Origin of the sequence: Achromobacter dolens, from assembly GCF_902859745.1 — a bacterium.
In the GTDB taxonomy this organism is placed as follows: domain Bacteria; phylum Pseudomonadota; class Gammaproteobacteria; order Burkholderiales; family Burkholderiaceae_B; genus Achromobacter; species Achromobacter dolens.
Genome location: NZ_CADIJW010000014.1, coordinates 57,672 through 112,870, shown reverse-complemented (window position 1 = coordinate 112,870; position 55,199 = coordinate 57,672). Strand labels below are relative to the sequence as shown.

Here is a 55,199-nt window from a genome sequence, read left to right as displayed (position 1 = left end):
CGCCGGATGCCGCGATAGTTACGGCGCCGACGGCGATGGTAGCCGCCAGGGAAAAGGCCATCGTCAAAGCCATGGTGGTGGTCTTGTCGGCGCCCGCGAGTTCGGCGACGCCGCCCGCCAGGTTGCCGAGCAGGCCGGGTTCGATCATCAGCAGCGCGGGCGAGGCCAGGCCCATGACGCCGGCCACCACCTTGCCGATGCGCTGCGCGGTTTCCTCGTCGACGCCGCAGGCCTGCAGGAACTTGCTGGCGATGGTCGTCATCAGATTGCTCAGGCTGATTTCCGGCCCGCCGCATTCCTTGGAAATCTGGTCCGCCAATGAAATCGTCGAACTGATCAGCGCCATCACGGCCAGGGCCAGCAAGGGCGTGGCGGCGCCACCCGAGGCCACCGCGCCGGCAGCCAGCACGGCCACGGCGATGGCCGAGAAGATCAGCGCGGCGATCTTGCCGATCCAGCCGAAGATCTTGCCCAGGATGCCCTTGCTCGCGGCCTCCTCGCACTTCTTGACGTAGTCCTGGATCTTCTGCAGTTGCGCCTCATTGTTCTTTTCCATCTTGGTGCGCGCTGTCGCCAGGTTCTCCTTGGCGCTCGAGATCTGTGCCTCGTCCGACTTGGAACGAATGCTGCGCAGCAGGTCAATCATGTCGTTGGCGGAGAACGACTGCGCCGGCGGCTCCAGCGTCGGCGCGCCGTTGCCATTGAACAGGCCATCGCTGCCGGCTGGCTGGCCCGCCGCCTTGCCGGTCGGCAGCGAACCAGCCATGCCGACGAAGGCGTCCAGCAGCTCGCGCACCCGGGCCGTGGCCTGGGCCGCCTGCGCGCCGGCGTCCGGCGGCATTCCTTCGTTGCCCGGCAACGCCCCGGCGCCGATGCCGGCGGGATTGGAAGAGATCGAAGTCATGTCGGCTTCCCCGTGGTTAGCGGACTCAGATATTGCGGGCGATGCCGCGGTTCGTTTCCATGCGGGACTGCTCGATCGACGCCAGCTTGTCACGCACGTCGCGGATCACGTCCATCATCTGCTGCGCCATCTCGCCAGCCTGCTGCATGCCCGACTCGTGCACCTTGGACTGGGCCTCCAGTTCGGAACGGCGCGCATCGTGTTCGGCCGCCTTCTGCTCCTGGGCGGCATTGATCATGGTGCCGATGCCACCAGCCACGCCAGACAGGCCGCCACCAGTGTCCGAGTAACTGCGGGCGCGCGACTCGGCGCCATCGCCGCCCTTGTTCAACACGCGCAACTGCATCGCCCCCGAGCCGATCTGCGACAATCCGCCCGCGATCTGGAACGCGCCCTGCGTCATCGCGCCGATCATGCGTTCCTTGGCGGCATCGCGCATTTCCTGCGCGGCCCCTTTGAGGGTGTCGACCTGAGCCTGCAGTTCGTTGGCGCGCATTTCGCGGGCCGAACTGCGCATGGTCTGCGCCAGTTGCTGGAACAACGCCATGAAGGCATAGATATCCGTCTGCACGTCCTGTTCGCTCAACCGCGACAGGGCGTTGAACGCGTCGCCGGCGTCGGCGCCCCGCGGCACCTCCGGCGCCTGCAGGCCGCGCAGGCCGCCAAGCGTGTCCTGCAGCTTCTGGCCGATCTCGGCGCTGATCAGCGCCAGATCCTTGGGATCGACCGGGCCGGCCGCCCCCATGGCGCCCAGCAGCTTCTGCTTGATCGCCTCGTTTTCCGAAGCGATCTTCTGCGCGTTCTCCAGAACGCTCTTGATAACGTCGGGCGACGAGGCCAAGTCGTCGAGATTCTGCGGCAGATTGGCGCCGGCGCCGCCCGCGGAATTGATGTTCATGGAGTGACTCCCTCAACTGGTTATCCAGCGCCACCGGCGCGGGACATGCTTCAGGCCCGCGGCCCCGTCAACGCCCCGCGCAACATCCTGGCCCTGGCGGCCACGGCCGCGTGCCGCTCCTGCCCTTCGCACAGGGCATCGACGGTATCCAACGCCTCGATGGCCTCGTCGGTGCGACCCATCTCCACCAGCGACTCGGCGCTGTAGTAAAGCGGCGCGGGGTCCAGCGGATCCGCCATGATGGCCGGCAGGTACTGGCGCAGCGCATCCTCGTGGCGTCCCAGCATACGGTTGGCGGCAGCCAGTGCCAGGCCGTAGCGCGGTTCGGTATGGTCATACGTGACAAGCGCGGAGAACACCTTGAAGGCCTCGCTGTAGCGCTGCTGCTCGTACAGGGCGTGCCCCAGCGAGTACATCGCTTGCAGTTCGGCGCCCGTCAGCCCCAGTACATCGCCGAGCTTGCCGCCCGCACGCAGGTAGCTGGCCAGGCCGCCGGTGGCCTCTTCCATGGCCGCGGTCAGGTTCTGCGTCAGCGCAGCGTTCTCTTCCGGAGTCAGACTCATCGGGATCTCCTTGGGGGGACGGCCTTGGGACTTACACCATCGGGCGGATTTTCTTCACGCCGCCCGAGGCCGGCGCGCTGGCGAAGCGCTGGCGCGCCATTTCCTGTGCCACTTCGGCCTCGATGGCCTCCAGATCCTGCCGCACCAGGGTCTCGGCTTGCTCCCGTTCCTTGGGCCCCAGGCGGGCGGCCGTCACCGCACGCACTTTCTCCGGATCCAGTCCCTGGTCACGGTAGAAATCATCGGCCCGCTCCAGGGTTCGGCGGGCGTCATCCAGCACGCGCTCGGCTTCGGCGTGGATCTGTTCAGCGGTTTTCTTGAGACTCATGGCGCGGTTCCGGGATGGAGAAAAATGAGTGGGGCTGGTCAACGCATGTTGCCGATGATGGACGAACGGCTGTCCTGCATCTTCTTGAGGAAGTTCGTCATCACATCGAACGCCTCATTGCGCTTGTTGGTCATGCCTTGCAGGCGCGTCATGTCCATCTGCTGCGTGTTCGACAACGCATCCACCTTGTTCTTGATGGCCTGGATGGCGGTATCGAGGCTGCCCTTGGTGACCTTGCTGATGCCACCGTCCACCTGCAACTGGTACTTGTCGGTATTCAGGTCCATGCCGGCATCGCCCATCGCCTTCCACATGGCGTCGCGCATCTGGTTGTAGCGGTTGTCATTGGCGGTGCCCGCCTTGTTCCAGTCCGGAATGTCGCCATCCTGCATCTTGGTCGCGCCGTCCTTGCCGGATTTGAACAACCCCGCGAGCGCGTTCAGGCTGTTCATAGCCTCGTTCAGCTTGGCGATCTGCTCGTTGCGGCCCTGCACTTCCTTGATCTGGTTCTGCAACTGGGCATCCAGCAACTTGACGCGCTCGTTCTGGACCGCCATCAGGGCGGTCTCCAGGTCCATGCCCGAAATGTCGATGCCGCCGATGCTGCCGGCGCCGTTCGCGCCGCCCACGGGTGAATTCATGCCTATCTCCAATTGGTAAGGGGTTCCGGCGGCAGTGGCCTCGGGTTTTCCCCTGGCGCCGGCAGTTACCGGCCCCGCATGCAGCTTGAGTAACCGGGCCGTCACGCGAGTTCCACATCCATGCCGCCTTTTTGCCCTCAACGCATGTTGCCGATGATGGACGAGCGGCTGTCCTGCATCTTCTTGACGAAGTTCGTCATCACGTCGAATGCTTCATTGCGCTTGTTGGTCAATCCCTGCAGCCGCAGCATTTCCATCTGCTGGGTATTACCCAGGGCGTCCACCTGGTTCTTGGCGGTGGCGATTTCGTTCTTGTTGGTCTCGATGCTGGCGGTGTTTTCCTTGATGCTGGCCTCCAGGCCTGCCACCTTGGCCGAGATCTGGTCGACCCAGTCCTGCACCACGCGGCCCTTGGCATCCATCGTGCCGTTGCGATCCACGTCGCGCGGCGCATCGGCGCCTGCCGGCACGGTCAGCCCGGCCTGCTTGATCTGGTCCAGGGTGGCGTGGGACAGCGCCTTGTCATCGCCCTGCCCCCAGGACAGGCCGTACCAGCCTTCGGGATTGGGACATTTGCTGGCCGCCAGCCGCCCCTGCAGATCCTTGAGCTCGGCGATCTGCTGTTGCATCGACACATTGGACGCCTCCAGCTTGTTGTTCTCGGCGCCCTTGGCGGTGATCGACTCGTTCAAGCCCGCCATCTGCGCGTTGCGGGCGTTGACCGAATCCAGTTGCTGCCGCAGCGAATTCTCCAGCAATTGCGCCCGTTGGTTCTGCACCGCCAGCAGGGCGGTTTCCAGATCCATGCCCTGAAAATCCATACCCGCAATACCGCTGGCACCCGCACCGCTTACCGTGGACATATTCGCTCTCCTTGCGCCGACGGGCCTGCCGCCTTGGGCGCGAAACCCGGGTTAACCCTGAAAGACCTTCGCATTCCGCTGCCGATCGCCCCGGAATGCCCGCATGCCGTGTTGGTAACCAAACCCCTGCCTCGGTTCCATCAGCCGATGATGGAACTTTCCCCGCCCATCCGTTACTACCCCTGACTGTGCGCGGCCTTCGTCCGCCGTTCCTCGCGCCTTCATGAACCGTATCGACGCCGGCCTGCCCCCTTCCGCTTTCTCGTCCACGACCTCGCAAGCCGCCCCCCAGAACGGCCAGCAGCAGGTCGGCACGATGCTGGGCCAGGCCGCCACGGCCGTCGACGGCGAGGTCTCGCTGGCCGATTCCGCCGAGGAACTCAGCCTGCACATGGCCGAGAAGACCGAGGACAAGCACCACGCCGAACGCAAGATCGGCCGCGACGCCCCGCTGCAGATGCTCAGCGCCGAGGCCATCGTGGCCTACCTGGCCGAGTCGCACGACGCCGACGCGCAGGAAAAGCTGATCGAGCTGGCGCGTCATCTGCTGGCCGGCCAGGCCGACCCGCGCCAGGCCGCCGCCCGGGCCTTCGGCGATGCCGCCGGCCAGTACCTTGGGCTGCAATACGCGCTGCGCCAGGGCGAACGCGACGGCGCGCCCGAGGACGTACTGGACGGCCTGCGCGAGGCGCTGGCCGACCTGGAACTGGAAAGCGGCCCGCAGATCCGCGCCAGCCTGAACACCATCGGCGCGGCCGCCGGCTATGCCGACGACGCCCGCGGCGTGGCCGACTTCCAGCGCACCTACCAGGACGTAGTGCTCGGCGAAGCGTCGCTGGCCAAGACCCTGACGCTGGCGCTGGAGCGCTTCGGCGGCAAGGACGTGGGCCGCGGCCTGCAGCAACTGATCCAGGCCCTCGGCCAGGACCTGGCCGCGGCGCGGCCGTCCACCAGCCCGGACCGGCTGCAGGCGCTGATGCAGGATCTGTATCAGTTGGGCGTGGCGGTCACCGTGCTGGACGGCTGCGGCGAACTGGGTGAAAAGATGGCGCGGGAGCACGGCAAGCCGTTGGCGGCCGATCAATTGATGCGCGATCTGGTCAACGTCAGCAACGAGAAGTGGATCTCCGAATCGCGCTTCACGGCCCTGGCCGCCAGCCACGGCGCCGACAGCGTCGCCGCGCGCATCACCTTCCTGGGCGGCGTGCGCGCGGTGCTCAAGGACCTGCCGCTGCCGATGTACCCCGACCCGGATGCCCGCCAGTCCGTCCTGGGCGCGGCGCAACTGGCCCTGGACGCGGCCATCGACGAGGAATACGAATGAACAGCCTGGATCGCGCCCTGGGCGCCTTCGGCGAGACCATCGGCCTGGGGCGGCTCGCCCTGGGGCCGCACGGCAACCTGGCGCTGCAACTGGATTCGGGCCGTCGGGTCGTCATCGAGGCGGCCGACGGCGAAGTGTTGGTCTACGTCTCGGATCCGGTGCCCTATGACGCCCCGACGCGCCTGCTGCAGGCCTGGCGGCGGGCGCACCATTCGCGCCTGGCTGGCTACCCGGTGCAGGCCGCCCTGCGCGAGCAGGACGGCATTCCCCGTTTGCTGGCGCTGACCCGATTGCCCGCCGACCAGGCCGACGCCACCGAGCTGCGACGCGCGGCGGACACGCTGGCGCGCTGGCTCGACGACGCGCGCGCCAACTGACCCTGAAACGGAGACCCTCGCACCATGTCCGATATGCGCATCAGCGGCTTCGCCTTCGACCGGGGACTGGACGGCATCACCTACGCCGGCCGCGAGGCCGCCGGCCAGCACCTGCCCGAACGCCAGGAACTGGCCCCGCCGGCGGAGGGCGTCAAGGCGCAACTGGCCCAACTGCTCGACACGCCGAACATCGACCGCTACCTCGACAGCCAGTTGCGCCCCACGGTCGCCAACCGCGACCTGCTGCTGCCCGGCAAGTTCGCGCAGGCCCTGCAGGCGACGCTGGAAGGCCTGTCCGCCGCGGCCGAACAAAGCCAGGACCACAATCCCGAGGATGCCCGGGCGCTGAATCGCGCCGTGCGGCTGCTCAAGGACGAGGCCGGCCTGCGCGACCTGGTCGCCATGTACCGCAGCGCGCTGTACCAGGGATGAACGCCGCCATGCCCCTGCCCCCCGACGCCCGTGAGCTGCTCAGCCTGCTGGCCTATGTCTACCTGGAAAACAACCGGCCCGAAAAGACCGCGGTGGTGCTGAACGCGCTACGCACCCTGGGACAGGCCGACGCCCGCCAGCTCGCCACCCTGGCGCTGGCACAATTGCGCGCCGGCAAGCCGGAAGCGGCCCTGTCGACGCTGGACCAGTTGGCCATGCAGGGCGGCGTCGACGCGCCGTTCCACCTGATCCGCTCGCAGGCCCTGCTGGCCCTGGAACGGCGCGACGAGGCCGCCGCGGCCATGCGCGCTTACGTTGCCCTGCGTCCCGCCCCGGCGGCCGCGCCCACCGAAGCGGAAACGACGTGAGCCGACCCATGCAAGCCCTGAACCGCGTCGTCGCCGCCGCCACCAGCCGCAACGATATCGTCCTGGCGGTCCTGATCGTCTCGATCATCTTCATGATGATCCTGCCGCTGCCGACGACGCTGGTCGACGTGCTGATCGGCGCCAACATGACGCTGTCGGCGATCCTGCTGATGGTGGCCATGTACCTGCCGTCGCCGCTGGCGTTCTCGTCATTCCCGTCGGTGCTGCTGGTCACCACGCTGTTCCGCCTGGGCATCTCGATCGCCACCACCCGCCTGATCCTGCTGCAGGGCGACGCCGGCCACATCATCGAGACCTTCGGCAACTTCGTGGTCGGCGGCAACCTGATCGTCGGCCTGGTGGTGTTCCTGATCCTCACCATCGTGCAGTTCGTGGTCATCACCAAGGGCGCCGAGCGCGTGGCCGAGGTGGCGGCGCGCTTCTCGCTGGACGCCATGCCCGGCAAGCAGATGTCGATCGACGCCGACCTGCGCGCCGGCACCATCGACATGGACGAGGCGCGCAAGCGCCGCTCGGTGGTGGAAAAGGAAAGCCAGTTGTACGGCGCCATGGACGGCGCCATGAAGTTCGTCAAGGGCGACGCCATCGCCGGCCTCATCATCGTCGCGGTCAACCTGCTTGGCGGCATTCTCATCGGCACCATGCAGCGCGGCCTGTCCGCCGGCGAAGCGGTGCAGGTGTATTCCATCCTGACCATCGGCGACGGCCTGATCGCGCAGATCCCCGCGCTCTTCATTGCCATCTGCGCCGGCATCATCGTGACCCGGGTGCAGACCGGCGACGGCCCCTCCAACGTCGGCAAGGACATCGGCGCCCAGGTGCTGGCGCAGCCGCGCGCGCTCTTGATCGCCGCCGCCATCGCCGTCGGCATGGGCCTGATCCCCGGCATGCCCACCCTGACCTTCCTGGCGCTGGCGGCAGTGGTGGGCACCATCGGCTTCGTGCTGCTGCGCGGCACGCGCAAGGTGGTGGACGAGAAGACCGGCGAGATCACCGAGATCCCGGCGCTGGCGGCCGACGGCCAGAAGCCGCAGGCCAGGCCGCGCGCCGACGGCAGCGCAGAATTCGCGCCCACGCTGCCGCTGATGATCGACGTGGCCGCCGCGCTGCAGCGCAGCTTCGACGCCGATGAACTGAACGAGGAACTGCTGAAGATCCGCCGCGCGCTCTACTTCGACCTGGGCGTGCCGTTCCCCGGCATCCAACTGCGCTTCAACGACGCGCTGCCCGCAGACACCTACAACATCCTGCTGTCCGAAGTGCCGGTATCGCAAGGCAAGCTGCGGCCGGGCGCGGTGCTGGTGCGCGACACGGAACAGAACCTGCAGGCGCTGCAGGTGCCCTACGAAACCGACAAGCGCTTCCTGCCCAACATCCCCACGCTGTGGGTCGACGCCGGCCTGGCGCCGACGCTGTCGGCCGCCGGCATTCCGTTCCTGGACCCGCACCAGGTGTTGACCTGGCATCTGGCCTTCGTGCTGAAGAAATACTCGTCGGACTTCATCGGCATCCAGGAGACGCGCTTCCTGCTGACGGCGATGGAAGACCGCTTCCCCGATCTGGTCAAGGAAGCGCTGCGCGTGATGCCGGTGCAGAAGATCGCCGAGATCCTGCAGCGGCTGGTGTCCGAGGATATCTCGGTGCGCAACCTGCGCGCGGTGCTGGAAGCGCTGATCGAATGGGGCCAGAAAGAGAAGGACTCGGTGCTGCTGACCGAATACGTGCGCGTCTCGCTCAAGCGCCATATCAGCTACAAATATTCGAGCGGCCAGAACATCCTGCCCGCCTACCTGCTGGCGCCCAACGTCGAAGAGACCGTGCGCGGCGCCATCCGCCAGACCTCGGCCGGCAGCTACCTGGCGCTCGATCCCAATGCCTCGCGCAAGCTGGTGGACAACATCAAGCGCGCCACCGGCGACCTGGCCGCCGCCGCGCAAAAGCCCGTGCTGCTGACCTCGATGGACATCCGCCGCTACCTGCGCAAGATGATCGAACAGGACCTGTACGAATTGCCGGTGCTGTCCTACCAGGAGCTGACGCAGGAGATCAACGTACAGCCGCTGGCCAGGGTGGACCTGTGAACGCCCCCGCAACCGGAGCCCCCTCATGAGCGAAGCGCTGGAATTGCGCGTGCTGTCCGGGCTGCATCGCGATGCCCGCTGCCAGGTCGCGGACGGCGCGGTGCTGGGCGCCGACCCGGCCTGCGACATCGTGCTGGCCGACGACGGCATGGGTCCGCGCGCCGCGCGCGTGCGCATCGGCGAAGGCGGCTGGGACCTATCGCTGGACGACGGCGCGCCCAACGGGATGCCCGGCACGCCGTTCAACCGGCCGGTGCCGCTGGGTCCGGTCTGGATCACGGTGGCCCGGCGCGGCGACCCCTGGGCCAACGCCCCCGATGCCGCCAACGATGCGCTGGCGCGCGGCGCGGCCGAGCCGGATGCTCCCGCCACGGCGACATCGCCTCCCCCGCCTGCGGGCGCGGCGCCGACCAGCGAAGAAGAGCGTCAACTGGAGCGGCGCCTGCCGCTGCCGCCTGCGCAGGGTCGGCGTCGCAAGCGCGACTCCTGGCCCATGGTGCTGGGCCTGGCCGCGGTCGTGCTGACCATCTTCGTGGCCATCGCCCTGACCCTGATGCCGCAATCCAGCGCCACCCGCGCGCCGCAGGTGGATCCGCGCCTGGCGGCCGCGGAGAAATCCGTGGGGCAGATCTCGGCGGTGTTCGAGCGCATGGGCCTGGCCTCGCGCCTGCACGTCTCGATGGCGCGCGACGGCGTGGTGACGGTGTCGGGATGGGTGCGCAACGCCGCCGAACAGGACGCCGTGGCCTCGGCGCTGTCGCAGATCTGGCCCATGCCCGCCCTGCGCATCAGCAACGAGGACGAGGTGGTGCGCACCGCCCGCGCGGCCCTGCGCGCGTTCAATGTGCGCTATGACCCGCGGTATGAAGGCGACGGCCGCCTGAATGTCGTCGGCATCGCCAGCAGCGCGCGCGAACGCGCGTCTGCGCTGGATGCCCTGCGGGCGCAGTTGCCCGGCATGACGGTGCTGGGCAACGGCATCGCGTTGACGCAGCAACTCAGCGACGCCCTCTCCAGCCAGTTGGTGGACGCCGGCCTGTCCGGCGTCACCCTCGCGTGGAAGCCCGACCACCTGGAAATCGCCGCGGGCGCGCTCGACGACGATCAGCAGGTCCGACTGCAGGACGTGCTGAACGAATTCAACCAGACCCATCTCGGCGTGGCCCGCTTGGCCGCGGCCAGCGCCTCGCCGGCGGCCGACAGCGTGCCGTTCGTGATCCGCAGCGTGGTCGGCGGGCCTCAGCCCTTCATCGTGCTGGAAGACGGCAGCAAGCTGCTGGTGGGCGGCGTCTACCGCAAGTACCGCCTGGTCGCCGTGGAGAACACCCGAATCATTTTCGAAGGCCCGCGCAGCGCCATCGTGACGCGCTGACATCCCAACCGACTCTGCCGCCATGACCGATACGACCGCCCTGACCGAACTGGAACAACGCCTGGCCGCCCCTGGCGGCGCCGCGTTGCGCGCCGCGCTGGCGCAGCGCCTCGCCGAACTGGAGCAAAGCGCCAACCAGCGCCTGGCTTCTGGCCTGGTGCCGGTCGCGTTCCAGCAATACCAGGCGGTGGCACAGGCCGCCGCCGCCGCGCGCGAGGTGCTGGCCGCGCTGCAGCTTGACCCCCGGGATGCCGGCGCCGCGCCGTCCGCCCCTTTCTCCCCCCTTAATCGCTAGGAGACGCATCATGGCATTGAACGGATTGACCGGCTCGTCCGGCCTGAATTTCAACAGCGTGAACAGCACGATCTATGACAGCATCCGGTCGCAGGAAAGCAACCTGCAGACGACGCTGTCCAACCTGCGCACCAACGCCGACGGCAGCGTGTCGCAAGCAGATATGCTGAAGATGCAGCAACAGGTGCAGCAATGGACCATGCTGATCGAGATCCAGAGCACGATCACCAAGCAGATCGCGGACTCGCTCAAGGGCGTGATCCAGAAAGCCAGTTAAGCCGGCCCCGGCGCCCGCCACGCGGGTTCAGACCGATTGCATCATGAAGGCGGGATTGCGCCACGGCGCGTCAGCGCCCGGCTCGGCGCGCGCGGCGCGCTTCTCCCAGGCCTCGACCTGGTTGAGCAGCGCATCGATCGCGGCCAGCAGCGCATCCGCGCCGCATTGCTCGCGCGGCAGGCCCAACTGCAGGTGCATGCGGCCGTCAGGGGCCGCGCACGCCACCACGCCGCCGCCTGCCTGCAGGAAGTTGCCCTGTGCGGCAAGCAGCGCCAGCGCGCCGTCCATCCTGCCCCCGCCGACCGCGCACGACAACAGGATCTGGCCGCGCGCGCCATGCGCCATCAATTGCACCAGATGGCGACCATCGAATGCCAACTGACACAGGCCACCCTCCGCGGGCGCCAGCGCGGGAATGCCCAGCGCCTGGCCGAGTTCGGAAAGCACTTGGGCGAATTGAGGGTCTGACACGGTAACAGGGGGCCACGCGGGCGCGGCCGCTCGAAGCGCAAGATGGATGAGCCGACATTATGGCACCCGCGCCGCGCGAATCCCAGGCCCCGGCACGGAACCGGAAGGCATGGAGCTGTTACTCAGGGGGTGATTCCCACTTCGCGAGCTTCCCATGGCGCACAACTCCCTCTCCGACTTCGCGCGGGCCGCGGCCCAATACGCGCAGGCGCATGTCGATTCCAGCGACACCGAACAGCCCGCGCAATGGGCCGTCCCGCTGGACGACCATCATCAACTCGGCATGACGCGCAACGCGCAAGACGGCAGCGTGGTGCTCACCGCCTGGCGCCACGCCTTCAACGACGCGCCCGGCTTCGATGACCCGCAGGGCGAAGCGCTGCTGCGCCGCAGCTTCGATACGCGCCTGGGCGCCGGCCTGATCGGCGGCATCTCGCCGGAGTTGGGTCCGAGCCTGAGCCTGCCACTATATGCGGCCTGCGACGCCCAGGCGTTGCACGACATCGCCGACGCGCTGCTGCGCGAACTCGACCGCCTGGCCCGTCCCGATCCCGACGCCACCCCGCCCGCGACGCTTCCGCGCGGCCCGCAAGGCGACGCGCGCCAGGCCGAGCGCGACCTGGCGCGGCTGGCGCAGGCCTGCGGACTGGACACGCTGCCCAGCGGCGCGCGCCAGTTCGATCTGCTGTTCGACGACCTGCCCGGCCGCGTCACGCTGCATCCCGACAACCAGCGGCTGCTCACCGACTTCTTCGTGCACGACGCCGCCACGCTGCAGGGCAGCCTGCGCCGCGCCGTCATCAAGGGCGCGCTGCTCATCAACCAGAACGCGTTGCGCGGCCACGCCTACGTGATGGGCCTGGACAGCCGCCAGTTCGTGACCGGCACCGGCCGGATCGCGCTGCACCGGCTCGATGACGACACCTGGCCGCGCTGGCTGCAATACCAGGTGGCGCAAGCGCAGGACACGCGCGCCCTGGTGCGCGACCTGGCGCTGGAAGGCGCGCAGATCTCCTTTGGCATATCGGCCGACGCCATGGGCGCCGCCGCACCGGGAGCACTCGCATGAACGGTATCTCCAGCGCCATCCAGAACAGCGCCGCGGCCTCCGTATGGCAACCGCCGGCACAGGCGCCGACCTCGCTGCTGGGCCAGCTCAAGGGCCTGTTCGTCACGCCCGACACCGACGCCGCCCACGTCGACGCGGCCAAGCGCTCGTTCGAACAGTACTTCATGCAGGAGACTAGCGCGCTCGCCAACATGATGGGCCCCAAGGGCATCGAGAGCTTCGCCGGCGACGTGCAGACGCGCTTCGAGTCCATCGTCCAGCGCTCCTTCGACGCGCTGCCGCGCAGGCAGGACGGCTCGGTCGATGGCAAGGATTTCGCCAGCGCCATGAAATCCGCCGGCAAGTCCGCCGCCATGGCGCTGGACCGGCTCAAGGTGGATGCGGCCCGCTCGGAACTCATGTCCAACCTGCCGCAGGCCGACACCCGCCCGCAGATCATCCCGCGCGGCGACAAGTACGTCGTCATCCGCCCCGCGCCGCAGCTCGAGAACATGGCGCTGCGCGGCGGCGGCGCCAAGGGCATCGGCTACAGCGCCGGCCTGGACCAGATGGAAAAGACCGGCATGCTGGCCGGTCTCAAGCACCTGTCGGGCTCGTCCGCCGGCGCCCTCACCGCCACCTGCCTGGCGGCGGGCCTGAGCGCCGCGCAGTTCGAGCAGGGGCCGGCCGACGCCTTGTTCCGCCCGGGCATGCTCGATGCGCTCAAAGGCGGCGGCGACCTGGCGCGCATCTATCCCGACCTGAAGATGGAAGGCGGCCTCGCGCCCGCCGTCGCTTCCTTGAAGGTGGTCGACCAGACCACCGCGCGCAGCGTGCACGACTACCTGACGACGCACTGGAACACCCATGCGTTCCAGGACAAGCTGGTCGCGCTCGCCGGCCAGGGCCAGCTGAGCGACCGCCAGCTCGAACGCCTCAGCCGCCTGCAGCAGCTCCCGGACTTCGAGCAGGAACACAAGGACAGCATGATCACGTTCGGCGACCTGAAGCTGCTGAACACGCTGGCGCCCGACAAGTTCAAGCAGCTGACGCTCACCGGTTGGAACAAGACCGACCAGGTCGAGGAATACTTCGACGCCGACAGCGCGCCGGACATGCCGATCGCCTATGCCGCGCGCATGTCGATGTCGTTCCCGATCGCGTTCAAGGCGGTGTCGGTGGAGACGGCCGACGGCGGCAAGAAGGTCTACGCCGATGGCGGCATCGGCAGCAACATGCCGTCCGAGGTCTTCACCCATCCGAAGGACGCGCAGGGCGTGCCCACCGCCCTGACCGGCGACGCGCTCGGCCAGACGCAGGCCCGCACCCTGCTGCTGACCTTCGACGAAAACGGCAAGGCCTACCAGATCATGCACGGCGGCCCGCCGCAGGCGCCGACGCCCGGCGTGCTGGGCAAGATCAAATCGTTCTTCGTCAACCTGATCACCAGCCACCCCGACCAGGCCGGCGCCGATTTCGCCGACAAGCAGAAGATCTGGACGGCCGGCCCGAACGCGCTGCCGGTGTTCCACGGCGGCATCAGCACGCTGACCTCGAACATCAGCGACGAGGTCCAGCACCAGGCCCACATGCTGTCGGCCTGGAAGTCGCTGGAGCAGATCGCGGTGCGCACGCATCAGGCCTACTCGATGGAATGCGACAGCCTGGCGGACCTGGCGGGCCTGTTGACCGACGGCGAAAAGCAGGCGCTGCGCACCGGCGCCGCGCCCGATGGCCTGCAACGCCAACTGCTGGCGCTGGTCGACAACGTTCCGCCGCCCGGCCTGGGGCCGATACCGCAACTGGCCTGAACGATGCCGGCCCCGCACGGGGCCAGCCGGGCGATTCAGAGCGGCACCACCGCCCTGGCCTCGCAGACCTTGGCCAGGCGGCGCGGATCGCCATCGAGCTCGCGCCACAGGCGCAGCAGGCGGTCCGCGCCGCTGCTGCGCGCATCCACCGCGTAATGCGCATAATCGAGCCAATGGCGCTCGTGCGGCGCCAGCCCGCCCGCGGCCACCGCCAGCACCTCGCCGGCCAGCGCATGCACCGCGGGATCGTGCAGCGCGTCGCGCATGGCGTCGGCGCGCATGGCCCGCAGCCGCAGCCAGCCCCAAGACCGCAGCAGATCCTCGGCTTGTGGCAGGTTGCGCATCAACCCCAATTGCAACGCGGACGGCGCCATCACCAGCGTCGCCGCGACCTCGCGCCCCGCCTCGCGCAGCAATTGCGCGTCGGCGAAGCCAGCGCCCGGCGCGCGGCCTTCGATGTAGCCGCTGGCACCCAGGCGCGCGTACAGCTCCTCGATGCCGCCCGGCCGCCGCCAGGCTTCACGTAGCGCCTCCAGCGATGGCGGCGTCGCCAGCCGGTAGCGCCAGCGCGCATCGAGGAAATGCGCGAACTGCGAATACTCGAAATGCGCGCCCTGCGGCGCGAGGGTGACTTCCTCGCCGGTGTCCGTGCGCAGGCCCGGCCAGCCCTCCGACGCCAGGAACGCCGACAGGCAGGGCGAACCACGCAGGTACACGCCGGTGGCCGACTTGTAGCCTTCCTCCGTCGCCAGCGGCAGGCAGCGGCTGGCGGTGCCGGGCGCGAACATCCAGCGGAAATAATCGCCCAGGTCGACGAACGGCCGTTCGGGCAGGCGCTGCAGGTGGTGGTCGCCGGCGTAGCGCGAATGGCGGAACATGCGATCCCACACCGTCAGCCGGTTCTCCTTCAGGCCGGTCGCGCGGCCGTTCTCCAGCGGACTATTGGCGAAGATCGCGATGCTGGCCGGCGCCAGCGCCAGCACCACATTGAGCGCGCGCGCCGCCTGGGTCACGTCCACCGACGTGCAGGGGCTGTTCTGGGCTTTCGCATCGATCCCCACGCGATGCAGCCATTCACGATGGCCCACCAGCTCGCGGTAGATCGGCCGAGGCACGTGCACCGTCGCGTACCACGACGGGTCCAGCGTGCAGTCCGGATGTTCCGACGCATTCAGCAGCACCGCGCCTTCCGCTTCCAGCGCGCGGCAGGCGTCCTGCAGCTCCCGCGTGGCGCGCCGCGCCAGCTCGGCCAGCCCGCCGTCGTCCTCGGACACCGGCGCGAACGCGGTCTCGAGCAGATTGAAGCCGTTGTCCAGGCCGCTCTCGCCGGCCGCCACCGACACGCCCACGACGCGCTCGCCGATGCGCGACAGATCCGGCGCCTCGCCGCGCGCCGCCTTGATCGCGGCCAACGTCTCGAAGTAGCCGCCCACCGCATGGCTGGCGCCGGTATCGCGCCGCGCCACCGCCATTTCCATCTCCAGCCCCAGCGTGCGTCCCGCGCGCGGCGTCATCGCGCCCCTCCGGCGGCGCGCGGGCGGGGCCGGATACCCGGAACCCAAGGAATGGCGGCGAGCTTCAAGACTGTCTCCTTGTTCTTCTGGCGCAGGGCGCGCCGCATGCTGAGTAACACCGATGGCGCCGCCGTTCCCCGGCGGCCGCCGAGCTGGCCTCAGGCGGGCTCGGCCATATCGTGGAAGCGCCGCGTCAGGATGTCGACGAAGGCCTCGGTCACCACCGAAGGCGCCGTCTGCGCCGGATAGGCCATGCAGACGCGCACCGGCAGCTTCGGCGTGAACGGCCGTATCGCCAACTGCTGCGCGAAGACATCGGCGATATACGGATTGACGATTCCCAGGCCGGTGCCGGCCGCGGCCAGCGCGCAGATCGTCGATGAATAGGTGGTCTCGATTTCCGACACCGGCTGCACCTGATGCGCCAGCATCGCGCCGCGCAATTGCAGGTAGACGTCGTCGTCGGCGTTCAGCACCAGCAGCCGGCGCTCGTTCAGGTCGGCGATGCCGATGGCCCGCAGCGCCGCCAGCGGATGGTCCGGCCGCATCACGCAGACCGCCGCGCTTTCGTGCAGGCTTTGCAGCGCCAGATGCGCGCCGTCCAGCGGCACGGTCGTCACCACCACATCGTAGGTGCCGTGCAGCAGCCCCTCGCGCAGATACTGGCTGCCCACGGTCTGCATGTTGATGTGCACGTCGGGATAGCGCTGCGCGAATTCCTCGACCGCGCCGGGCAGCATGCCCAGGCCCAGCGCCGGCGTGCAGGCCAGCCGCAACACCCCGCTGCCGCTGCGGCGCATGGCGGCCACGCGGTCCTCGATGCGTTCCAGGCCGACGAAGTGCCGCTTGACCGTATCGAACAGGTCCTTGGCCTCGCGCGTCGGCCGCAGGCGGCCGCGCTCCATGTCGAACAGTTTCAGGCCGCTGGCCTGCTGCGCCTGCGCCAGCAGGCGGCTCACCGACGGTTGCGTGGTGCGCAGCATCTGCGCCGCGCCGGTGGTGGTGCCGGCCAGCATTACCGCGTGGAAGGCTTCGATCTGACGGAAATTCAGCGGTCGGCTCATGGGGTCACAGGGTATAGCAAACTTGCATAGACTATGCCGAAAAAAGAATTTTTTCAAATACTTAGCGACTCCTACACTCGTGGCTCCTCGGGTGCTCCTGCTCCCGCACCCCACCGAAAAACCAACCGCTGTAGGGGAAATACCATGCATTCATGCCGTCTCTGGCGCCGCCGCGTCCTGCAAGCCCTTGGCCTGACCCTGGCGAGCGCGGCCCTGCCGTTGACCGCCCTGGCCCAGGCCAATTATCCGGACCGCCCGTTACGGATCATCGTGCCGTTCACCGCCGGCGGCAGCTCCGACATCCAGGGGCGGCTGCTGGCCAAGTACCTGGGCCAGCTCTACAACCAGCCGGTCGTGGTCGAGAACCGGCCCGGCGCCGGCGGCCACATCGGCGGCAAATTCGTCGCCGAATCCGACCCCGACGGCTACACCCTGCTGCTCGGCTCCATCGGCCTGCACGCCACCTATGGCGTCTACAAGCATCTGAACTACCGCCCGGCCGAGGCCCTCAAGATCATCACCATCGTCGCCGAGATGCCGCACGTGGTCGTCGCCAGCCCGACGCTCCAGGCCAACACCCTGGCCGAACTGACCGCCCAGGCCAAGGCCAGCCCCGACAGCCTGCATTTCGGCTCGGCCGGCGTCGGCTCCTCGGTGCATATGGTAGGCGAACTCTACAAAATGGCCGCGCAGGCCCCGATCGCGCACATTCCCTATCGCGGCAGCTCCGCCGCCATCAACGACCTGATCGGCGGCCAGATCCAGCTACTGTTCGAAAACGTGCCCACCACCATCGGCTACATCCAGACCGGCAAGCTCAAGGCCCTGGCCATCACCGGCGCCAGGCGATCTCCCGCGCTGCCCGACGTGCCCACCGCCGCCGAGGCCGGCCTGCCCGGCCTGACCGTGACCTCCTGGACCACCCTGGCCGCCGGCAGGGACGTGCCGGACGCGCTGATCGACAAGCTCAGCGCCGACCTGCGCCGCGTTTACGCCGACCCCGAGTTCCGCGCCGGCCTCGAGCACCTGGGCATGACGCCGGTGGGCAACAGTCCCGCCGAGGCGCGCGCCTTCGTCGAACGCGAACGCGCCCGCTGGAACAAGGTCATCGAGGCCGAGCACATCAGCGCTGGTTGAACCCATTTTTCATAGACAGACGAACCGCATGACCACTCCCGCCATCGCCTGCCGCCGCCTGGGCGGCCCGCCAGGCCATCACTTCTTCGGCTACTACAACAAGACCGTCTGGGATCGCGGCGGCCGCTATCTGCTGGCCAACCGCGCGCCGGTCAAGGACGCCGTGCTCACGCCCGAGCTGCGCGCCGAGGTCGGCTACTTCGACCTGCACGACGGCGAGCGCTACCACGCCGTCGGCGCCACCACCGCCTGGAACTGGCAGATGGGCTGCCAGCTGCAGTGGCTGGATGGCCAGGCCGAGCCGCAGCTGATCTATAACTGCCGGCGCGACGACGATGGCGGCTTCTATCCCGGATTCCGCTCGGCGGTCCACAACCTCGTCACCGGCCAGACGCGCTACCTGCCGCTGCCGATCTACGTCGCCGCCCCCGACAGCCGCTACGCGCTGTGCGTGGACTACCGCCGGCTCTACATCACGCACCAGACCATCGGCTACAGCGAACACGGGCCCGCGCCGGTGGCCAACGCGCCGGCCGACGACGGCATCCACACGCTCGATCTGGACAGCGGCGCCCACCGCCTGCTGGTCAGCTACGCCGACCTGCGCAACTTCCATCCGCGCGCCTCGATGGAACGCGCCATCCACTGGGTCAGCCACATCGAGGTCAACCCGTCGTCGACGCGCATCCTGTTCCTGCATCGCTGGACCGAGCGCGTCGAGGACGAGACTTGCTTCCTGCACCGCCTCATCACCATGAACCCGGACGGCAGCGACATGCGCCTGCTGGAGTGTTCCGATCATCCGCTGCCGCAGCTGGCCGACGACTTCGACCCGGCCGCCGTCGGCACCTTCGACTACGAGAAATCGGAATACCAGATCTCGCATCCGCTCTGGCGCGACGACCGCTCGATCATCGTCTGGGGACCGCATGCCGGCCGCATCCACTACCACCTGTACGAAGATGCCGACGGCGGCCAGGTGCAAGTGGTGGGCGACGGCGTCCTCACCGAGAACGGCCACATGACGTTTTCACCGGTGGACAGCCGCTGGCTGCTGAGCGACACCTATCCCGATCCGCTCACCCACGAGCGCATCCTGTTCCTCTACGACATGCGCACCGGGCAGCGCCACGACCTCGGCAGCTTCTACGCCGATCCTTCGCTGTCCAAGGAAAACCGCTGTGACCTGCACCCGCGCTGGAGCCGTGACGGCACGCAGGTGTGCGTGGATTCAGTGCACGAAGGCGAACGCCAGATGTACGTGCTGGACGTCGCGCCGATCGTGAAAGCCTGAGCCGGCCGCCGCATGGAAAAGCCCGGGACGGCCGTCGCGCGGCAATGACGCGGCGGTCTCCCGGTCATGCAGACCGCGTCGTGCCGCCCATCGCTCACCCCTCGCGTGCCACCTGGCGCAGCGCCTGCTCGAACACGTCGGCCGGCTGGCCGCCGGACACCAGGTACTTGCCGTTCAGGATCACCGACGGCACCGAAGTGATGCCGCGGTCGCGCCATTCGGCCTCTTCCTTGCGCACCTCTTCGCTGTAGCGGCCCGAGGCCAGCACCGCGCGCGCCTGGGCCGCGTCCAGCCCGGCGTCCGCCGCCGCCTGCACCAGCACCTCGACGTCGCTGGTGTCCTGGTTGTCGTAGTGATAGGTCTCCAGCAGGCGTTTCTTCAGCGCCGTCTGGCTGCCCTGGCCCTCCAGGCCGGCCCAGTGCAGCAGGCGATGGGCATCGAAGGTATTGAACGAACGATTGTCGTCGCCCATGCGCATGCGCATCCCGACCGCCGCGGCGCGCTCGCTGATCACCTTGCGATTGGCCTGCACCTGCTCGCGGCTGTAGCCATACTTGGCCATCAGGCGCTCGATGGTGTTCTGCCCGCCCTTGGGCATGTCGGGATTCAGCTCGAACGGCCGGAAATGCAGCTCGACCTCGGCCTCGTCCTGTACGCGCCCGATGGCGGCCAGCAGGCCGCCCAGGCCCACCGCGCACCAGGGACAAGCTACGTCGGACACGAAATCGATGGTGATCTTGGACATGACTCTCTCCGGGAACAGGCCTCAAGCGTAGACCAACCCGGGGCGCCGCGACCAAGAAACCCTGGGCACGCCAGGGCCGCGCGCCTCAGGCCCCGGCGTCGCACCGCAATTGCCGAATGCCGCGCCCGAGCTTTCTGCGCAACAGAGTGCGCAGAGTCGAAGTATCGGCGTAACCGACCTGCGCCGCCACGGTATCCAGGTCGCAACCATTGGCCACCAGTTGCCGCGCACGCTGTACCCGCAGGTCCTGCACGAACGCCAGGGGCGACTTGCCCAGGACCCTTTCCGTGCGTCGTTGCAGCGTCCTTGGATGCACGCGCAGCGCCTCGGCCGCCTCCTGCAACGCAAACCCCTTGGACAGATTCTCGCGCGCCCAGCGTTCGAAACGCGCCACCAGCGGGTCGGCGTGGGCCAGAAAGTCGGGGATGATGTATCGGGCCTGTGATGAACGGTTGTCGATCAACAGGAATCGCGCCACCCTCTCCGCCAACTGCGGGCTGGCCTGACGCATCAGCCACAGCGCCAGGTCCAGGTGCCCCATGGCCGCGCCCGCGGTCACCACGCCGTCGCCGGCAACAATCATGCGCGTGTCATCGAGGCTGACCGCCGGATAGCGTTCACGGAACAGCGGTGCCAGCGACCACGTCGTGGTGGCCTCGCGCCCGTCCAGCACGCCGCTCTCGGCCACCACGAAGGTTCCTATGCACGCCGCGGCCACCCCGATTCCCTGCCCATGCCAGGCGCGCAACTGCGCCTTGGCGCGCACCACGTCGGGCCGGACCAGTGCGTCCAGCAGCCTGGGCGGCGTCTTGGCATTCAAGGCCGGCACCACCACCCAATCCGGCCGCGCCACTTCGCCGGCCGGTCGCACCGCCATGGAAAGGCCCAGCGCGGTGCGGATACGCCGGCCCACGCCTGCCACCGTCACATCGAACGGCGCGGGCGCGTCCGACTGCATCGACGCCAGTTCGTTGGCGGTGTCGAAAACGTCCAGCAGCGCCGTCAGGCCGGTATCGAAAGCGCCATCCAAGGCGAACAGACAGATACGCATGTCGTAAATAGCCCGAATATTGTCATTTACGACTATAGATCCCGACCCTTTCCGCTGTCTAGAATTCCCGCTGAATCAACGGCTTCGGCCTGGTTTCCCAGCCGGGCCACGCTTATCCCGGCGCCTCAGCAAGCGAGACCCTCACCATGGAACATCCCGATCCCACTCAGCTCGACAATCCGGCCTGGTTCGCGTTGGCCGGCCGCCAGGCGCACCTGCGCCAGGGCGATGGCTTGGCCGCGCGCTACTTGCCCGACGTCGCCCCGTTTGCCGCCGTGCGCAACACCACGCGCGAGGCCTTCGATGCCCTGCGGCGGCTCGTCGCGCCGGACACCCCCGCGTTGCTGCAAACCCTGTACGTACCGCCCCCGCTCGACAGCCTGCGTTCGGAACCGCTGTTCTCTTTCTTCCAGATGGTCGACCATGGCCAGACTCCGATCGCGGCGGACGAGCCGGACTTCCTGACGCTGGGCGCCAGCGACGCCGCCGACATGATGGCGTTGGCGGCCGCCACGCGGCCGGGCCCGTTCGGGCCACGCACCATCGAAACAGGTCAATACCTCGGTGTACGGCGCCACGGCCGGCTGGTCGCCATGGCCGGCGAACGCATGCGGCTGGACGGCTTCGCGGAGATCAGCGCCGTGTGCGTCGATGCAAGCTGCCGCGGCCAGGGCCTCGCCGGCCGCCTGATGAACCGGTTGCGGCGCGACATCCGCCGGCGTGGCGAAACGCCGTTCCTGCACGTACGCGACAACAACGCGGCGGCCCTCGCGCTCTACCAGCGCCTCGGCTTTCGCACCCGGCAGACGTTCCAGCTTCACCGCATCACGACTCCCGACGCGCACGAATCCGCCAGTCTGTGAGGAGGCCCGTGGCGTCAGGCAAAGGCGCCGGCCCGACGCCACCGACGGGCCGGCCTGCGCGCTATCGCGCCGTGTCCCCGTCGAACAGGATGCGCTCGATCGCCCGCACCCGGTCGCGGCGGCGCCTGACCGCGCGCACCGGCCTGCCGAACGCGCGCTTGCGCTGCCGCGTTTCCCGGCTGGCCTGCAAATGCTCGATGAACACCTCGTCGCACGGCCCGTTGTCGGTCTTGTCGAAGATCCAGCAATAGGCGACGGGCAGCCGCGCCTGCCGGTAGCGCGGCGCGGCGGACGCGGCATCGCTGGCAAGCAGGCGCTCCAGCACCAACTGGTCCCACTCGTCGGGATTCTCCGCGCAGGCCTGGGCCCAGGCCTGCAACAGCTCGGCGGCGGCCGGCGTATGGTTGAGGAACAACGTGCCGCTCAGCAAGTGCCCGTCGGGCTCGTGGTACGCAGCGATATCGCAATCCAACGCAGCCAGCGCCGGCCACGGATCGCGATGAAACACCGCATCCACGTCGACGTACAACAGCGGCCCGGTGTGCTTCTTGCGCATGGCGACCAGCACCGATGGCTTCATGGATGCGTTGCGCACCCAGGAACCCGTGGATGCGATCGGCTCGGCGTCAACGGCCAGTCCCAGCCTCTGCGCCGAGCGCAGCATGCGGTTCTTTTCCGTCTCGTAAATGCTGTCGCGGGTGAAAAACGCCACCACCATGCCCGTGGCCGTGCCTCGCTGCCGGCCAGGCCCGACCTTGTCGGGTCCCGGAAAGTCCAGAACCATCCGCGCCTGCTCGATGGACCAGCCGAACCACTTGCGTCGAAACCAATCGAACATGATGCGCCACGCTTTTCAAGATCAAGTGAAGCGGGCGTACCGGCAACGTCATGTCGACAGCGCGGCGGCAGGCTCGCACAGCGCTTTTCCCGCCCTAGCGCGACGCACGATGGTGCGGGGCGCGACCCAGGCGCGGGATCGAAGCGCAGGCGGAGTTTATGAATGGACGCGATACGCGTCGACGCTATTGCAATCAGTCGAAATCCAAATCGCCGCGCTGAAACATTCTTCGCGCGGCTTCCCTCTGAAACGCCTTTCCAGGCCCAACAGAACTTTCAGCCGGCTTTCTGGAATACCGCTCGCGCCGCGGGTGGCGGGACGCACGCGAGCGCGACCCGTTCAAGCGCAACATGCTGGCGGTGGCCTGCCTGGCCGGCGACCTATTCTGTTGTCGGCCGGGTCAGGCGTACTGCGCGAGGCCGCCTCCCAGCGACCAGTTTTCCTTCAGGACCTCGACGAGATTCACGAACACATCCTCGGGGCGCAGGCCGGGATTCTCGCCAAGCAATTGCGCAATCCGCCGGAACAGCGCCTTCTTCTGTTCCAACGTGCGCGTATTGTTCGCGGTGATCTGGATGAACACGAGATCGTCGCTGCGAGCGATATCCAGATAGGTCGCGCCGTAGCGGAAGTTGGCGGCCTCATGCTCGGTCATGACCATGAACTGGTCATCTTCGGGCACGTTGAACGTTTCGCGCAGCGCGCGGTAAACGCCGTCGAAGATGGCCTGACGGTAAGCCTCCGTCTTTCCGGAGCGCAACGAGATTTGAGCGAACGGCATGGGAAGTTCCTCCTTTGTAGTCCCGTCGCCTATTATCTATTCTGATAACTTATCCATTCTTATTTCAACGATAAAGCTTTGAAATGACAAAGCGTGCCCTTGACCTGGAAGCCGTCAGAGCCTTCATCCGCATCGCGGAGCTGGGCAGCTTCACCCGCGCCGCCGAAGCGTCACGAACCACGCAGGCCGCGGTCAGCCTGAAGCTGAAACGGCTGGAAGAAAGGCTGGGCTTCAAGCTTGTCGAACGAACGCCGCGCTACGTGGAGCTTTCGGCCCAGGGCGCGACCTTTCTTGAACATGCGCGCAAGCTGATCGAGGCCCATGACCGGGCGGTCGCGGTCGTCGGCGGAACGCGGCAGCGCCTTGCCATCGGCATCAGCGACCACGTCGCGGGTCCGGAACTGCCCGCGCTGATCGCGCGCATGAATGCCCAGGATCCTCACCTGCTGATCGAAATCCGGATCGGATCGTCGGCGGAACTGCTTCAACGTTTCGACCGCCGCGAACTCGATACAGTGATCGTGCGCTTCCAGGCGGGGCGCGGCGACGGGGAAATCCTGGCCGAAGAAAAATTCGGCTGGTTCGCGATGCCCGGCTGGCAGCATCGCGCGGGCGAGCCGCTGCCGCTGGCGACGATGGCGGAACCCTGCGGCGTGCGCGCCCTGGCCGGACAACTGCTCGATGAGGCCGGCGTCCCCTGGACCGAGGTGTTCGTGGGTGGCGGCGTGATGGCGGTCGCCGCCGCCGTCATGGCCGGGCTGGGGGTCGCCGCGCTTGCCCCGCGCATGGTGCCGTTCGGCGCGGTGGATGTCGGCCCCAGGCTGGGGCTGCCAGACCTGCCGCGGCTGCCCATCCTTCTGCATACCCGGGTCCGGGACAGCCGCGCGCGGGATGCGCTGGCCGCGCTCTCGGCGGCCTTTCGCGGCGTGGTGCGAAGCTAGGATCTGCAAGCGATGCCACGGCCCCCAGCACGCCCGAGAGAAGTGAATGCCGCTGCCGGCGACCCTCCGGACAACAAAAAACCCGCAGAACCAATGTTCATGCGGGTTTTCGGGGCAAAGCGCTGACGGGCTGCCTCGGGGCGACTCTTGCGAAATTCTTGGCGGACAGAGGGGGATTCGAACCCCCGATACGCTTTTGACGTATACACGCTTTCCAGGCGTGCGCCTTCAACCACTCGGCCACCTGTCCTGATCCGGTACGCATTGCTGAAAATGCGAATCCGCGATTCTAGCAGATCGGCAAGAAAGCTGCAGCGGCGCAGCGGCCCCAGAAAAAGGGGACGCGATTGCGTCCCCTTTTTGCCACGGGCGCCCGTGCGCACCCGGTGGCGACTGTCCCGGACGCAGTTGTCCGGGGCAGCCCATGGCCGCTCAAACGTTGGGCGGATCCTGCTCGCGGTATGAACTGACGGTGCCGTCGGGTTCGGTCTCCTCCAGCCGCACCCGGAAGCCCCACAGCCGCGCCAGGTGCTTCATCACCTGCTCCGCGTCCTCGGCCGCCAGCGGCCGGCCGCGGCTCTTCAGGTGCCGCAGCACCAGCGAACGGTCGGTGTCGCGGTTGAAGCGGACTACCTGGATGTCCGGCACCAGATTGTCGCGGTTGTGCTGCGCGGCCAGCAGGCGGCGGATGTCGCGGTAACCCTCGTCGTCGTGGATCGCGGCGACCTCCAGCTTGGGATTGGCCTGGTGGTCCGAGATCGCGAAGAAGCGGAACTCGCGGATCAGGCGCGGCGACAGGTACTGCGAGATGAAGGACTCGTCCTTGAAGTTGCGCATGGCGAAGTCCAGCGTCTTCAGCCAATCGCCTCCCGCGATGTCCGGGAACCAGCGGCGATCCTCGTCGGTGGGCTTTTCGCAGATGCGGCGGATATCCGACATCATCGCGAAGCCCAGCGCGTAAGGGTTGATGCCGCCGTAGCCGCGTTCGTCGAAGCCGCGCTGGCTGACCACGTTGGTGTGGCTCTGCAGGAACTCCATCATGAAGCCGTCGTTGACCAGTCCCTTCTCGTGCAGCCGGTTCAGGATGGTGTAGTGCCAGAACGTGGCCCAGCCTTCGTTCATCACCTTGGTCTGGGTCTGCGGATAGAAGTACTGCGCCACCTTGCGCACAATGCGCACCAGTTCCTTCTGCCACGGCGCCAGCTTGGGCGAATACTTCTCGATGAAGTACAGCAGGTTCTCTTCCGGCTCGGGCGGGAACACCGACGCGGCGACCCGCTCGTCCTTGTCGGCCTCCAGCCGCGGCAGCGTGCGCCACAGGTCGTTGTATTGCAGCCGCGCGTGCTCCTGGCGCTCGGCCTGGCGCGCGGCCTCTTCCTTGTACGAGATCGGCGTCGGCCGCTTGTAGCGGTCCACGCCATGGTGCGACAGCGCGTGGCAGGAATCCAGCAGCGCCTCCACCGCGTCGATGCCGTAGCGGTCCTCGCAGTCCATCACGTACTTGCGGGCGAACACCAGGTAGTCCAGCACGCCGTCGGCGTCGGTCCACTGGCGGAACAGGTAATTGCCCTTGAAGAACGAGTTATGGCCGTAGCAGGCGTGCGCGATCACCAGCGCCTGCATCGTCATGGAGTTCTCTTCCATGAGATACGCGATGCAGGGGTTGGAGTTGATCACGATCTCATAGGCCAGGCCCTGCATGCCGCGCCGGTAGTACTGCTCGTTGCGGATGAACTCCTTGCCGTACGACCAGTGCGGATAGCCGATGGGCAGGCCCGCCGACGCGTACGCGTCCAGCATCTGCTCCGAGGTGATGACCTCGATCTGGTTCGGATAGGTGTCCAGCCCGTACTCGCGCGCGACCTGCGAGATCGCGTCGTCATAGGACTGGATCAGTTCGAACGTCCATTCGGAACCTTGCGACAACGGCCGGGGGCTGTCGGCCGATTCCGGCTCCACCAGTGCGCCCAGGATGGCATTCATGCGGTTTCCTTCTTGAACAGGTCATGGAACACGGGATAGATTTCCCCGCGATCGCAAATCCGCCGCATCACGAAATGCGGCGCCAGCTTCTGTTCATATTCCGCCCACAGGCTGCTCTTGCGCGCCTCCTGCGAGTCGGGAACCTCGATATAGGCAAAGTAGCGCGTGGCCGGCAGCAGGTGCTCGGCCAAAAAGCGCGCGCTCTTGCCCGCGTCGGCGCCGAACGAGTCGCCGTCGCTGGCCTGTGCCGCATACACGTTCCAGGCCGAGGGCGGATAGCGCTTCTCGACGATCTCGCGCATCAGCTCCAGCGCCGACAGCACGATGGTGCCGCCGCTCTTGGGATCGTAGAAGAAGGTCTGCTCGTCCACTTCCTCGGCATTGTCGGTATGGCGGATGAAGACCAGGTCGACATGCTCATACTTGCGCGACAGGAACAGGTACAGCAGCGTGAAGAAGCGCTTGGCCAGGTCCTTCTTGCCCTCGTCCATCGAGCCGGACACATCCATCAGGCAGAACATGACCGCGCGCGCCATCGGGATCGCGACCGACACGCGGTTGCGGTAGCGCAGGTCCAGGTCGTCCAGGAACGGCACGCGCGCCAGGCGCTCGCGGCAGTCCTCGACGTCCTGCTCCAGGGCCTTGATCTGGTCGGCGGGCGCGCCCGCCGCCTTGGCCTTGGCCAGGCGTTCTTCCGCGTCTTCCAGGTCGGCGCGCGCCTTCACGCTCAGCGCCACCCGCCGCGCCAGCGACGACTTCAGCGTGCGGCTGATGCTGAGCATGCTGGGCGAGCCGGTGGTGGTATAGCCGGCGCGTTGCCATTTCTTCTGGCTGACCTCGCCCAATTGGGTGCGCGCCAGGTGAGGCAGTTCCAGGTCTTCGAAGAACAGGTTGAGGAATTCGGCCCGCGACAGGCTGAAGGTGAACTGATCGACCGCCTCGCCCTCGCCGGGCTCGGACCCGCCTTGGCCTTCTCCTCCCTGAGGCCGGTCGAACGTGTCGCCCTTGGCGAACTCGCGATTGCCCGGATGCACCATTTCCCGGTCGCCGCCCGCGCCGTGCCGGAAGGTCGGCTCGGAAATATCGCGGGCGGGCAGGTTGATCTCGCCGCCCTGATCCATGTCCTGGATCGAGCGGTCGCGGATCATCCCGTGGACCGCCTTGCGGATCTGGTCCTTGTAACGCCGCAGAAAGCGCTCCCGGTTAACGGCGCTCTTGTTGCGCCCGTTAAGACGGCGATCGATCAGTGAATTCATGATTCACCTCGCTCAGGAAGACTTCCTCACACGGAGATACCACTCGCACAGCAGCCTGACCTGCTTTTCCGTGTAGCCCTTCTCCACCATCCGATCCACGAAGCTCTGGTGCTTGGACTTGTCCTCGGCCGACGCCTTGGCGTTGAACGAGATCACCGGCAGCAGGTCTTCCGTGTTCGAGAACATCTTCTTCTCGATCACTTCGCGCAGCTTTTCATAGCTGGTCCAGGTCGGGTTGCGGCCGTTGTTGTTGGCGCGCGCCCGCAGCACGAAGTTCACGATCTCGTTGCGGAAGTCCTTCGGATTGGCGATGCCGGCCGGCTTCTCGATCTTCTCCAGTTCGTCGTTCAGGGCGCTGCGGTCGAAGCTCTCGCCGGTTTCCGGGTCGCGGAATTCCTCGTCCTGGATCCAGCAGTCGGCGAACGTGACGTAGCGGTCGAAGATGTTCTGGCCATACTCCGAGTACGACTCGAGGTACGCCGTCTGGATCTCCTTGCCGATGAACTCGGCATAGCGCGGCGCCAGGAAGCCCTTGATGAACTCCAGGTAGCGCCGGCGGATTTCCTCCGGATAGTCTTCGCGCCCGATGCGCTGCTCCAGCACGTACATCAGGTGCACCGGATTGGCCGCCACCTCGGTCTGGTCGTAGTTGAAGACGCTGGACAGGATCTTGTACGCGAAGCGCGTCGAGACCCCGTTCATGCCCTCGTCGGTGCCGGCGTAGTCCTTGTACTCCTGCAACGCCTTGGCCTTCGGATCGACGTCCTTCAGGCTTTCGCCGTCATAGACGCGCAGCTTCGAGTAGATGCTGGAATTCTCCGGCTCCTTCAGCCGGGTCAGCACCGAGAACTGCGCCATCATGTCCAGCGTCCCCGGCGCGCACGGCGCCGTCGACAGCGAGCTGTGATGCAGCAGCTTCTCGTAGATGCGGACTTCTTCCGACACCTGCAGGCAGTAAGGCACCTTGACGATATAGATACGGTCGAGGAAAGCCTCGTTGTGCTTGTTGTTGCGGAAGGTCTGCCATTCCGACTCGTTCGAGTGCGCCAGGATGCAACCGTTGAACGGGATCGCCGAGAAACCCTCGGTGCCCTTGAAGTTGCCTTCCTGGGTCGCCGTCAAGAGCGGATGCAGCATCTTGATCGGCGCCTTGAACATTTCCACGAACTCGAGCAGCCCCTGGTTGGCCAGGCACAGGCCGCCGGAATAGCTGTAGGCGTCCGGGTCATCCTGCGAATGGCGATCGAGCTTGCGGATGTCGACCTTGCCGACCAGCGACGAGATGTCCTGGTTGTTCTCGTCGCCCGGTTCGGTCTTGGCGATCGCCACCTGGCGCAGCACCGACGGGTTCAGGCGCACCACGCGGAACTGCGAGATGTCGCCGTCGAACTCCTTCAGGCGCTTGACCGCCCACGGCGACATGATGCCCGTGAGGTAGCGGCGCGGAATGCCGTATTCCTTTTCGAGCGTGTCGCCGAAGCGTTCCGGATGGAACAGGCCCAGCGGCGACTCGTTCACCGGCGAGCCCTTGAGCGCGTAGATGGGGAAGCGCTCCATCAGCACCTTGAGGCGCTCGGCGATGGACGACTTGCCGCCGCCGACGGGCCCCAGCAGATAGAGGATTTGCTTGCGCTCTTCCAGTCCCTGCGCGGCGTGCTTGAAGAACGCCACGATCTGCCCGATGACGTCCTCCATGCCGTAGAACTCCTGGAACGCTGGATAGCGCCGGATGGTCCGGTTGGAAAACAAACGGGAAAGACGTGGGTCGTTGCGCGTATCCACGATTTCAGGTTCGCCAATCGCGGCCAGCATGCGCTCGGCCGGGCTGGCGTATGCCATCGGGTCGCGTCGGGCGAGATCCAGATACTCCTCGAGAGAGAGTTCTGATTCCTGTTCTCTTGCATACTGCGACTTGAAGCCTTCGACGATGTTTTGCACGGAAACCTCCTACAACACGCGAAAAAGCCATGACGTCCCTACGTGTCCCCATTGTGTGCCTCAGTGCTTCGGCGTGACTAGTCAATCTCGCTATTAGCAATTTCGGCACGGTCGTATGTTGCTTTCGCCACACATCGACCATGAGCACGATCGGGCCCCTTCCGTTTAGGCTGCACCCTTGAGACACAAGTTCCGTCAGGGATTGCAACCAACGTGAATAAGTTCACTCGTTCGCCTTCAGCATATCGCTGTAGAACGGGCGCATGACGCAGCCACGTACGAAATGGTCAGCAATGATTTGAAGGGATGAGATATCCCGGTGGATTCTTATGATCCGGCACACAAGGCCGGTGCGTCCGCTATGCGATGGCAGCGAACGGTCTGAACGGCGCAAGGCGACTGCGTTCAGCGACGTATCGGTCCGGTTTGTGAAAAGCGCCGGTACGCGACACTGGAATCCGTGGTGACGAGGGCGCGTGGCGGGTTATGGAGCAAGCCATGCGCGCGTAGCGCCAAGTCATGACCTAGCTTAAGCCGAATTGACGGTTTTGTGGCAATTCATTTGTGCTCACGCGGTAAAAAAAAGCTGTGGGATGCTTCGAGACAGACACGCAAGAATCGCTCCCAAACTTGCTGCCATCCCGCCACGAACCGCGCGGGCAAACGCTATGCGGCCGATGGTCCGCGGCTATCACGCGGTGGGTTGGCAGCCAGGCATCGAGAGTGCTAATACCCCTAGCGGCGTCAAGGATAGAATCACGCATCCGCGAAACCGCGCACGACACTGCCTTAAAGCGCTTTCTATCCCATCATGCCGCCCCGCCCGCGCCCCCTCATGCAAGGGCTCCGCATCGTCCGCGCGCCGATGCGCTGGCGGCGTCTGGCGGCTGTGTGCGGCGTGCTATTGCTGGCCGCGTGTGAACGCGCCGTCCCACCCCTGCCCAACGACGCCTATGTCTGGCAACGGCAATGGACGCCGGCGCTGGTCAGCGCGCTGGCCGAGGGCGCGGATGCCGTGCGGTCATGGCGAGTGCTGGCGGCCGAACTGCGCGCCGACGGCGCCTGGTTCGACGCGGCGCCCGATCTGGCCGCGCTGGCCGCGTCACAACGACCCGTGGTGCTGGTGTTGCGGCTGGATGGCCGCGTCAACGACTTGCCCGCCGCCGACATCGCCGATCGCGCCGCCGCCGCGCTGGCGGCATGGGGCCGGGCCGGCGTCACGCTGGCTGGCCTGGAAATCGATTACGACTGCGCCACGTCGAAGCTGCCGGACTATGCCGCCTTGATGGCGAAGCTCAAGACCCGCCTCGGCGCCAGCCTGCCGTTATCGATCACCGCCCTGCCGACCTGGCTTGACAGTCCCGCGCTGCCCGCATTGCTGGCGGTGCCGGACGAAACCGTGCTGCAGGTCCACGCCGTGCAGAACCCAACGCAAGGCCTGTTCGACGCCAGGCGAGCCCGCGCCTGGCTCGATGCCTACGCCCGCCATGCCGACAAACCCTGGCGCGTGGCGCTGCCTTCCTATGGCAGCCGCGTCGCCTGGGACGAACGTGGCAGGATCGCCACGGTCGAAAGCGAACGCCCGGCGTTGATGCCGGGCGGCCGTTCGGCCGAACTGCTGGTCACGCCCGACGCGATGGCGGCCTTCGTCGCGACGCTCGACCGCGATCGCCCGGCGGGACTGAGCGGCATCGTCTGGTTCCGCCTGCCGACCCAGGCCGACACGCGAGCCTGGAGCCTGCCGACCTGGCGCGCCGTGCTGGCGCGCCAGCCGCTGACGCCGCAGCTCGAAGTGACCGCCGCCGCGCCCGGCGCCGGCGGCGCGCGCGACGTGCGCCTGGCCAACCGCGGCAACGCCGACACCGCGCTCCCGTTTACCGTGCGGCTCGACGCCACTTGCAACGCCGCCGACGGCATCAACGGCTACACCCTTGAATACGACCGCGAGGGCAGCTATCTTCGCCGCGCGCAGGACGGACTGCTGCGCGCCGGCGCCGAACGCGCCATTGGATGGATCCGCTGTGACTCCGCAACCCCGAGCTTCCATGTACAACCGTAAATCGCTTGCCGCCGCGCTGCTGCTGGCCTGCGCCGCCGGCGCCGGCATCGTCATCGCCTGCGGCCCGGACTTCCCGCCACAATTGCTGGACGACCGCGCCGGCACGCTGCAGGGCACGCCCGCCAACTCGTTCGCGTACGAGGCGGCGCGGCTGCTGCCGGCCACGGACACACTGCGGGCCAACGAATCACCCTTGCTGCCCGACGGCAGCTACCGCTCCAACGCCATTCCTGAAGCGTTCGACACGGCGTTGACGCCAGCGCAACGGGAACAGGCGCGGGCGATGCGCGCCCGTCCCGACGGCGACCAGGCCTATGCCGCCGGCGCAGGCCTGCCGGAAGCCGCGCGGCTCTACGCCGCCGCCGCGGTGGACTACCGCAGCGCCGCCCAGGCGCCGGACGAACCGCGCCTGGAACGCGCGCGCCAGCGCCTGCTGGCCATCCTGGCGCTGCCAGCGGAGCAGGCCGCGACCCGCAGCGTCTGGGCGGCCTATCTGCTGGCCGAAATCGGGGACATCGGAACCACGCCGGAGACGGATCACCCGGCGCAAGCCTATGCCCGGGTGCGCGAACTGGCGCGGCAAGGCGCGCCCGACCCCCTGGGCCTGGCCGTCGCCAGCTACGGCCAGGAAGCGCGCCTGTCATTGTCCGGCAGCCTCGGCCAATGCGCCTACGAAGACCTGTTCAACGCCTCGCCCTGCATGGATGCGATCGCGCCGCGCGACTTGCAGCAGGCCGTGCGCCTGTATGCCGCCCAGGCCGCGCGCGGTTCAGTCAGCGGCCGCGAATCGTTGCGCCTGATGGCCGACTGGGCGCTGGCCGCGCCGACGCGCGCCATCCGCCTGATCGAGGACCCGGTCGGCCAGCGCCTGCTGGTGGCGTACGGTCTGGCCCGACTGGGCGACATCGTCGACGGCAAACCCGACAGCGCGCGCGACCCCTTCGCCAACTTCGAGGCGACCGGCCGCCTGAGCCTGGCCGACGCCGCCGACGGCACGCCCAACGTCACGCCCAACCCCGCGCTGCAATCGCTGGTGGCCGCGCTGCAGACACAGGACCCGCGACGGATCGACAACGCCGACCGGGTCGCGGCGCTGGCCTACCGCGTCGGCCGCTACGACCTGGCGCAAGCCCTGGCCTCCCGGCTCGACACGGCGCTGGCCTGGTGGGTGCGCGCCAAGCTGGCGATCCGGCGCGGCGACAACGAACTGGCCGCCCAGGCCTACGCCCGCGCGGTCGACGCATTTCCGCGCGGCGACGGCAGCGTCGAGGCGGAGGCCGGCGCCCTGCTCAAAGGCGAACAGGGCGTGCTGTCGCTGTCGCGCGGCCAATACGTCGAAGCCCTGGACCAGTTGTACCGGGCCGCGGTGGCAGGCGATGGCGCCCCGCCGCCGGAAGAGGGCTGGCCGCTCTCGCCCTATTGGAACGACGCGGCCTACGTGGCCGAACGCGTGCTGACGACCGATGAGCTCAAGGCCTATGTCGACCGGCTGCCGCCGCCCCCGCCCGCGCCATCGCGGCCGCCGGGCTTCAGCCGCTACACGACCGACCAGTTCTACGAATGGAGCCGGCTGAACCAGCCGCCCGTGCACGACCGCCTGCGCCAGTTGCTGGCACGGCGGCTGGTGCGCGAAAACCGGGTGGCCGAGGCCCTGCCCTACTTCCCCGCGGACTCCGATCCCCGCTTCGCCACGCTCGACTATGCCGATGGCAACTGGACGATCCGGGAATCCGATGTCCGCCAGCGCGCCGCGCAATACGGCGAAGCGCTGCGGGCCGCGGGCAACGCCTGGGGCCGCACCTCCCGCGCCGAGGCCTGGTACACCGCCGCCACCCTGGCGCGCCGCGACGGCATGCGCATCATGGGCTACGAACAGGGCCCCGACTACGCCGTCTATGCAGGCAACTATTCCGCCGGCGCCGGCCGCGACGCCACCCCCTGGTGGCGCGAGCCCCGCGCCGATACCGATGTGCCGATGGAAACGCCGCGGCAGCGTGCCGAGGCGGATCTGCCGGGCCCCTACGTGACGCAGGAGGAACGCGCACGCTACGCGGCCAGCGAGGCGCGGCCCAACGTGCGCTATCACTACCGCCAGATCGCCGCCGACTACGCGATGAAGGCCGCCGACGAACTGCCCACGCGCTCGCAGGCCTTCGCGGCCACGCTTTGCCGAGGCGCCCGCTACGTGATCGATGACACGCCGGAGCGTGCCACCGCCATCTACCTGCGCTATGTGGACCAGGGCGCCCAGGTGCCCTTCAGCGACACCTTCGGCCGCGAATGCCCCGAACCGGACTTCCACTCGGCCTCGCGCTTTCACTACATCCAGGCCTGGAAGGCCTGGGAACGTGTCCGCAAGCAGCATCCGGGCCTCCTGATCGCGGGCGGCCTGCTGGCGCTGGCGGCGCTCGGCGCCGGGCTGTGGGCCTGGCGCAATGGCACCCCGACGGGCGGCGACAGGCGGCGCCAGAACGGCCTTTGAATATCGACGCGCCCCAGGGCTACCCGGCGGCGGGCAGTTCGACCCTTCGCAGCAGACCGCGCCAATGCTCGGGTACCCGCGCCCGCACACGCAGATCGGCCGCCACCCGCTCCGCCTCGATGAATTCGTAGCGCGGGGCGGCGTCCAACCTTTCCAGCATGGGCAGCTTGACCACGCCGGCGGCGTCGCCCAGCAGCATCGGCGCCATATAGATAAGCAGCTCATCGACGCAGCCGGCCGCGACCAGCGCGCCGCTCAGGCCGGCGCCGGCTTCGACGTGGACTTCGTTGAACTGCTGCGCGGCCAGCCAGCGCATCATCGCCGGCAGGTCGACCCGGTCGGGCGTCTCGTCGGGCAGCGCCACCACCCGCACGTTGCGGGCCTCCAGCCGCGCCTGCTTGGCGGCGTCGGCGCGGGCCGTGAACACGATGACCTCGCCGCCGTCGAACAGCCGCGCGTCCTCGGGAATCTCGAAACGGCCGTCGACCACCGCCCGGCGCGGCTGGCGCGGCGTCTGGACGCTGCGCACGGTCAGTTGCGGATCATCCTTGAGCACGGTGCCGATGCCGGTCAGCACCACGCAACTACGGGCGCGCCAGTGATGGCCGTCGGCGCGCGCCTCGGGCCCGGTGATCCATTGCGACAGGCCGTTGTGCAACGCGCTGCGGCCGTCCAGCGACGTCGCCATCTTGAGCCAGGTCCAGGGCAACCCGCGGCTCATGCGCGAGATGAAACCGGCATTCAGGGCCAGCGCCTCTTCGCGGCAAATGCCGGTGGTGACGGCGATGCCGGCCTCGCGCAGCCGCGCCAGCCCCTTGCCGTTGACCAGCGGATTGGGATCGCCGATCGCCACCACCACGCGCGCCGGCGCAGCCGCCAGCAGCGCGTCGACGCACGGCGGCGTGCGGCCGAAATGGCTGCACGGCTCCAGCGTGACATAGACGGTGGCCCCCGCCACCGATTCGCCGCGCGCCTGGGCATCGCGCAGGGCGCAGACTTCCGCGTGCGGGCCGCCGGGCGGCTGGGTCGCGCCTTCGCCCAGCACCCGGCCGTCACGCACGATGACGCAGCCCACCCGAGGGTTGGGCGCGGTCGAGTACATGACGGTCTGCGCCAGGGCCAGGGCGCGCCGCATCCAGGACAGGTCGTCGGATTCGCTGGGGTTCTTCATCATGCAGCGATTGTATGTCCGCGGCGGATCGCCGGCACGCCACGCCCGCCGTCCTGGGCCGGCGCGCTATGATGATTCAAGCGACCCGAAAGCCATGTCCGTTTTGGGCCGATGCTGGTCTCGGGACGGCCTCGCCCGGGAGCCGGGGCAGGACCACAATACGCCACGTACCTCCCGAAATCCCACGGCACGGAGCCCGCCGCCATGAAACAAGCATTGATCGTCATCGACGTCCAGGATTCCTTCCGCCAGCGTCCGTTTTGGGACGAATCGGAATACCCGGCATTCGTCTCGCAACTGCAGGGCCTGATCGATGCCGCCCGCGCCCGCGACATCCCGGTGCTGCAGGTGTTCCATATCAGCGCCGCCAACGACCCGGCCAACCCGTTCTCGCTGGCTTCCGGCCACGTCAAGACGCTCAAGGAACTGCGCATCGCCCCCGACGCCGTGTTCCACAAGACCGTGCATTCCTCGCTCTACGCCAAGGACGCCGACGGCGCCACGCTGCGGGACTGGCTGCGCAAGCACGCCATCCAAGGCGTCATCGTCAGCGGCATCCGCACCGAACAGTGCTGCGAGACCACCACGCGCCACGCCAGCGATGACGGCTTCAAGGTGGTGTTCCCGACCGACGCCACGCTGACCTTCGCGATGCAGAGTCCGTCGGGCAAGCACTACACGCCGGCCGAGATCCGCGACGCCACCGAACTGGTGCTGCACGGCCGCTTCGCCCGCATCGCCCGCGCCGCCGACGTCTTCGCCGACGCGCAATAGGACGGCATGGCCATGATTCCCGTGCACTTCGTCCTGCCCCGGGGAATCGTGCTGCTCGACGTGGCCGGGCCGGCCGAGGCGTTCCGGGTCGCCAACAAGCTGTGCCCGGACGCCTTCGCCCAGCATTTCTGCGGCCCGTCCACCGAAGTCGAAAGCGGCATTCCCGGCCTGCACCTGGCCCGGATCCAGCCGCTGCCCGAGAAACTGCCGCCCGAGGCGCTGGTGATCGTGTCCGGCGTGGTCGGCAAGCACATCCGCCTGGATGAGCCCGAGGCCCGTCTGATCATCGACTGGCTGGCGCAGCGCCATCCGGCCGACGGCTTCACGCTGATGACGGTCTGCGCCGGCGCCCTGTTCGCCGCGGCGGCCGGCCTGACGCGTCAACGCGAATGCACTACCCACCATAGCTGCCTGGCGCAACTGGCCGACCTGGATCCCAGCGCCCGGGTGCACGACAACCGCATCTTCGTGGAGGACGGCAACCTGGTCAGCAGCGCCGGCATCACCGCCGGCATCGACCTGGCGCTGCACATGGTGTCGCGCCATTGCGGCCCGCGCGTGGCCAGCGAAGTGGCGCGCGACATGGTGGTGTACCAGCGCCGCGCCGGCACCGACTCGGCGCTGTCGCCCTGGCTTGAACACCGCAACCACATGCATCCGGGCGTGCACCGCGTGCAGGACGCGGTGGTGCGCAACCCGGCGGCGCCGTGGTCGGCGCAGTCGCTGGCCGAACAGGCCCACACCAGCCCGCGCCACCTGACGCGGCTGTTCCGCGAGCACGCAGGCTGCACGCCCATGGACTACCTGTATCAGATACGCGTGGCGCTGGCGCGCGACATGCTGCGCGAAACGCGCTTGAATCTGGAGCTGGTGGCGGAGAAATCGGGCTTCGGCTCGGCCCAGCACCTGCGCCGCGTGTGGCGCCGGTTCCAGCCGCAGACGCCCAGCATGGCGCGGACGGTGGCGCCATAGCGCGCGCCGGGCGGCAGGGCGCCGGTAGCGCCACGGCGGCCGCCTACGGGTCTGGCCGCCTACGGGTCAGGCCGCGTCGGGGTCGGCTGCGTCAGGTCGGCTGCGTCAGGTCGGCTGCGTCAGGCCGGGCCGCGTCAGGCCGGGCCGCGACAAGCCGGGCTGCGACAGGCCGACCCGCGCGACGGCGTCATTCCTTGCGCAGCTTGCCGGGCAGCACCGGCCCCTGCATCTCGCGGATCGCCTCGACGAACTCGCCGATGTCCTCGAAGCTCTTGTAGACCGAGGCGAAGCGCACGTAGGCTACCTTGTCGAGCTTGCGCAGTTCGTTCATGACCAGCTCGCCGATGTGCCCGGAGGCCACTTCGCGCAGGCCGCTGGCCAGCAGTTGTTCCTCGATGCGGGCCACTGCCGCGTCCACGTCCTCGGTGCTGACCGGGCGCTTGCGCAGCGCCAGGCTAAGGCTGGCGCGCAGCTTGGCGGGATCGTAGTCGCTGCGGCTGCCATTGCGCTTGACCACGGAAGGCAGCGCCAGCTCCACCCGCTCATAAGTGGTGAAGCGCTTGTCACAGGACTGGCAACGGCGCCGGCGGCGGATCGCGTCGCCCTCTTCCGAGACACGGCTGTCGACGACCTGCGTTTCGGAGTTGCCGCAAAATGGACACCGCATGTGTGATCCCTGAAAACACGGAAAGCAATAATTCGCCGATATTGTAACGATGCGACAGTCTGTCCGCGTCGACTATGACAAATTCGTCCCTATTATTTTTGCCACGATGACCGCCGGCGCGCAAGCGCCATTGGCCTGAAAACAAAAGGACGGCCCCTCGCGGAGCCGTCCTTGTCAGCCACGGGCGGAAAAGATCCGCCGTCGCATTACTTCTTGCCGTACACCGGCAGGCGCGAGGTCAGTTCGTTGACCTTGGCGCGCACGGCGGCGATGTTGGCCTCGTCGCGCGGGTTGTCCAGCACGTCGGCGATCAGGTTGGCGGTCAGCTCGGCCTCGGCTTCGGTGAAGCCGCGGGTCGTCATGGCCGGGGTGCCCAGGCGGATGCCGCTGGTCACGAAGGGCTTTTCCGGATCATTCGGGATGGCATTCTTGTTGACCGTGATGTGGGCCTGGCCCAGCACCGCTTCGGCTTCCTTGCCCGTGATGCCCTTGGAGCGCAGGTCCACCAGCATGACGTGGCTTTCGGTGCGGCCCGAAACGATGCGCAGGCCGCGCTTGACCAGCGTGTCGGCCAGCACCTTGGCGTTCTTGACCACTTGCTGCGCGTAGGTCTTGAATTCGGGTTCCAGCGCTTCCTTGAAGGCCACGGCCTTGCCGGCGATGACGTGCATCAGCGGACCGCCCTGGATGCCGGGGAAGATGGCCGAATTGACGGCCTTTTCGAACTCGGCCTTCATCATGATGACGCCGCCGCGCGGGCCGCGCAGCGACTTGTGCGTGGTCGAGGTGACGAAGTCGGCGTGCGGCACCGGGTTGGGGTAGGCGCCACCGGCCACCAGGCCGGCGTAGTGGGCGATGTCGACCATGAACAGCGCGCCGTTGTCGTGGGCGATGCGGGCCATGCGCTCGAAGTCGATGTGCAGGGCGTAGGCCGAGGCGCCGGCGACGATCAGCTTGGGCTTGTGTTCCTTGGCCAGCTGCTCGACCTGGGCGTAGTTCAGGACCTCGTTTTCATCCAGGCCGTACGAGATGAAGTTGTACAGCTTGCCCGAGGCGTTGACCGAGGCGCCGTGCGTCAGGTGGCCGCCTTCGGCCAGGCTCATGCCCAGCACCGTGTCGCCCGGCTTCAGGACGGCCATATACACGCCCTGGTTGGCCTGCGAACCCGAGTTGGGCTGCACGTTGGCGGCTTCGGCGCCGAAGATCTGCTTCAGGCGGTCGATGGCCAGTTGCTCGACCACGTCGACGTATTCGCAACCGCCGTAGTAGCGCTTGCCCGGGTAGCCTTCGGCGTACTTGTTCGTGAGCTGCGTGCCCTGGGCTTCCATGACGGCCGGGCTGGCGTAGTTCTCCGAAGCGATCAGCTCGATGTGCTGTTCCTGGCGAACGTCTTCCTTCTGGATGGCGGCCCAGACATCCGGGTCAGCCTTGGAGAGGGTGAGGTTGCGGTCAAACATGACGGGGGGTTCCTGAGGCGGTAAGAGAGGAGGAAACTGCGCCCGGGTGGGTAAACCCGGATAATGACGGATAGTTTACCGCGTCGCGCCGCTTCCCCTGTCGCCAAAATGCCCCGAATGGCGGCAAAATTCCCGCCAAGGGCGCGAAATTTCCGGCATTCCTCCTCGGCTGGAAAACGCACTCAACCCGACTTGAGAAACTTTCATGCAAACCCAGACTTTGGTCGCGTACACCCTGGTCGCCGCCGTCAGCGTCGTCACCCCCGGCCCCGCCAGCATCCTGGCCATGCGCAATGGCGCCGCCGGCGGCCTGCGCGCGGTGCTGCCCTCGTCGCTGGGCAATGTCACCGGCCTGTTCCTGCTCTCCGCCGCCGCCATGCTGGGCCTGGGCGTGGTGCTGCAATCGTCCGCCCTGCTGTTCGCCGCGCTCAAGATCGCCGGCGCCGCCTACCTGATCTACCTGGGCCTGCGCCATCTGCTGGGCCGCAGCAGCGTGGCCGCGCCGCCGCCCGACAGCGCCGGCCGCCCGCCGCGCGGCGCGCTGGCGCTGTACCTCGAAGCGACTTTCGTCGCCGGCCTGAATCCCAAGCCCATCCTGTTCTTCACGGCGCTGTTCCCGCAGTTCCTGAACGCGGCCGAACCGCTGCTGCCGCAGTTCTTCATCCTGACCGGCATCTTCATGGGCCTGTCGCTGCCCTCGCTGCTGGCCTACGGCCTGCTGGCGCGCCGCGCCCGCCGCCTGTTCCAGCAGCCGCGCGCGGTGCGCTGGATCAACCGAGCCGTGGGTTCGGTGTTCGTCGCCTTCGGCGTGGCATTGTTGCGCCTGAAACGCGCCGGAGTCTGAGGGCGCGGCGCATCCGACGGACATCTCGGAAATAAAAAAGGGCCGCATTGATGCGGCCCTTTTTGCTGATCGCGGCAATCAGGACGCCGAGGTCGCCCCGATCTGCTTGGGCGCCAGCTTCGGGTTGAGCGTATAGGTGCCCGTCAGTGACGCCTGCGCCAGCACGTGCTTCTGGATGGCGCGCAGCGCGTCCTCGCCGGTGAACGCACCCTGCAGGTTCAGCGTGTGGACGTCCAGCGCGTACAGCGTGAACACGTAACGGTGCACCAGCGCGTCGTTCCAGGGCGGGCACGGGCCGTCATAGCCGAAATAGTCGCCGCTCATGTCGTGGTCGTTGGCGAACCAGGACGAGTAAGAGTTGATGCCCTGGCGGGCATCCAGCGGCGCCAGCGGGCCGCCCTTGCCGCGCGGCGTGATGCCGCTGGAAAAGGCGCCTTCGTCGATTTCGCGCATGTCGGCCGCCAGGTCGACCAGCACCCAGTGGAAGAAATCCACGCGCGGCAGGTCGGCGGGGACTTCGCGTCCCTCCTGGTTGACGTCGTCGGGCTTGGAGGGAACGTCCGGATCGTGGCAGATCAAGGCGAACGACTGCGTACCCGCCGGGACGTCGTCCCAGGAAAACTGCGGGTTGTAGTTGTCAGCCAGCGCGACGTGCGATTGCGCATCGATCTTGCCGAAGGCGTAGCGCTCCGGAATCGACTCGTGATCGGAAAAAGACAAACTCGAAAGTTTCATGTCGTGCTCCTTGAAGTGCTGCGAAGGCATCCCAGCCTTGAACGTCCCTCCAGCGTATCAAAATCTTCGCGATTATGGGTTCAACTTAACACGCGCGAACTTGCGCTTGCCCACCTGGACGACGTAAGTCCCCGCAGGCAGTTGCAACGATTTGTCTTCGACCCGGTCGCCATTGACGCGCACCCCGCCCTGCTCGACGTTACGCTGGGCTTCGGAACCCGATGCCACCAGCCCCGCCTCGCGCAGCAGCTTGAGGATGCCGACCGGCGCGCCGCCGATGCTGACTTCGGGCATGTCTTCCGGAATCGCGCCGTCGCGGAAACGCGCCTCGAACGCGGCCAGCGCGTCGTCGGCCGCCTTGGCCGAGTGGAAACGGGCGATGATTTCCTGGGCCAGCATGACTTTGGCGTCGCGCGGATTGCGGCCGCCGTCGATCTCCTGGCGCAGCGCGGCGATGTCTTCCAGCGAGCGGAACGACAGCAACTCGAAGTAACGCCACATCAGCGTGTCGGAAATCGACATCAGCTTGCCGAACATCGAATCGGGCGACTCCGAAATGCCGATGTAGTTGCCCTTGGACTTGGACATCTTCTCGACGCCGTCGGTGCCGACCAGCAGCGGCATCGTCAGGATGCACTGCGGCTCCTGTCCATACTCCTTCTGCAGTTCGCGGCCGACCAGCAGGTTGAACTTCTGATCGGTGCCCCCCAGCTCCAGATCGGACTTCAGCGCCACCGAGTCGTACCCCTGCATCAGCGGGTACAGGAATTCATGCACCGAGATCGGGATGCCGCCCTTGAAGCGCTTGGTGAAATCCTCGCGTTCCATCATGCGCGCCACGGTATAGCGCGACGCCAACTGGATCATGCCGCGCGCGCCCAGCGGGTCGCACCACTCGGAGTTGTAACGGATCTCGGTGCGGGCCGGATCCAGCACCAGGCTGGCCTGCGCATAGTAGGTCTTGGCGTTGGCCTCGATCTGCTCGCGCGTCAGCGGCGGGCGGGTGCTGTTGCGGCCGCTGGGGTCGCCGATGGTCGAAGTGAAGTCGCCGATCAGGAAGATGACCTCGTGGCCCAGGTCCTGCAACTGGCGCATCTTGTTGAGCACTACGGTGTGCCCCAGATGGATGTCCGGCGCGGTCGGGTCCAGCCCCAGCTTGATCCGCAGCGGCACGCCGGTGGCGCGGCTGCGGGCCAGCTTGCGGGCGAATTCGGACTCGACCAGCAGCTCATCGCATCCACGCTTGGCAATACGCAGATCGGCTTCGACTTCGGGGGTGATGGGGGCTTCTGAAGGTGACATTTTTAGGGGGGCCGCGACGGCTTCAGCCGATAAAAAGGTGTAAAAAGTGACGAAAACTATCGAAAATTCTAGCCGAATCAGCTAGGATACCGCCCTAATCATACGCAACTGTCATATATACGCAGTTGCGCGTCCGGTTACCACCCGTTGTTCACAAGATGCGCCCCGCGCCAGCCCTTGCCCCGGAAAACGTGGCGCGCGGGGGCCGTTCGTGTCACGCACCCTGCGAGCTCATGCCACCTGAGAGGGTATCTTCACGATGAATCGTGGCCTCCACGACCTGGCGAGTAGCATCAAGCGCAAAGTTGCTGCCGTGTTTGCGCCCGTCGAACCCAAGCCCCATCGCTCGGGCCTTTTCCGCCGCACTCTCCTCGTCACCGCCATGGGTCTGTTTGCCGGCGCCGCCGCCTTGGGCATGGTGCAGCAACCCGACCGCAGCGAAATCCCCCCCACCCGCGTCATCCAGAGCATCCTGCCGCTGACCACCGACCAGGTCGAAGTCAGCACGCCCAGCGCCGCGCCCTACATCAGCGAAACCCGCATCCGCGCGGGCGACACGCTGGCCGCCGTGCTGCAGCGCCTGGAACTGGATTCCCCGGACCTGCAGACCTTCCTCACCCACGACGCCAGCGCGCGCAGCATCTACAAGCTGTACCCGGGCCGTTCGGTGCAGGCCGCGACCGACGCGGAAGGCAACCTGATCTGGCTGCGCTACATCCACACCCCCGGCAACGAAGCGGACGGCCAGGTCGTCACCCGCATGCTGCACGTGGCGCGCACCGACAACGGCTACAAGGCCGAGGAAATCACCGAGAGCACCGATCGCCAGACCCGCGTCGCCGTGGGCACGATCCGCTCCTCGCTGTTCGGCGCCACCGATGCCGCCGGCATCCCCGATTCGGTCACCATGCAGATGGCCGACATCCTCAGCGCCAAGATCGACTTCCTGCGCGACCTGCGCCAGGGCGACCAGTTCCGCGTGGTCTACGAAGTGCGCTCGCACGACGGCCGCTACGCCGGCGCCGGCCGCGTGCTGGCCCTGGAGTTCATCAACGGCGGCAAGACCTACTCCGCCGTCTGGTTCAGCGCCGACAACAACAAGACCGGCTCGTACTACGACTTCGACGGCACCAGCCTGCGCGGCGCCTTCCTGCGCACCGCCCTGAAGTTCAGCCGCATCAGCTCGACGTTCGGCATGCGCATGCATCCGATCCACAAGACCTGGACCGGCCACAAGGGCGTGGACTACGCCGCGCCCTCGGGCACGCCGATCCACTCCACGGCCGACGGCACGGTGGAGTTCTCGGGCTGGCAGAACGGCTACGGCAACGTGGTCATCATCAAGCACCATGGCAAGTACTCGACGCTGTACGCGCACCAGAGCCGCATCGCCGAAGGCATCACCAAGGGCACCAAGATCTCGCAGGGCCAACTGATCGGCTACGTCGGCGCCACCGGCTGGGCCACCGGTCCGCACCTGCACTACGAGTTCCGCGTCGACAACCAGCCGATCGACCCGTTGTCGGTCGACCTGCCCGTCGCCCGCGCCCTGGAGCCCGCCGAGATCCGCGCCTTCAACCAGGCCGTGGCGCCTTACAAGCAGCAGATCCAACTGCTCACCGAATTCCAGCAGACCCTGCCCGACGCGCTGACCAACGTCGCCAGCCGCTGAGGCGGACCTGCATGACGCACCCGCAAGGCGGCCCGCGCATCTCGATGCCGGGCCGCTTTTTTTTTCCAGGCAGCCCCAACATGACCGTACCCCCGCACTTCATCGGCCTGATGTCCGGCACCAGCGTGGACGGCGTCGACGGCGTCCTGGCGCGCCTGCGCGACGGCCAGCCACCGCAGGTGCTGGCCAGCGCGAGCCTGCCGATGCCGGCGGCGCTGCGCACCGAATTCCTGGCGTTGAACCAGGCCGGCGACGACGAGCTGGCCCGCGCCGCGCTCGCCGCCAACGAACTGGCGCGCCTGTATGCGCAGGTAAGCGTGAACCTGCTGGCCACCGCCGGCCTGCGGGCCCAGGACATCGCCGCCATCGGCGCCCATGGCCAGACGGTGCGTCACCGCCCCGACAGCGGCTATACCGTGCAGTTGAACGCGCCCGCCCTGCTGGCGGAGCTGACCGGCATCGACGTGGTGGCCGACTTCCGCAGCCGCGACGTGGCCGCTGGCGGCCAGGGCGCGCCGCTGGTGCCGCCCTTTCACGCGGCCGTGTTCGGCGCGCCGCAAGGCCGCGCGGTGCTCAACCTGGGCGGCATCGCCAACGTCACGCTGCTGGCGCCCGGCCAGGCGCCGCGCGGCTTCGACACCGGCCCGGCCAACGTGTTCCTGGACGGCTGGTGCCAGCGGCACCTGGGCCGGCCCTACGATGCCGACGGCCGCTGGGCCGCCAGCGGGCAGGTGCTGGCGCCGCTGCTGGAACAACTGATCGCGAGCGAACCCTGGTTCGCGCTGCCACCGCCCAAATCGACCGGCCGCGACCTCTTCAACATGCGCTGGCTGGACGATCGGCTGGCGGCCTATGACGGTCCCAAGCCGGCGCCGCAGGATGTGCAGGCGACATTGCAGCGTCTCACGGCGCGCACCGTCGCCAACGCCATCGACGCCGCCGGCGCGGACGTGCGCGAACTCTATGTATGCGGCGGCGGCGCCTGCAACCCGGGGCTGATGCGCGAATTGGCGTACTGCCTGCAGCGCCCGGTGCATGCCACCGACGCGCTGGGTGTCCCGGCGCAGCAGGTCGAGGCGCTGGCCTTCGCCTGGCTGGCGCAGGCCTTCCTGGCGCGCCAGCCGGCCGGTCTGCCCAGTGTCACCGGCGCCCGCGGCCCGCGTATCCTGGGCGCGCTATATCCCGCCTGACACGCGGCCCGCGCCCAGCAAAAAGCCCTTCGGAAAACCGAAGGGCTTTTTTTGTCGGCCGGACGCCCGGTTCGCGCCGTCATCCCGGCGCGAAGACGCGAGGCTTACACCGAGAACGACGAACCGCAGCCGCAGGTCGTGCTGGCGTTGGGATTGCGGATGACGAACTGGGCGCCTTCCAGGTCTTCCTTGTAGTCGATCTCGGCGCCGACCAGGTACTGGAAGCTCATGGGGTCGACCAACAGTTGCACGCCGGCCTTGTCGAGCACGGTGTCGTCTTCGTTGACGACTTCATCGAAGGTGAAACCGTACTGGAAACCCGAACAGCCGCCGCCCTGCACGAACACGCGCAGCTTCAGTTCGGGGTTGCCTTCCTCGGCCAGCAGGTCCTTGACCTTGGCGGCCGCCGAGTCGGTGAACACCAGGGGAGCAGGCGGGGCGGCCTGCAGGTCGACGGTTTCGGTCACTGCATTCATGATTCACTCCTGGCCGCTGGGGCCGTATTCCGATGAGCGGCTGCGCCGCTCGCATGTAGTCACTATAGCGCAGGCGCCGCCGGACTCAAAGTTCGAGCTTGACGCTGCGGGAGGCACGGACCACATCGCCCTCCAGGATGCTGATGGTGACGCTTTCGGGGACAAATCCCTCGGGCACGGCAAGGACGCCCTGGCTGCGCTGGTACTGGTCGAACTGCAACGCCAGCGACGCCGCCGTGGTGGTTTCGCCGCTGACCGGCACCGGGCCGCTCTCGGCCTTGACCTGCATCGGCGCCAGATCGACGGTGACGATTTCGCCCTTGAGCGTGCCGGTGGCCTGGAACCGCAGCGTACCGGTGAACTGGGCGCCGCCGTTGCGGCCGCTGCGCATCAGCAGCACCTTGTAGCGCAGGCCGCCGCCTTCGCGGTCGATCTGGGCGCCACGGATATCCACGGTGCCCTCCGGACCCGGCGGCAGCAGTTGCTCATAGAACGCCAGTTGGTCGCGCACCCGGCCGACCTCGGCCTGGGCCGCGTGCAACTGCGTCTCCAGCTCCTGGCGCGCCGAGCGCTCGATCACCAGTTCGCCATCCGCGGTATCGAGCTGGCCGCGGAGGTAGCGCAACTGCACCGACTGCTGGCGCATGGCTTCGTCGCGCGTCTCGACCTGGGCGGCGCTGAGCACCACAGCATCCACCGGCTGATAGACGCCGCGCGCGTAGTAATAGCCCGCCGCCCCGCCCGCCACGACACCGGCCAGCACGCCGGCAGCCAGCCGTAGGCCGAGGCGGGGGATTCGAGGCGTGTCGCGGGAGTCGTTGGACATGGAAAGCGGGCCGGCGGACTTGCCGCCGGCCCGGCGGCGCATCAGGGCAGGATCGCGACCTGGTCCAGACCGACGGTCTCGGGCAAGCCGAACATCAGGTTCATGTTCTGCACGGCCTGGCCGGCCGCGCCCTTCACCAGGTTGTCCTGCACCACCATGATGATGAGCAGGTCGCCGCCACCCGGACGCGACAGCGCGATGCGCAGGTTGTTGGAAGCGCGCACCGAGCGCGTCTCGGGCAGGCTGCCGGCCGGCATGACGTCGACGAACGGCTCGTCGGCGTAGCGCTGCTCGAACAGGGCCTGGAAGTCCGTGTCGCGCGCCTCGGGCTTGATGCGGGCGTAGATGGTCGAGTACATGCCACGGATCATCGGCACCAGGTGCGGCACGAAGGTCAGGCCGACCTTGCCGCCGGCGATCTTCTCGAGCTGGGCGACGATTTCGGGATGGTGGCGGTGGCCGGCCACGCCGTAGGCCTTGAAGTTGTCGGATGCCTCGGAGAACAGCGAGCCGACTTCGGCCTTGCGGCCGGCGCCGGACACACCCGACTTGCAGTCGGCGATCAGGGTCTGCGCATCGACCAGTTGCTTGCCGCCTTCGAGCAGCGGCGCCAGGCCCAGCAGCACGGTGGTCGGGTAGCAACCCGGGTTGCCGATGACGCGCGCCTTGGAGATGGCTTCGCGGTTGAGCTCGACCAGACCGTACTGGGATTCAGCCAGGATGTCCGGGCAGGTATGGGGAATCTTGTACCAGCGTTCGAAGGTGGGCACGTCCTGCAGGCGGAAGTCGGCGGCCAGGTCGATGACCTTGGTGCCGGCGGCGATCAGTTCCTGGGCCTGGGCCATGGCCACGCCGTGGGGCGTGGCGAAGAACACCACGTCGCAGTCGGTCAGCGTGGCCTTTTCCGGCGCGGAGAAGGCGATCTGCACGCGGCCGCGCAGGTTCGGGTACATGTCGGCCACCGGCAGCCCGTCTTCCTTGCGGGACGTGATGGCGGTCAATTCCACATGGGGATGCTGCGACAGCAAGCGCAGCAGTTCGACGCCGGTGTAACCGGTGCCGCCGACGATACCAACCTTGATACGGGAGTTCGATGCTTGGGCCATGATGTGTGCTCTTCGTAGAACGAGGCTCGATTGTATCGCTCGGACAACCGGCCTTGCCGCCACGCCGGAAACCGCGCGGCGACCGATGTCCGACCGGACGAAGCCCGCGGAGTTCCGCGGGCCTGGGCGGGGCCTGGGCCCCGGGATGTAAAAAAAAGCCCGCACGAGGCGGGCTTTCTTCGCAGCGATTAACGCTTGCTGAACTGCTTGCGACGGCGCGCCTTGCGGAAGCCGACCTTCTTGCGTTCGACTTCGCGGGCATCGCGGGTCACGAAACCAGCTTGCGACAGCGCGGGCTTCAGGGTCGCGTCGTAGTCGATCAGGGCACGCGTGATGCCGTGACGGACTGCGCCGGCCTGGCCGGTTTCACCGCCGCCGTGCACGTTGACCTTGATGTCGAACGATTCCAGGTGGCCGGTCAGTTCCAGCGGCTGGCGCACGACCATGCGGCCGGTTTCACGGGCGAAGAACTCGTCGACGGGCTTGCCGTTGACGACGATCTTGCCGGTGCCCTTCTTGATGAAAACGCGAGCCACCGAAGTTTTGCGACGGCCGGTTCCGTAGTTCCAGTTACCGATCATGGCGTTTCCTTAGATATCCAGCGTCTTGGGCTGCTGGGCGGTGTGCGGGTGCTCGGCACCGGCATAGACCTTCAGCTTCTTGATCATGGCGTAGCCCAGAGGACCCTTGGGCAGCATGCCCTTGACGGCCTTCTGAATGGCGCGACCGGGAAAACGCTCTTGCATCTTCTCGAAGTTCGTTTCGCGGATACCGCCCGGGTACGTGGTGTGGCGGAAGTACTTCTTGTCCTTCGCCTTGGTACCGGTAACGACGATATCGGAAGCGTTGATGATGACGATGTAATCGCCGGTATCAACGTGCGGCGTGAATTCAGGTTTGTGCTTGCCACGCAGACGACGTGCGACTTCGCTGGCCACACGACCGAGGACTTTGCCCTTGGCGTCGATCACAAACCAGTCACGTTGGACTTCATGCGGCTTGGCCACAAAGGTCTTCATGATGGTTCCTAGATATGAAAAATGGTCTCTGACTGGACGATCCAGCCAGGCTTTTTCCCTCAACTAGACAATGGAGCCGGCATCTTTCCAGCGACTGGGTTTCAGTGCCAGATTTCAGCCGATCGGGTTTTAGCCCATCGGGTTTTAGCCCATCCGTGTCCCTATCGACGTCCCGCCTAAGCGTTATTACCCGCCCGTGCAATGGTCAAAATGAGGGAAAGCCTGAAATTCTACCACGGATGCTCAAAAAATGGGCAGCCATGGCCGGATCCAGGCGAATGAACAACCGTTCCCGGGGGAACGACTGTCGCATTTTTAAAAGGGACGCAATTGCGCGCTGCCAGTGACCCTGCCCGCGCGCTCCTGCTCCCGTCCGCGCCGCGCGGATCAGGCGCCCAGGTAGGCTTCCAGCACCCGCGGATGGCCGAGCAGGCCGCGGCCGGTGCCCGACAGCGCCATGGCGCCGTTCTCCAGCACATAGCCGTGCTGGGCGATCTTGAGCGCCTGGCGCACGTTCTGCTCGACCAGGAACAGGGTCAGGCCGTCGGCGTTGATGGCCCGCAGCGAGCGGAAGATTTCCTGCACCACGATCGGCGCCAGGCCCATCGACGGCTCGTCCAGCAGCAGCAAGCGCGGCTTGGCCATCAGGGCGCGGCCGATCGCCAGCATCTGCTGTTCGCCGCCGGAGAGGTTGCCGGCGATGCCGGTGATTCGCTCTTTCAGGCGCGGGAACAGGTTGAAGACGTATTCCAGGTCCGAGTCGATGTTCTTCAGGCCGCGGCGGTAGGCGCCCAGCTCGAGGTTCTCCAGCACGGTCATGGTGGTGAGGATGGCCCGGCCTTCCGGCACCTGGACGATGCCGCGCGCCACCAGTTGGTGCGGCGCCAGGTTGGTGACGTCCTCGCCTTCGAACAGGATCTTGCCGCGCGCCTTGGGCAGCAGGCCCGACAGCGCCAGCAGCGTGGTCGACTTGCCGGCGCCGTTGGCGCCGACCAGGGCGGTGATTTCCTTGGCTTCCAGGTCCAGGTCGATGCCGCGGACGGCTTCGATGTGGCCGTAGTTGACCTCGAGTCCGCGGACTTCCAGCATTGCGCTGCTCATTGTGCGGCCTCCGCGTTGTCGGTATCGTCGTCGTCCTCGCGGCCCAGGTAGGCCTCGATGACCTGCTCGTTGTTGCGGATCTCTTCAGGCCCGCCGCAAGCGATGATCTTGCCGAAGTTCAGCACCGCGATGCGTTCGCACAGCCCCATCACGAAGCGCATGTCGTGCTCGATCATGAGGATGGTGTAGCCGCGGTCGCGGATCGCCAGGATCTCGCGCATCAGCTCGGCGCGCTCGCCGGTGTTCATGCCAGCGACCGGCTCGTCCAGCAGCAGCAGCTTGGGCTCAGTGGCCAGCGCGCGCGCCAGCTCCAGGCGGCGCTGCTCGCCGTACGACAGGTTGTCGGCCAGGTCGTTGGCCTTGTGATCCAGGCGCATCCACGTCAGCAGCTCGTGGGCGCGCTCGCGGGCGCGCTTTTCATGCTCGCGGTAGCCCGGCAGGCCCAGCAAGAGACTGGGAAAGCCGTAGTTCATGTGGCGGTAGGCGCCCACCACCACGTTTTCCAGCAGCGTCATCTCCTTGAAGAGACGGATGTTCTGGAAGGTGCGGGCGATGCCCATGCGGGTGATGGCATGCGGCTTGCGACGCAGCAGGCTCTCGCCATTGAAGGCGATGCCGCCGCCGCTGGGCGGCAGCAGCCCGGTGATCAGGTTGAACACCGTGGTCTTGCCGGCGCCGTTGGGTCCGATCAGGCCGAAGATCGCGCCTTCGGGCACCGACAGGCTGACGTCATGCAGCACGTGCAGGCCGCCGAAGCTCTTGGAAACGGAGGTCAGCTCAAGCATGGCGCTTGCCTCCTTGACGCATCCAGCGCTTGAAGCGCGCCGGATCCCAGATGCCTTGCGGCAGGAACAGCACAATCACCACCAGGATCACTCCGTTGATGACCAGGCGGAAATCCGCGAAGCCGCGCAGCAACTCCGGCAGCACGGTGATGATGAAGCTGCCCAGCACGGGGCCGGCCAGGCCGCCGATACCGCCCAGGATGGCCATCGTCAGGATTTCCACGCCACGGTCGAAGCCGTATTCGTTGGGGCCGATGAAGAAGGTCAGGTGCGCATTGAGCGCGCCGGCCAGGCCGGCGATCATGGCGCCCGCCACGAAGGCCAGCATCTTGTTGGCGCGCACGTCGATGCCCATCAGGCCGGCCGCGGTCTCGTCGCCGCGGATGGCCTCGAAGGCGCGTCCGATCTTGGAGGCGCGCACTCGCCACAGCACGAACAGCACGATGACGACCGCCAGGATGACGTGCCACCACTGCGTCAGTTGCGGAATGCCGTTCAGGCCCAGCGCGCCGCCGGTGATCGACTCGGTGTTCAGCACCGTCACCCGCACCACTTCGCCAAAGCCCAGCGTGGCCATGGCGAGGTAGACCCCTGACAGCCGCAAGGTCGGCAAGCCGATCAACGCCGCCACCAGGGCCGGCGCCGCCATGCCGCCGGCCAGCGCGACCGGGAACGAGACGTCGTAGTTCATGGTGAGCAACGCCGCCGCGTAGGCGCCGATGCCCATGAAGGCCGCATTGGCCATGGCCAGCATGCCGCAGGCAAGCGTCAGCCAGATGGAGAGGGCCAGCAGGGCGTTGGTGCCGAGCGTCAGCACCAGGTTGCCATAGATGGCCCAGAAGTTTTCGAATCCGCTCATACTCAAGCCTTGCGTTGAACCACTTTGCCGAACAGACCTTGCGGGCGCACCAGCAGGATCAGGAACAGCAGGCCGAATGCCACCGCGTCGCGCATGGTGGAGCCGATGTAGGCCACCGACAGCACTTCCGCGAAGCCCAGGAACAGCCCGCCCAGCATGGCGCCACGAATGTCGCCCATGCCGCCCAGGATGATGACCGCGATGCCCTTGTGCAGCATCGGCTGGCCCATCAGCGGGAACAGCGCGTTCGAGTACAGGCCGATCAGCACGCCCGCGACACCGCCCAAAGCGGCGGCGGCGAACGAGGTGGTGATGAAGAGCTTTTCGACGTTGATGCCCAGCAGCCAGGCGGCCTTGGGCGATTCGGCAATGGCGCGCAGGGCGCGGCCGAACTGCGTGCGACGCATCACGAACATCAGCAGGGCCATCAGCGCGAACGACAGGAAGATGATGCCAAGTTCGATCACGGTCAGGTGCAGGCCGGCGATCTCGATGACTTCCTCGGGCACGGTGCCGTGCGGGAAGCGCAGGTTGCTGGCGCCGAAGATGCCTTGCGCGCCATTGTTCAGGATGATGCCCACGCCGATCGTGGCGATCATGGGGATCAGGTGGGGAGCATTACGCTTGCGCAGCGGCTTGAGCACCAGGTAGTCGATGATGACCCCGGTGAAGCCGGCGACGAAAAATGCCACCATCAGCGCCGCCCACAGGGGCAGGCCGAAATGCTGCACCACGGAGAGCGCCGCGTAGGCCCCCACCATGAAGACGGCGCCATGCGCGAGGTTGATCACCCCGAGCACGCCGAATACCAGCGTGAAGCCCAGCGCGAACAGTGCGTACACACAGCCCAGCGACAAGGCGTTAACGAATTGTTGTTCCAACATGATGGGACATATTCCAAATCAAAAAAGAGCCCCCACGCCGCGCCCCCCGCGTGGACTTGCCGCTCGCCAGGCTCGGCTTCGGGACCCGGGGCAGGCCTGTGTAAGGCCTTCCACGCCGCGCATTGCGTGGACCTGCCGCCCTGAGAGAGCCGTTCTATTCCTGGGGAGTCCTACGATAAAAAGCGCCTTGCGGACCGCGGCCAGCCGCGGTCCGCAAGGCGCATCCCCCCGCGCGGGGATGCGGATTGCTTACTTCTCGATGACGTACTTGCCGTCCTTGGTCACGCTGACGATCGGCGCCTGGTCGGCGTCGTAGCCGGCGGGCTTGCCGGCGCGGTCGGTGGCCTGGCGGAACTTGAAGGCGCCGGTGGCGCCGGTCCATTGCACCGAGGGCAGCGCGTCACGCAGGGCGGCGCGGTCCTTGGCCAGTTCGCCGGTGATCTTGGTGTTCTTCAGGGCCTGGGCGACGATGTACATGGCGTCGTACGACTGCGCGGCGAACTGGTCGGGCGCGCCGTTGAACTTGGCCTTGTAGGCGTCGATGAACTTGACGTTCTCGGGGGCCTTGTTCTCGATCGACCACGGGCTGCCGATCCACAGGTTGTTCGACGCGCCGCCGGGGGCCAGGTCGAAGATCTTGACCGAGTTCATGCCGTTGCCGCCGATGACGGGCACGTTGATGCCCAGTTGGCGGGCCTGCACCATGATCGGGGCGCCTTCGGCCAGCAGCGCCGACAGCACGATGGCGTCGGGGTTGGTGCCCTTGATCTTGGTCAGTTGGGCCTTGAAGTCGACGTCGCCCTTGGCGAACGTTTCGGTCGTGGTGACCGGGATCTTCTGGTCTTCCAGGGCCTTCTTGAAGTTGTCGTAGCCGCTCTTGGTGAAGACGTCGTCGTTGCCGTACAGCACGGCCACGTTCTTCAGGCCGGTCTTGGCCTTGACGGTGGAGATGGTGGCGGGCAGCACGTCGGCTTCGGTGACCGAGTTGCGGAACACGTAGTTGCCGATGGAAGTGATGCCGTCGGCGGTGTTGGAGGTGCCGAAGGCGACCGTCTTGGCGGCCTGGGCGATCGGGTCGGCGGCCTGGGCCGAGTTCGACAGCGTCGGGCCGAACACCATCAGGACGTTGTCCTTGAAGATCAGCTTCTTGAAGACGTTGATGGCTTCTTCTTTCTTGCCCTGCTCGTCCTCGACCACCAGCACGATCTTGTTGCCATTGATCCCGCCCGCGGCGTTGATCTCGTCGGCCGCGAGCTGGAAGCCGTTGCGGATCGACGCGCCGTACTGGGCGGCGCCGCCGGACAGGGCTTCAGCCACGCCCAGCTTGAGGTCGGCCGCATGGGCAGCCGGGACGATGCCGGCGGCGATCAGCGCGGCCAGCAGCTTCTTGGTCTTGGATTGCATGGTTGATACCACCTTAAAGTCTGTCTCGGAATGTTGGTTATCCAGGCCAGGATGTTCCCGCCGGATTGACGTCCAATGGCGCCTGAAGGCGTCACGTTTGCGCGTCAAGACCCGGGATATTACTCCTTTGTATCAGGCCGAAACTCGAATGCCGTTCAACAAAAGGCGTAAAACCGCCCATTTTTTTGTAAAAAACACGGGGTTATCAGCGAAAACCCCACCTCCTACCGAATGCCATTCGGCACACGGACCTGCCATCAACTGCGGGCCGACAGCGCCACGCCCAGGTATTGGTCGTAGGCGCCGCGGGTCAGACGGAACCAGGGCATCGCGCTATCGCGAAAACCCATGTAGTTGTCATGGATCGCCTTGAACTTCGGGTCTTTTTCGCTCAAGTCCTTGTAGACCTGCAGGGACGCCTCGAACGCGGCGTCCATGACCGAGCGCGGCAAGGCGCGCACCTGCGCGCCGGCCGCGACCAGTTGGGCCAGCGCGGCGGGATTGCGGGCGGCATAGGCCGCCGTGGTGCGCGCATGCGCGGCCAAGGCGGCGGCTTCGACCACCGCCTGGTAGTGCTTGGGCAGCTTGGCCCAGGCCTCTTCATTGATATAGAGAGACAACTGCTCGCTGGCGGCCCACCAACTGGGGCCGTAGTAGAACCTGGCAGCCTTGTTCAGGCCCAGCTTGCCATCGTCGTAGGCGCCGGCCCCGGCCACGGCGTCCGGTCCCGTCTTGGCGGCGGCCTCGGCTGGCTTGGCGCCATCGGCAGGCTTCGTCCCTTCGGCAGGCTTGGCACCTTCGGTGGGCTTGGCCCCTTCGGCGGGCTTGGCCTCCTCCGCAGGTTTGGCCCCCTCCGCGGGTTTGGCGGCTTCGGCGCCCTTCCCGTCGCCGGCCTGCGCGGCCGCTCCGGCCTGCTGCGGCACCACGCCCAGATGCGCCAGCACCTGCGCCGCCAGGCCATCGACGCGCATGGTCAGGTCTTTGAGGTCGGTGGCGCGCTTGATCTCGCGGTTGGACCACAGGCCCATCTGCGAACCGGTGTTGCCGAGGGGGAAGTTGAGGATCTTCTGCGGCTTGAACAGTTCGCGCGTCAGGCGCAAGCCGTCGCCTTCGAGCATCCAGGCATTCATCTGGCCCGCGTCGAGCCCGAATGGCACCGCCGAATCGAAGCAGAAGGCGGGGTTTTTGGCGAAATAGATGCCCGAAGAGACGTGAGCGCACTCGACCTTGGCGGCGCCGACCGCGTCCATCAGCTCCACTGCGGGCGCGATCTCGCCATCGGCCAGTTGCTTGATGCTGAACTTGCCGCCGGTGGCCTCGGAGACGAACTTGCGGAAAATCTCGCCGGCGCCGAAGCGCAGGTCCAGCGCGGCCGGGAAGCCCGACGCCAGGCGCCAACTGATCGAGGGGGAATCCTGCGCCAGGGCGGGAGCGCTGACCGCCGCCCCCGCCGCCACGGCGCCCAGGCCGGCCTGCTTCAAGAATGAACGTCGTTGCATCTCTTTGCTCCTCTACAGCGATACCAGTTTGAGCAATACCCGCCGGATATTACACGGTGCCATCGCCGCTGACGGCTAGAGGAATTCCCGAGCGGTCAAGGATTGCAAAGAGTGGCCCGGCCAGGCCCCGCACAGGCGGGCGCTGGCCGCGCTCGCACCCGGGATCAGGTGCCCGCGATCGCCATCTGCTCGATCAGGATCGAGCCGGTGGTCTTGGTGCCGCGCGAGATGGTGTCCGCGCCCACCGCGACGATCTGGCGGAACATGTCCGACAGGTTGCCGGCGATGGTGACTTCCTGCACCGCGTGCTGGATCTGGCCGTTCTCGACCCAATAGCCGAATGCGCCGCGCGAGTAGTCGCCGGTCACGTAGTTCACGCCCTGGCCGATCAGCTCGGTGACCAGGAAGCCCGTGCCCATCTTCTTGAGCATGGCTT

The 55,199-nt window shown here is 67.1% G+C and carries 54 protein-coding genes and 1 tRNA gene (2 of these 55 cut by a window edge); 21 read left to right on the top strand and 34 right to left on the bottom strand.

Annotation, left to right across the window (positions count from 1 at the left end):
• The 6 genes from sctE to HV783_RS13210 form a co-directional block, all read right to left on the bottom strand.
• Positions 1–904, bottom strand: partial view of a type III secretion system translocon subunit SseC family protein gene (sctE, locus tag HV783_RS13235; RefSeq protein WP_175189281.1) — the 5' portion only. 323 nt of this gene lie to the left of the window's left edge; only the first 904 of its 1,227 coding nucleotides appear in the window; the start codon lies at positions 902–904; its stop codon lies off the left edge, out of view.
• A gap of 25 nt (positions 905–929) precedes the next feature.
• Complete coding sequence (gene sctB / locus HV783_RS13230; RefSeq protein ID WP_054503464.1) at positions 930–1,802, bottom strand: type III secretion system translocon subunit SctB; 873 nt, start codon at positions 1,800–1,802, stop codon at positions 930–932.
• Between the two features lie 50 nt (positions 1,803–1,852).
• Positions 1,853–2,365 (bottom strand): SycD/LcrH family type III secretion system chaperone, encoded by a 513-nt coding sequence (locus HV783_RS13225; protein ID WP_054503463.1) that lies wholly within the window; start codon positions 2,363–2,365, stop codon positions 1,853–1,855.
• A gap of 31 nt (positions 2,366–2,396) precedes the next feature.
• The gene (gene btc22, locus HV783_RS13220) at positions 2,397–2,693 is read right to left on the bottom strand and encodes a Btc22 family type III secretion system chaperone (protein WP_054503462.1); all 297 of its coding nucleotides are present in this window, start codon (positions 2,691–2,693) and stop codon (positions 2,397–2,399) included.
• A gap of 38 nt (positions 2,694–2,731) precedes the next feature.
• A complete protein-coding gene (locus HV783_RS13215) occupies positions 2,732–3,334 on the bottom strand; it encodes a hypothetical protein (RefSeq protein ID WP_064526212.1) in 603 nt (200 codons plus the stop codon).
• A 137-nt stretch (positions 3,335–3,471) separates the two neighbouring features.
• Complete coding sequence (locus HV783_RS13210; RefSeq protein WP_231132989.1) at positions 3,472–4,140, bottom strand: hypothetical protein; 669 nt, start codon at positions 4,138–4,140, stop codon at positions 3,472–3,474.
• Between the two features lie 280 nt (positions 4,141–4,420).
• On the opposite strand from HV783_RS13210, the gene sctW reads away from it, so the two are divergent.
• Genes sctW through HV783_RS13170 form a run of 8 tightly spaced genes read left to right on the top strand, consistent with a single transcriptional unit; the run spans position 4,421 to position 10,744 of the window.
• The gene (gene sctW, locus HV783_RS13205) at positions 4,421–5,521 is read left to right on the top strand and encodes a type III secretion system gatekeeper subunit SctW (protein WP_064526214.1); all 1,101 of its coding nucleotides are present in this window, start codon (positions 4,421–4,423) and stop codon (positions 5,519–5,521) included.
• Positions 5,518–5,898, top strand: coding sequence for a type III secretion system chaperone family protein (locus HV783_RS13200; RefSeq protein WP_144656996.1), 381 nt, complete (start codon positions 5,518–5,520; stop codon positions 5,896–5,898). The genes sctW and HV783_RS13200 overlap by 4 nt, the downstream gene beginning before the upstream one ends.
• Before the next feature lie 24 nt (positions 5,899–5,922).
• Entirely contained in the window at positions 5,923–6,330 is a 408-nt protein-coding gene (gene sctX, locus HV783_RS13195; RefSeq protein WP_054503457.1) for a type III secretion apparatus assembly protein SctX, read from the top strand.
• A gap of 8 nt (positions 6,331–6,338) precedes the next feature.
• Positions 6,339–6,698, top strand: coding sequence for a type III secretion apparatus assembly chaperone SctY (gene sctY / locus HV783_RS13190; RefSeq protein WP_144656995.1), 360 nt, complete (start codon positions 6,339–6,341; stop codon positions 6,696–6,698).
• Between the two features lie 8 nt (positions 6,699–6,706).
• Positions 6,707–8,800: a type III secretion system export apparatus subunit SctV gene (gene sctV / locus HV783_RS13185; protein WP_054503456.1), complete on the top strand. Its 2,094-nt coding sequence runs from the start codon at positions 6,707–6,709 to the stop codon at positions 8,798–8,800.
• Between the two features lie 25 nt (positions 8,801–8,825).
• Positions 8,826–10,172, top strand: a complete 1,347-nt coding sequence (gene sctD, locus HV783_RS13180; protein WP_175189280.1) for a type III secretion system inner membrane ring subunit SctD — start codon at positions 8,826–8,828, stop codon at positions 10,170–10,172.
• Positions 10,173–10,194: 22 nt separating this feature from the next.
• On the top strand, positions 10,195–10,467 hold the full coding sequence (locus tag HV783_RS13175) for an EscE/YscE/SsaE family type III secretion system needle protein co-chaperone (RefSeq protein ID WP_054503454.1): 273 nt from the start codon (positions 10,195–10,197) through the stop codon (positions 10,465–10,467).
• 10 nt (positions 10,468–10,477) lie between these two features.
• Positions 10,478–10,744: an EscF/YscF/HrpA family type III secretion system needle major subunit gene (locus HV783_RS13170; protein WP_054432779.1), complete on the top strand. Its 267-nt coding sequence runs from the start codon at positions 10,478–10,480 to the stop codon at positions 10,742–10,744.
• Positions 10,745–10,771: 27 nt separating this feature from the next.
• On the opposite strand, the gene HV783_RS13165 is transcribed toward HV783_RS13170, so the two are convergent.
• The gene (locus tag HV783_RS13165) at positions 10,772–11,191 is read right to left on the bottom strand and encodes a CesT family type III secretion system chaperone (RefSeq protein WP_054503453.1); all 420 of its coding nucleotides are present in this window, start codon (positions 11,189–11,191) and stop codon (positions 10,772–10,774) included.
• A 178-nt stretch (positions 11,192–11,369) separates the two neighbouring features.
• Between HV783_RS13165 and HV783_RS13160 the strand changes: the two genes are divergently transcribed.
• Complete coding sequence (locus tag HV783_RS13160; protein ID WP_064526220.1) at positions 11,370–12,284, top strand: hypothetical protein; 915 nt, start codon at positions 11,370–11,372, stop codon at positions 12,282–12,284.
• Positions 12,281–14,074: a patatin-like phospholipase family protein gene (locus HV783_RS13155; protein ID WP_175189279.1), complete on the top strand. Its 1,794-nt coding sequence runs from the start codon at positions 12,281–12,283 to the stop codon at positions 14,072–14,074. Before HV783_RS13160 ends, HV783_RS13155 begins: the two co-directional genes overlap by 4 nt.
• Before the next feature lie 35 nt (positions 14,075–14,109).
• Here the strand turns inward: HV783_RS13155 and HV783_RS13150 are convergent, their stop codons facing one another.
• Together HV783_RS13150 and HV783_RS13145 are read right to left on the bottom strand one after the other, a co-directional pair.
• Complete coding sequence (locus HV783_RS13150; protein WP_175189278.1) at positions 14,110–15,588, bottom strand: glutamate-cysteine ligase family protein; 1,479 nt, start codon at positions 15,586–15,588, stop codon at positions 14,110–14,112.
• Positions 15,589–15,746: 158 nt separating this feature from the next.
• The gene (locus HV783_RS13145; RefSeq protein ID WP_064526226.1) at positions 15,747–16,652 is read right to left on the bottom strand and encodes a LysR substrate-binding domain-containing protein; all 906 of its coding nucleotides are present in this window, start codon (positions 16,650–16,652) and stop codon (positions 15,747–15,749) included.
• A gap of 144 nt (positions 16,653–16,796) precedes the next feature.
• Between HV783_RS13145 and HV783_RS13140 the strand changes: the two genes are divergently transcribed.
• Entirely contained in the window at positions 16,797–17,789 is a 993-nt protein-coding gene (locus HV783_RS13140) for a Bug family tripartite tricarboxylate transporter substrate binding protein (RefSeq protein WP_175189277.1), read from the top strand.
• 28 nt (positions 17,790–17,817) lie between these two features.
• A complete protein-coding gene (locus HV783_RS13135; RefSeq protein WP_175189276.1) occupies positions 17,818–19,083 on the top strand; it encodes a hypothetical protein in 1,266 nt (421 codons plus the stop codon).
• A 94-nt stretch (positions 19,084–19,177) separates the two neighbouring features.
• Here HV783_RS13135 and HV783_RS13130 read toward each other — a convergent pair whose 3' ends face one another.
• Positions 19,178–19,828 carry a DsbA family oxidoreductase gene (locus tag HV783_RS13130; RefSeq protein ID WP_175189275.1) on the bottom strand — a complete coding sequence of 217 codons (651 nt, stop codon included), beginning with the start codon at positions 19,826–19,828 and terminating at the stop codon, positions 19,178–19,180.
• Positions 19,829–19,913: 85 nt separating this feature from the next.
• Positions 19,914–20,879 carry a GlxA family transcriptional regulator gene (locus HV783_RS13125; RefSeq protein WP_054503445.1) on the bottom strand — a complete coding sequence of 322 codons (966 nt, stop codon included), beginning with the start codon at positions 20,877–20,879 and terminating at the stop codon, positions 19,914–19,916.
• Between the two features lie 146 nt (positions 20,880–21,025).
• Between HV783_RS13125 and HV783_RS13120 the strand changes: the two genes are divergently transcribed.
• Positions 21,026–21,742, top strand: a complete 717-nt coding sequence (locus tag HV783_RS13120; protein WP_054503444.1) for a GNAT family N-acetyltransferase — start codon at positions 21,026–21,028, stop codon at positions 21,740–21,742.
• Positions 21,743–21,803: 61 nt separating this feature from the next.
• Here the strand turns inward: HV783_RS13120 and HV783_RS13115 are convergent, their stop codons facing one another.
• Complete coding sequence (locus tag HV783_RS13115; protein ID WP_254603896.1) at positions 21,804–22,580, bottom strand: putative nucleotide-diphospho-sugar transferase; 777 nt, start codon at positions 22,578–22,580, stop codon at positions 21,804–21,806.
• A gap of 400 nt (positions 22,581–22,980) precedes the next feature.
• Entirely contained in the window at positions 22,981–23,361 is a 381-nt protein-coding gene (locus HV783_RS13110) for a tautomerase family protein (protein WP_054503443.1), read from the bottom strand.
• A gap of 83 nt (positions 23,362–23,444) precedes the next feature.
• On the opposite strand from HV783_RS13110, the gene HV783_RS13105 reads away from it, so the two are divergent.
• Positions 23,445–24,302 carry a LysR family transcriptional regulator gene (locus HV783_RS13105; protein WP_064526236.1) on the top strand — a complete coding sequence of 286 codons (858 nt, stop codon included), beginning with the start codon at positions 23,445–23,447 and terminating at the stop codon, positions 24,300–24,302.
• 159 nt (positions 24,303–24,461) lie between these two features.
• On the opposite strand, the gene HV783_RS13100 is transcribed toward HV783_RS13105, so the two are convergent.
• From HV783_RS13100 to HV783_RS13085, 4 genes are all read right to left on the bottom strand, one after another.
• A tRNA-Ser gene (locus tag HV783_RS13100) sits at positions 24,462–24,552 on the bottom strand.
• Positions 24,553–24,734: 182 nt separating this feature from the next.
• Positions 24,735–26,285, bottom strand: coding sequence for a SpoVR family protein (locus HV783_RS13095; protein ID WP_064526240.1), 1,551 nt, complete (start codon positions 26,283–26,285; stop codon positions 24,735–24,737).
• The gene (locus HV783_RS13090; protein ID WP_054503441.1) at positions 26,282–27,541 is read right to left on the bottom strand and encodes a YeaH/YhbH family protein; all 1,260 of its coding nucleotides are present in this window, start codon (positions 27,539–27,541) and stop codon (positions 26,282–26,284) included. Before HV783_RS13090 ends, HV783_RS13095 begins: the two co-directional genes overlap by 4 nt.
• Positions 27,542–27,553: 12 nt before the next feature.
• Entirely contained in the window at positions 27,554–29,470 is a 1,917-nt protein-coding gene (locus HV783_RS13085; RefSeq protein ID WP_372415586.1) for a PrkA family serine protein kinase, read from the bottom strand.
• Between the two features lie 844 nt (positions 29,471–30,314).
• On the opposite strand from HV783_RS13085, the gene HV783_RS13080 reads away from it, so the two are divergent.
• Both HV783_RS13080 and HV783_RS13075 read left to right on the top strand, forming a co-directional pair.
• A complete protein-coding gene (locus HV783_RS13080; RefSeq protein WP_254603895.1) occupies positions 30,315–31,538 on the top strand; it encodes a DUF3142 domain-containing protein in 1,224 nt (407 codons plus the stop codon).
• Entirely contained in the window at positions 31,525–34,020 is a 2,496-nt protein-coding gene (locus HV783_RS13075) for a hypothetical protein (protein ID WP_175189274.1), read from the top strand. The genes HV783_RS13080 and HV783_RS13075 overlap by 14 nt, the downstream gene beginning before the upstream one ends.
• Before the next feature lie 19 nt (positions 34,021–34,039).
• On the opposite strand, the gene ribD is transcribed toward HV783_RS13075, so the two are convergent.
• Positions 34,040–35,155 carry a bifunctional diaminohydroxyphosphoribosylaminopyrimidine deaminase/5-amino-6-(5-phosphoribosylamino)uracil reductase RibD gene (gene ribD / locus HV783_RS13070; RefSeq protein WP_144657092.1) on the bottom strand — a complete coding sequence of 372 codons (1,116 nt, stop codon included), beginning with the start codon at positions 35,153–35,155 and terminating at the stop codon, positions 34,040–34,042.
• Positions 35,156–35,395: 240 nt separating this feature from the next.
• On the opposite strand from ribD, the gene HV783_RS13065 reads away from it, so the two are divergent.
• Entirely contained in the window at positions 35,396–35,965 is a 570-nt protein-coding gene (locus HV783_RS13065) for a cysteine hydrolase family protein (protein WP_175189273.1), read from the top strand.
• Between the two features lie 12 nt (positions 35,966–35,977).
• A complete protein-coding gene (locus HV783_RS13060; RefSeq protein ID WP_116791547.1) occupies positions 35,978–36,937 on the top strand; it encodes a GlxA family transcriptional regulator in 960 nt (319 codons plus the stop codon).
• Positions 36,938–37,124: 187 nt separating this feature from the next.
• On the opposite strand, the gene nrdR is transcribed toward HV783_RS13060, so the two are convergent.
• Positions 37,125–37,604, bottom strand: a complete 480-nt coding sequence (nrdR, locus tag HV783_RS13055) for a transcriptional regulator NrdR (RefSeq protein WP_006392798.1) — start codon at positions 37,602–37,604, stop codon at positions 37,125–37,127.
• A gap of 206 nt (positions 37,605–37,810) precedes the next feature.
• On the bottom strand, positions 37,811–39,061 hold the full coding sequence (gene glyA, locus HV783_RS13050) for a serine hydroxymethyltransferase (RefSeq protein WP_049071180.1): 1,251 nt from the start codon (positions 39,059–39,061) through the stop codon (positions 37,811–37,813).
• 205 nt (positions 39,062–39,266) lie between these two features.
• Between glyA and HV783_RS13045 the strand changes: the two genes are divergently transcribed.
• Entirely contained in the window at positions 39,267–39,905 is a 639-nt protein-coding gene (locus HV783_RS13045; RefSeq protein ID WP_054432811.1) for a LysE family translocator, read from the top strand.
• A gap of 78 nt (positions 39,906–39,983) precedes the next feature.
• On the opposite strand, the gene HV783_RS13040 is transcribed toward HV783_RS13045, so the two are convergent.
• Both HV783_RS13040 and tyrS read right to left on the bottom strand, forming a co-directional pair.
• A complete protein-coding gene (locus tag HV783_RS13040; protein ID WP_054416409.1) occupies positions 39,984–40,640 on the bottom strand; it encodes a YbhB/YbcL family Raf kinase inhibitor-like protein in 657 nt (218 codons plus the stop codon).
• A 72-nt stretch (positions 40,641–40,712) separates the two neighbouring features.
• Positions 40,713–41,942 carry a tyrosine--tRNA ligase gene (tyrS, locus tag HV783_RS13035; protein WP_049071178.1) on the bottom strand — a complete coding sequence of 410 codons (1,230 nt, stop codon included), beginning with the start codon at positions 41,940–41,942 and terminating at the stop codon, positions 40,713–40,715.
• Positions 41,943–42,201: 259 nt separating this feature from the next.
• On the opposite strand from tyrS, the gene HV783_RS13030 reads away from it, so the two are divergent.
• Positions 42,202–43,614, top strand: a complete 1,413-nt coding sequence (locus tag HV783_RS13030) for a M23 family metallopeptidase (RefSeq protein ID WP_064526250.1) — start codon at positions 42,202–42,204, stop codon at positions 43,612–43,614.
• A gap of 80 nt (positions 43,615–43,694) precedes the next feature.
• Positions 43,695–44,804 (top strand): anhydro-N-acetylmuramic acid kinase, encoded by a 1,110-nt coding sequence (locus HV783_RS13025; protein ID WP_144656967.1) that lies wholly within the window; start codon positions 43,695–43,697, stop codon positions 44,802–44,804.
• A 104-nt stretch (positions 44,805–44,908) separates the two neighbouring features.
• Here the strand turns inward: HV783_RS13025 and erpA are convergent, their stop codons facing one another.
• The 12 genes from erpA to pmbA form a co-directional block, all read right to left on the bottom strand.
• Entirely contained in the window at positions 44,909–45,280 is a 372-nt protein-coding gene (erpA, locus tag HV783_RS13020) for an iron-sulfur cluster insertion protein ErpA (RefSeq protein WP_006388644.1), read from the bottom strand.
• 85 nt (positions 45,281–45,365) lie between these two features.
• A complete protein-coding gene (locus HV783_RS13015; RefSeq protein WP_054503543.1) occupies positions 45,366–46,106 on the bottom strand; it encodes a DUF6776 family protein in 741 nt (246 codons plus the stop codon).
• A gap of 41 nt (positions 46,107–46,147) precedes the next feature.
• Positions 46,148–47,212, bottom strand: coding sequence for an N-acetyl-gamma-glutamyl-phosphate reductase (gene argC / locus HV783_RS13010; RefSeq protein ID WP_175189272.1), 1,065 nt, complete (start codon positions 47,210–47,212; stop codon positions 46,148–46,150).
• Positions 47,213–47,400: 188 nt separating this feature from the next.
• Positions 47,401–47,793: a 30S ribosomal protein S9 gene (gene rpsI / locus HV783_RS13005; protein ID WP_006388641.1), complete on the bottom strand. Its 393-nt coding sequence runs from the start codon at positions 47,791–47,793 to the stop codon at positions 47,401–47,403.
• Positions 47,794–47,802: 9 nt separating this feature from the next.
• Positions 47,803–48,231, bottom strand: coding sequence for a 50S ribosomal protein L13 (gene rplM / locus HV783_RS13000; protein WP_006217309.1), 429 nt, complete (start codon positions 48,229–48,231; stop codon positions 47,803–47,805).
• A 387-nt stretch (positions 48,232–48,618) separates the two neighbouring features.
• Positions 48,619–49,332, bottom strand: coding sequence for an ABC transporter ATP-binding protein (locus HV783_RS12995; protein WP_006388640.1), 714 nt, complete (start codon positions 49,330–49,332; stop codon positions 48,619–48,621).
• Complete coding sequence (locus HV783_RS12990) at positions 49,329–50,117, bottom strand: ABC transporter ATP-binding protein (protein ID WP_049071173.1); 789 nt, start codon at positions 50,115–50,117, stop codon at positions 49,329–49,331. Before HV783_RS12990 ends, HV783_RS12995 begins: the two co-directional genes overlap by 4 nt.
• Positions 50,110–50,976 carry a branched-chain amino acid ABC transporter permease gene (locus HV783_RS12985; protein WP_006388638.1) on the bottom strand — a complete coding sequence of 289 codons (867 nt, stop codon included), beginning with the start codon at positions 50,974–50,976 and terminating at the stop codon, positions 50,110–50,112. Before HV783_RS12985 ends, HV783_RS12990 begins: the two co-directional genes overlap by 8 nt.
• Before the next feature lie 2 nt (positions 50,977–50,978).
• Entirely contained in the window at positions 50,979–51,860 is an 882-nt protein-coding gene (locus HV783_RS12980) for a branched-chain amino acid ABC transporter permease (RefSeq protein WP_006388637.1), read from the bottom strand.
• Between the two features lie 249 nt (positions 51,861–52,109).
• Positions 52,110–53,264 carry an ABC transporter substrate-binding protein gene (locus tag HV783_RS12975; protein ID WP_049071171.1) on the bottom strand — a complete coding sequence of 385 codons (1,155 nt, stop codon included), beginning with the start codon at positions 53,262–53,264 and terminating at the stop codon, positions 52,110–52,112.
• A 257-nt stretch (positions 53,265–53,521) separates the two neighbouring features.
• Entirely contained in the window at positions 53,522–54,763 is a 1,242-nt protein-coding gene (locus tag HV783_RS12970; RefSeq protein WP_175189271.1) for a twin-arginine translocation signal domain-containing protein, read from the bottom strand.
• Between the two features lie 164 nt (positions 54,764–54,927).
• Positions 54,928–55,199, bottom strand: the end of a protein-coding gene (pmbA, locus tag HV783_RS12965; RefSeq protein ID WP_054514721.1) for a metalloprotease PmbA. 1,096 nt of this gene lie beyond the right edge of the window; only the last 272 of its 1,368 coding nucleotides appear in the window; its start codon lies off the right edge, out of view; it ends in the stop codon at positions 54,928–54,930.

Excerpts from the sequence above, each read along its gene's own strand:
- HV783_RS13110 (WP_054503443.1), bottom strand. The coding sequence starts at position 23,361 with ATGCCGTTCGCTCAAATCTCGTTGCGCTCCGGAAAGACGGAGGCTTAC.
- glyA (WP_049071180.1), bottom strand. The coding sequence starts at position 39,061 with ATGTTTGACCGCAACCTCACCCTCTCCAAGGCTGACCCGGATGTCTGG.
- HV783_RS13040 (WP_054416409.1), bottom strand. The coding sequence starts at position 40,640 with ATGAAACTTTCGAGTTTGTCTTTTTCCGATCACGAGTCGATTCCGGAG.
- HV783_RS13155 (WP_175189279.1), top strand. The coding sequence starts at position 12,281 with ATGAACGGTATCTCCAGCGCCATCCAGAACAGCGCCGCGGCCTCCGTA.
- sctW (WP_064526214.1), top strand. The coding sequence starts at position 4,421 with ATGAACCGTATCGACGCCGGCCTGCCCCCTTCCGCTTTCTCGTCCACG.
- rpsI (WP_006388641.1), bottom strand. The coding sequence starts at position 47,793 with ATGATCGGTAACTGGAACTACGGAACCGGCCGTCGCAAAACTTCGGTG.
- HV783_RS13145 (WP_064526226.1), bottom strand. The coding sequence starts at position 16,652 with ATGAGCCGACCGCTGAATTTCCGTCAGATCGAAGCCTTCCACGCGGTA.
- HV783_RS13095 (WP_064526240.1), bottom strand. The coding sequence starts at position 26,285 with ATGAATGCCATCCTGGGCGCACTGGTGGAGCCGGAATCGGCCGACAGC.
- HV783_RS13140 (WP_175189277.1), top strand. The coding sequence starts at position 16,797 with ATGCATTCATGCCGTCTCTGGCGCCGCCGCGTCCTGCAAGCCCTTGGC.
- sctD (WP_175189280.1), top strand. The coding sequence starts at position 8,826 with ATGAGCGAAGCGCTGGAATTGCGCGTGCTGTCCGGGCTGCATCGCGAT.
- ribD (WP_144657092.1), bottom strand. The coding sequence starts at position 35,155 with ATGCGGCGCGCCCTGGCCCTGGCGCAGACCGTCATGTACTCGACCGCG.
- HV783_RS13105 (WP_064526236.1), top strand. The coding sequence starts at position 23,445 with ATGACAAAGCGTGCCCTTGACCTGGAAGCCGTCAGAGCCTTCATCCGC.
- HV783_RS13175 (WP_054503454.1), top strand. The coding sequence starts at position 10,195 with ATGACCGATACGACCGCCCTGACCGAACTGGAACAACGCCTGGCCGCC.
- HV783_RS13130 (WP_175189275.1), bottom strand. The coding sequence starts at position 19,828 with ATGTCCAAGATCACCATCGATTTCGTGTCCGACGTAGCTTGTCCCTGG.
- HV783_RS13025 (WP_144656967.1), top strand. The coding sequence starts at position 43,695 with ATGACCGTACCCCCGCACTTCATCGGCCTGATGTCCGGCACCAGCGTG.
- HV783_RS12970 (WP_175189271.1), bottom strand. The coding sequence starts at position 54,763 with ATGCAACGACGTTCATTCTTGAAGCAGGCCGGCCTGGGCGCCGTGGCG.
- erpA (WP_006388644.1), bottom strand. The coding sequence starts at position 45,280 with ATGAATGCAGTGACCGAAACCGTCGACCTGCAGGCCGCCCCGCCTGCT.
- HV783_RS13075 (WP_175189274.1), top strand. The coding sequence starts at position 31,525 with ATGTACAACCGTAAATCGCTTGCCGCCGCGCTGCTGCTGGCCTGCGCC.
- rplM (WP_006217309.1), bottom strand. The coding sequence starts at position 48,231 with ATGAAGACCTTTGTGGCCAAGCCGCATGAAGTCCAACGTGACTGGTTT.
- HV783_RS13120 (WP_054503444.1), top strand. The coding sequence starts at position 21,026 with ATGGAACATCCCGATCCCACTCAGCTCGACAATCCGGCCTGGTTCGCG.
- tyrS (WP_049071178.1), bottom strand. The coding sequence starts at position 41,942 with ATGTCACCTTCAGAAGCCCCCATCACCCCCGAAGTCGAAGCCGATCTG.
- HV783_RS13030 (WP_064526250.1), top strand. The coding sequence starts at position 42,202 with ATGAATCGTGGCCTCCACGACCTGGCGAGTAGCATCAAGCGCAAAGTT.
- HV783_RS13125 (WP_054503445.1), bottom strand. The coding sequence starts at position 20,879 with ATGCGTATCTGTCTGTTCGCCTTGGATGGCGCTTTCGATACCGGCCTG.
- sctV (WP_054503456.1), top strand. The coding sequence starts at position 6,707 with ATGCAAGCCCTGAACCGCGTCGTCGCCGCCGCCACCAGCCGCAACGAT.
- HV783_RS13160 (WP_064526220.1), top strand. The coding sequence starts at position 11,370 with ATGGCGCACAACTCCCTCTCCGACTTCGCGCGGGCCGCGGCCCAATAC.
- HV783_RS12975 (WP_049071171.1), bottom strand. The coding sequence starts at position 53,264 with ATGCAATCCAAGACCAAGAAGCTGCTGGCCGCGCTGATCGCCGCCGGC.
- HV783_RS13135 (WP_175189276.1), top strand. The coding sequence starts at position 17,818 with ATGACCACTCCCGCCATCGCCTGCCGCCGCCTGGGCGGCCCGCCAGGC.
- HV783_RS12990 (WP_049071173.1), bottom strand. The coding sequence starts at position 50,117 with ATGCTTGAGCTGACCTCCGTTTCCAAGAGCTTCGGCGGCCTGCACGTG.
- HV783_RS13170 (WP_054432779.1), top strand. The coding sequence starts at position 10,478 with ATGGCATTGAACGGATTGACCGGCTCGTCCGGCCTGAATTTCAACAGC.
- HV783_RS13065 (WP_175189273.1), top strand. The coding sequence starts at position 35,396 with ATGAAACAAGCATTGATCGTCATCGACGTCCAGGATTCCTTCCGCCAG.
- HV783_RS13090 (WP_054503441.1), bottom strand. The coding sequence starts at position 27,541 with ATGAATTCACTGATCGATCGCCGTCTTAACGGGCGCAACAAGAGCGCC.
- HV783_RS13225 (WP_054503463.1), bottom strand. The coding sequence starts at position 2,365 with ATGAGTCTGACTCCGGAAGAGAACGCTGCGCTGACGCAGAACCTGACC.
- btc22 (WP_054503462.1), bottom strand. The coding sequence starts at position 2,693 with ATGAGTCTCAAGAAAACCGCTGAACAGATCCACGCCGAAGCCGAGCGC.
- HV783_RS12980 (WP_006388637.1), bottom strand. The coding sequence starts at position 51,860 with ATGTTGGAACAACAATTCGTTAACGCCTTGTCGCTGGGCTGTGTGTAC.
- HV783_RS13045 (WP_054432811.1), top strand. The coding sequence starts at position 39,267 with ATGCAAACCCAGACTTTGGTCGCGTACACCCTGGTCGCCGCCGTCAGC.
- HV783_RS12985 (WP_006388638.1), bottom strand. The coding sequence starts at position 50,976 with ATGAGCGGATTCGAAAACTTCTGGGCCATCTATGGCAACCTGGTGCTG.
- HV783_RS13080 (WP_254603895.1), top strand. The coding sequence starts at position 30,315 with ATGCAAGGGCTCCGCATCGTCCGCGCGCCGATGCGCTGGCGGCGTCTG.
- HV783_RS13015 (WP_054503543.1), bottom strand. The coding sequence starts at position 46,106 with ATGTCCAACGACTCCCGCGACACGCCTCGAATCCCCCGCCTCGGCCTA.
- HV783_RS13215 (WP_064526212.1), bottom strand. The coding sequence starts at position 3,334 with ATGAATTCACCCGTGGGCGGCGCGAACGGCGCCGGCAGCATCGGCGGC.
- HV783_RS13210 (WP_231132989.1), bottom strand. The coding sequence starts at position 4,140 with ATGGATCTGGAAACCGCCCTGCTGGCGGTGCAGAACCAACGGGCGCAA.
- HV783_RS13150 (WP_175189278.1), bottom strand. The coding sequence starts at position 15,588 with ATGACGCCGCGCGCGGGACGCACGCTGGGGCTGGAGATGGAAATGGCG.
- HV783_RS13200 (WP_144656996.1), top strand. The coding sequence starts at position 5,518 with ATGAACAGCCTGGATCGCGCCCTGGGCGCCTTCGGCGAGACCATCGGC.
- argC (WP_175189272.1), bottom strand. The coding sequence starts at position 47,212 with ATGGCCCAAGCATCGAACTCCCGTATCAAGGTTGGTATCGTCGGCGGC.
- HV783_RS13115 (WP_254603896.1), bottom strand. The coding sequence starts at position 22,580 with ATGTTCGATTGGTTTCGACGCAAGTGGTTCGGCTGGTCCATCGAGCAG.
- sctX (WP_054503457.1), top strand. The coding sequence starts at position 5,923 with ATGTCCGATATGCGCATCAGCGGCTTCGCCTTCGACCGGGGACTGGAC.
- sctB (WP_054503464.1), bottom strand. The coding sequence starts at position 1,802 with ATGAACATCAATTCCGCGGGCGGCGCCGGCGCCAATCTGCCGCAGAAT.
- sctY (WP_144656995.1), top strand. The coding sequence starts at position 6,339 with ATGCCCCTGCCCCCCGACGCCCGTGAGCTGCTCAGCCTGCTGGCCTAT.
- nrdR (WP_006392798.1), bottom strand. The coding sequence starts at position 37,604 with ATGCGGTGTCCATTTTGCGGCAACTCCGAAACGCAGGTCGTCGACAGC.
- HV783_RS12995 (WP_006388640.1), bottom strand. The coding sequence starts at position 49,332 with ATGAGCAGCGCAATGCTGGAAGTCCGCGGACTCGAGGTCAACTACGGC.
- HV783_RS13060 (WP_116791547.1), top strand. The coding sequence starts at position 35,978 with ATGATTCCCGTGCACTTCGTCCTGCCCCGGGGAATCGTGCTGCTCGAC.